Source organism: Kribbella sp. NPDC048915 (assembly GCF_040649595.1).
Lineage (GTDB): Bacteria > Actinomycetota > Actinomycetes > Propionibacteriales > Kribbellaceae > Kribbella.
Map to the genome: position 1 here is coordinate 1 of NZ_JBEZFT010000007.1, position 57,454 is coordinate 57,454.

Annotated in this window: 48 protein-coding genes and 1 tRNA gene (1 of these 49 cut by a window edge); 22 read left to right on the forward strand and 27 right to left on the reverse strand. The window is 68.5% G+C overall.

Annotated features, from left to right (window positions below):
- Positions 1 to 252: 252 nt before the first annotated feature.
- Positions 253 to 420, reverse strand: a complete 168-nt coding sequence (gene rpmG / locus AB0B82_RS05980; protein WP_360163136.1) for a 50S ribosomal protein L33 — start codon at positions 418 to 420, stop codon at positions 253 to 255.
- A gap of 103 nt (positions 421 to 523) precedes the next feature.
- Here rpmG and AB0B82_RS05985 point away from each other — a divergent pair, with 103 nt between their 5' ends.
- On the forward strand, positions 524 to 1,597 hold the full coding sequence (locus tag AB0B82_RS05985) for a GTP-binding protein (RefSeq protein WP_360163138.1): 1,074 nt from the start codon (positions 524 to 526) through the stop codon (positions 1,595 to 1,597).
- A complete protein-coding gene (locus AB0B82_RS05990; protein ID WP_360163140.1) occupies positions 1,594 to 1,839 on the forward strand; it encodes a type B 50S ribosomal protein L31 in 246 nt (81 codons plus the stop codon). Before AB0B82_RS05985 ends, AB0B82_RS05990 begins: the two co-directional genes overlap by 4 nt.
- 102 nt (positions 1,840 to 1,941) lie before the next feature.
- Here AB0B82_RS05990 and AB0B82_RS05995 read toward each other — a convergent pair whose 3' ends face one another.
- A complete protein-coding gene (locus tag AB0B82_RS05995; RefSeq protein ID WP_360163142.1) occupies positions 1,942 to 2,313 on the reverse strand; it encodes a nuclear transport factor 2 family protein in 372 nt (123 codons plus the stop codon).
- 232 nt (positions 2,314 to 2,545) lie between these two features.
- Here AB0B82_RS05995 and AB0B82_RS06000 point away from each other — a divergent pair, with 232 nt between their 5' ends.
- A complete protein-coding gene (locus AB0B82_RS06000; RefSeq protein WP_360163144.1) occupies positions 2,546 to 3,976 on the forward strand; it encodes an aromatic amino acid lyase in 1,431 nt (476 codons plus the stop codon).
- On the opposite strand, the gene AB0B82_RS06005 is transcribed toward AB0B82_RS06000, so the two are convergent.
- The 7 genes from AB0B82_RS06005 to kdpF are packed head-to-tail and all read right to left on the reverse strand — an operon-like array spanning position 3,973 to position 12,581.
- Entirely contained in the window at positions 3,973 to 4,815 is an 843-nt protein-coding gene (locus AB0B82_RS06005; protein ID WP_360163146.1) for a hypothetical protein, read from the reverse strand. The two genes, AB0B82_RS06000 and AB0B82_RS06005, sit on opposite strands and share 4 nt — an antisense overlap.
- Before the next feature lie 49 nt (positions 4,816 to 4,864).
- The gene (locus AB0B82_RS06010; RefSeq protein ID WP_360163148.1) at positions 4,865 to 5,542 is read right to left on the reverse strand and encodes a response regulator; all 678 of its coding nucleotides are present in this window, start codon (positions 5,540 to 5,542) and stop codon (positions 4,865 to 4,867) included.
- On the reverse strand, positions 5,539 to 8,109 hold the full coding sequence (locus AB0B82_RS06015) for a DUF4118 domain-containing protein (RefSeq protein ID WP_360163150.1): 2,571 nt from the start codon (positions 8,107 to 8,109) through the stop codon (positions 5,539 to 5,541). The genes AB0B82_RS06010 and AB0B82_RS06015 overlap by 4 nt, the downstream gene beginning before the upstream one ends.
- Before the next feature lie 12 nt (positions 8,110 to 8,121).
- Positions 8,122 to 8,745, reverse strand: a complete 624-nt coding sequence (kdpC, locus tag AB0B82_RS06020; RefSeq protein WP_360163152.1) for a potassium-transporting ATPase subunit KdpC — start codon at positions 8,743 to 8,745, stop codon at positions 8,122 to 8,124.
- A gap of 7 nt (positions 8,746 to 8,752) precedes the next feature.
- The gene (gene kdpB, locus AB0B82_RS06025; RefSeq protein ID WP_360163377.1) at positions 8,753 to 10,795 is read right to left on the reverse strand and encodes a potassium-transporting ATPase subunit KdpB; all 2,043 of its coding nucleotides are present in this window, start codon (positions 10,793 to 10,795) and stop codon (positions 8,753 to 8,755) included.
- A gap of 35 nt (positions 10,796 to 10,830) precedes the next feature.
- Entirely contained in the window at positions 10,831 to 12,492 is a 1,662-nt protein-coding gene (gene kdpA, locus AB0B82_RS06030; protein ID WP_360163154.1) for a potassium-transporting ATPase subunit KdpA, read from the reverse strand.
- Positions 12,492 to 12,581, reverse strand: coding sequence for a K(+)-transporting ATPase subunit F (kdpF, locus tag AB0B82_RS06035; RefSeq protein WP_360163156.1), 90 nt, complete (start codon positions 12,579 to 12,581; stop codon positions 12,492 to 12,494). The genes kdpA and kdpF overlap by 1 nt, the downstream gene beginning before the upstream one ends.
- Before the next feature lie 136 nt (positions 12,582 to 12,717).
- On the opposite strand from kdpF, the gene AB0B82_RS06040 reads away from it, so the two are divergent.
- The gene (locus AB0B82_RS06040; protein ID WP_360163158.1) at positions 12,718 to 13,338 is read left to right on the forward strand and encodes a hypothetical protein; all 621 of its coding nucleotides are present in this window, start codon (positions 12,718 to 12,720) and stop codon (positions 13,336 to 13,338) included.
- Here the strand turns inward: AB0B82_RS06040 and AB0B82_RS06045 are convergent.
- Positions 13,335 to 14,141 carry a PhzF family phenazine biosynthesis protein gene (locus AB0B82_RS06045; RefSeq protein ID WP_360163160.1) on the reverse strand — a complete coding sequence of 269 codons (807 nt, stop codon included), beginning with the start codon at positions 14,139 to 14,141 and terminating at the stop codon, positions 13,335 to 13,337. The two genes, AB0B82_RS06040 and AB0B82_RS06045, sit on opposite strands and share 4 nt — an antisense overlap.
- A gap of 125 nt (positions 14,142 to 14,266) precedes the next feature.
- Here AB0B82_RS06045 and AB0B82_RS06050 point away from each other — a divergent pair, with 125 nt between their 5' ends.
- Complete coding sequence (locus tag AB0B82_RS06050) at positions 14,267 to 15,361, forward strand: TIGR03118 family protein (protein WP_360163163.1); 1,095 nt, start codon at positions 14,267 to 14,269, stop codon at positions 15,359 to 15,361.
- A gap of 57 nt (positions 15,362 to 15,418) precedes the next feature.
- Here AB0B82_RS06050 and AB0B82_RS06055 read toward each other — a convergent pair whose 3' ends face one another.
- Together AB0B82_RS06055 and AB0B82_RS06060 are read right to left on the reverse strand one after the other, a co-directional pair.
- Complete coding sequence (locus tag AB0B82_RS06055; RefSeq protein WP_360163165.1) at positions 15,419 to 15,979, reverse strand: cysteine dioxygenase family protein; 561 nt, start codon at positions 15,977 to 15,979, stop codon at positions 15,419 to 15,421.
- Positions 15,976 to 16,872, reverse strand: coding sequence for an amidohydrolase family protein (locus AB0B82_RS06060; protein ID WP_360163167.1), 897 nt, complete (start codon positions 16,870 to 16,872; stop codon positions 15,976 to 15,978). The genes AB0B82_RS06055 and AB0B82_RS06060 overlap by 4 nt, the downstream gene beginning before the upstream one ends.
- Positions 16,873 to 16,982: 110 nt before the next feature.
- On the opposite strand from AB0B82_RS06060, the gene AB0B82_RS06065 reads away from it, so the two are divergent.
- Complete coding sequence (locus AB0B82_RS06065) at positions 16,983 to 17,990, forward strand: LacI family DNA-binding transcriptional regulator (RefSeq protein ID WP_360163169.1); 1,008 nt, start codon at positions 16,983 to 16,985, stop codon at positions 17,988 to 17,990.
- 1,230 nt (positions 17,991 to 19,220) lie between these two features.
- Here the strand turns inward: AB0B82_RS06065 and AB0B82_RS06070 are convergent.
- Positions 19,221 to 22,115 carry a M36 family metallopeptidase gene (locus tag AB0B82_RS06070; RefSeq protein WP_360163171.1) on the reverse strand — a complete coding sequence of 965 codons (2,895 nt, stop codon included), beginning with the start codon at positions 22,113 to 22,115 and terminating at the stop codon, positions 19,221 to 19,223.
- A 322-nt stretch (positions 22,116 to 22,437) separates the two neighbouring features.
- On the opposite strand from AB0B82_RS06070, the gene AB0B82_RS06075 reads away from it, so the two are divergent.
- From AB0B82_RS06075 to AB0B82_RS06100, 6 genes are all read left to right on the forward strand, one after another.
- On the forward strand, positions 22,438 to 23,730 hold the full coding sequence (locus AB0B82_RS06075; RefSeq protein WP_360163173.1) for a sugar ABC transporter substrate-binding protein: 1,293 nt from the start codon (positions 22,438 to 22,440) through the stop codon (positions 23,728 to 23,730).
- An 80-nt stretch (positions 23,731 to 23,810) separates the two neighbouring features.
- Positions 23,811 to 24,608 (forward strand): sugar ABC transporter permease, encoded by a 798-nt coding sequence (locus tag AB0B82_RS06080; RefSeq protein ID WP_360163175.1) that lies wholly within the window; start codon positions 23,811 to 23,813, stop codon positions 24,606 to 24,608.
- Positions 24,605 to 25,417, forward strand: a complete 813-nt coding sequence (locus AB0B82_RS06085) for a carbohydrate ABC transporter permease (protein WP_360163177.1) — start codon at positions 24,605 to 24,607, stop codon at positions 25,415 to 25,417. The genes AB0B82_RS06080 and AB0B82_RS06085 overlap by 4 nt, the downstream gene beginning before the upstream one ends.
- Positions 25,414 to 26,058, forward strand: a complete 645-nt coding sequence (locus AB0B82_RS06090; RefSeq protein ID WP_360163179.1) for a hypothetical protein — start codon at positions 25,414 to 25,416, stop codon at positions 26,056 to 26,058. Before AB0B82_RS06085 ends, AB0B82_RS06090 begins: the two co-directional genes overlap by 4 nt.
- Positions 26,042 to 28,561, forward strand: a complete 2,520-nt coding sequence (locus AB0B82_RS06095) for a GH116 family glycosyl-hydrolase (protein WP_360163181.1) — start codon at positions 26,042 to 26,044, stop codon at positions 28,559 to 28,561. The genes AB0B82_RS06090 and AB0B82_RS06095 overlap by 17 nt, the downstream gene beginning before the upstream one ends.
- Before the next feature lie 1,178 nt (positions 28,562 to 29,739).
- Entirely contained in the window at positions 29,740 to 29,865 is a 126-nt protein-coding gene (locus AB0B82_RS06100) for a hypothetical protein (RefSeq protein ID WP_360163183.1), read from the forward strand.
- Between the two features lie 198 nt (positions 29,866 to 30,063).
- On the opposite strand, the gene AB0B82_RS06105 is transcribed toward AB0B82_RS06100, so the two are convergent.
- Both AB0B82_RS06105 and adh read right to left on the reverse strand, forming a co-directional pair.
- Positions 30,064 to 30,441, reverse strand: a complete 378-nt coding sequence (locus tag AB0B82_RS06105) for a DUF779 domain-containing protein (protein ID WP_360163185.1) — start codon at positions 30,439 to 30,441, stop codon at positions 30,064 to 30,066.
- Between the two features lie 12 nt (positions 30,442 to 30,453).
- Complete coding sequence (adh, locus tag AB0B82_RS06110) at positions 30,454 to 31,977, reverse strand: aldehyde dehydrogenase (protein WP_360163187.1); 1,524 nt, start codon at positions 31,975 to 31,977, stop codon at positions 30,454 to 30,456.
- Between the two features lie 94 nt (positions 31,978 to 32,071).
- Here adh and AB0B82_RS06115 point away from each other — a divergent pair, with 94 nt between their 5' ends.
- The gene (locus tag AB0B82_RS06115) at positions 32,072 to 33,550 is read left to right on the forward strand and encodes a GAF domain-containing protein (RefSeq protein WP_360163189.1); all 1,479 of its coding nucleotides are present in this window, start codon (positions 32,072 to 32,074) and stop codon (positions 33,548 to 33,550) included.
- Between the two features lie 3 nt (positions 33,551 to 33,553).
- On the opposite strand, the gene AB0B82_RS06120 is transcribed toward AB0B82_RS06115, so the two are convergent.
- A complete protein-coding gene (locus AB0B82_RS06120; protein WP_360163191.1) occupies positions 33,554 to 34,078 on the reverse strand; it encodes a hypothetical protein in 525 nt (174 codons plus the stop codon).
- A gap of 189 nt (positions 34,079 to 34,267) precedes the next feature.
- Here AB0B82_RS06120 and AB0B82_RS06125 point away from each other — a divergent pair, with 189 nt between their 5' ends.
- From AB0B82_RS06125 to AB0B82_RS06140, 4 genes are all read left to right on the forward strand, one after another.
- Positions 34,268 to 36,421 (forward strand): (Fe-S)-binding protein, encoded by a 2,154-nt coding sequence (locus AB0B82_RS06125; protein WP_360163193.1) that lies wholly within the window; start codon positions 34,268 to 34,270, stop codon positions 36,419 to 36,421.
- An 85-nt stretch (positions 36,422 to 36,506) separates the two neighbouring features.
- A complete protein-coding gene (locus AB0B82_RS06130) occupies positions 36,507 to 37,331 on the forward strand; it encodes a hypothetical protein (RefSeq protein WP_360163195.1) in 825 nt (274 codons plus the stop codon).
- 99 nt (positions 37,332 to 37,430) lie between these two features.
- On the forward strand, positions 37,431 to 39,002 hold the full coding sequence (locus AB0B82_RS06135) for an alkaline phosphatase D family protein (RefSeq protein WP_360163197.1): 1,572 nt from the start codon (positions 37,431 to 37,433) through the stop codon (positions 39,000 to 39,002).
- Positions 38,999 to 39,895 carry a discoidin domain-containing protein gene (locus tag AB0B82_RS06140; protein ID WP_360163199.1) on the forward strand — a complete coding sequence of 299 codons (897 nt, stop codon included), beginning with the start codon at positions 38,999 to 39,001 and terminating at the stop codon, positions 39,893 to 39,895. Before AB0B82_RS06135 ends, AB0B82_RS06140 begins: the two co-directional genes overlap by 4 nt.
- A 95-nt stretch (positions 39,896 to 39,990) precedes the next feature.
- Here the strand turns inward: AB0B82_RS06140 and AB0B82_RS06145 are convergent, their stop codons facing one another.
- Both AB0B82_RS06145 and AB0B82_RS06150 read right to left on the reverse strand, forming a co-directional pair.
- Positions 39,991 to 40,428, reverse strand: coding sequence for a hypothetical protein (locus tag AB0B82_RS06145; protein ID WP_360163201.1), 438 nt, complete (start codon positions 40,426 to 40,428; stop codon positions 39,991 to 39,993).
- 35 nt (positions 40,429 to 40,463) lie between these two features.
- A tRNA-Gly gene (locus AB0B82_RS06150) sits at positions 40,464 to 40,537 on the reverse strand.
- Between the two features lie 2,104 nt (positions 40,538 to 42,641).
- Here AB0B82_RS06150 and AB0B82_RS06155 point away from each other — a divergent pair.
- Together AB0B82_RS06155 and dcd are read left to right on the forward strand one after the other, a co-directional pair.
- Positions 42,642 to 43,082, forward strand: coding sequence for a MarR family transcriptional regulator (locus tag AB0B82_RS06155; protein WP_360163203.1), 441 nt, complete (start codon positions 42,642 to 42,644; stop codon positions 43,080 to 43,082).
- A 145-nt stretch (positions 43,083 to 43,227) separates the two neighbouring features.
- A complete protein-coding gene (dcd, locus tag AB0B82_RS06160) occupies positions 43,228 to 43,803 on the forward strand; it encodes a dCTP deaminase (RefSeq protein ID WP_360163205.1) in 576 nt (191 codons plus the stop codon).
- Between the two features lie 50 nt (positions 43,804 to 43,853).
- Here dcd and AB0B82_RS06165 read toward each other — a convergent pair whose 3' ends face one another.
- The 4 genes from AB0B82_RS06165 to AB0B82_RS06180 all read right to left on the reverse strand — a co-directional run bounded on the left by AB0B82_RS06165 (position 43,854) and on the right by AB0B82_RS06180 (position 47,524).
- Positions 43,854 to 45,350, reverse strand: coding sequence for a hypothetical protein (locus AB0B82_RS06165; RefSeq protein WP_360163207.1), 1,497 nt, complete (start codon positions 45,348 to 45,350; stop codon positions 43,854 to 43,856).
- A gap of 206 nt (positions 45,351 to 45,556) precedes the next feature.
- The gene (locus AB0B82_RS06170; protein WP_360163209.1) at positions 45,557 to 45,802 is read right to left on the reverse strand and encodes a hypothetical protein; all 246 of its coding nucleotides are present in this window, start codon (positions 45,800 to 45,802) and stop codon (positions 45,557 to 45,559) included.
- A 115-nt stretch (positions 45,803 to 45,917) separates the two neighbouring features.
- Positions 45,918 to 46,766 (reverse strand): DUF4097 family beta strand repeat-containing protein, encoded by an 849-nt coding sequence (locus tag AB0B82_RS06175; RefSeq protein WP_360163211.1) that lies wholly within the window; start codon positions 46,764 to 46,766, stop codon positions 45,918 to 45,920.
- The gene (locus AB0B82_RS06180) at positions 46,754 to 47,524 is read right to left on the reverse strand and encodes a hypothetical protein (protein WP_360163213.1); all 771 of its coding nucleotides are present in this window, start codon (positions 47,522 to 47,524) and stop codon (positions 46,754 to 46,756) included. The genes AB0B82_RS06175 and AB0B82_RS06180 overlap by 13 nt, the downstream gene beginning before the upstream one ends.
- A gap of 111 nt (positions 47,525 to 47,635) precedes the next feature.
- Between AB0B82_RS06180 and AB0B82_RS06185 the strand changes: the two genes are divergently transcribed.
- Positions 47,636 to 48,430, forward strand: a complete 795-nt coding sequence (locus tag AB0B82_RS06185; RefSeq protein ID WP_360163215.1) for an SDR family oxidoreductase — start codon at positions 47,636 to 47,638, stop codon at positions 48,428 to 48,430.
- Here the strand turns inward: AB0B82_RS06185 and AB0B82_RS06190 are convergent.
- Positions 48,365 to 49,009, reverse strand: coding sequence for a helix-turn-helix domain-containing protein (locus AB0B82_RS06190; protein ID WP_360163217.1), 645 nt, complete (start codon positions 49,007 to 49,009; stop codon positions 48,365 to 48,367). The two genes, AB0B82_RS06185 and AB0B82_RS06190, sit on opposite strands and share 66 nt — an antisense overlap.
- 198 nt (positions 49,010 to 49,207) lie before the next feature.
- Here AB0B82_RS06190 and AB0B82_RS06195 point away from each other — a divergent pair, with 198 nt between their 5' ends.
- Together AB0B82_RS06195 and AB0B82_RS06200 are read left to right on the forward strand one after the other, a co-directional pair.
- Positions 49,208 to 51,460, forward strand: a complete 2,253-nt coding sequence (locus tag AB0B82_RS06195) for a hypothetical protein (protein WP_360163219.1) — start codon at positions 49,208 to 49,210, stop codon at positions 51,458 to 51,460.
- Positions 51,461 to 51,582: 122 nt separating this feature from the next.
- Positions 51,583 to 54,111, forward strand: coding sequence for a polysaccharide lyase family 8 super-sandwich domain-containing protein (locus tag AB0B82_RS06200; protein ID WP_360163221.1), 2,529 nt, complete (start codon positions 51,583 to 51,585; stop codon positions 54,109 to 54,111).
- Here AB0B82_RS06200 and AB0B82_RS06205 read toward each other — a convergent pair.
- From AB0B82_RS06205 to AB0B82_RS06220, 4 genes are all read right to left on the reverse strand, one after another.
- Positions 54,089 to 54,565, reverse strand: coding sequence for a MarR family transcriptional regulator (locus tag AB0B82_RS06205; RefSeq protein ID WP_360163223.1), 477 nt, complete (start codon positions 54,563 to 54,565; stop codon positions 54,089 to 54,091). The genes AB0B82_RS06200 and AB0B82_RS06205 overlap by 23 nt on opposite strands.
- Positions 54,562 to 55,161, reverse strand: coding sequence for a DJ-1/PfpI family protein (locus AB0B82_RS06210; protein WP_360163225.1), 600 nt, complete (start codon positions 55,159 to 55,161; stop codon positions 54,562 to 54,564). The genes AB0B82_RS06205 and AB0B82_RS06210 overlap by 4 nt, the downstream gene beginning before the upstream one ends.
- Before the next feature lie 141 nt (positions 55,162 to 55,302).
- On the reverse strand, positions 55,303 to 56,460 hold the full coding sequence (locus tag AB0B82_RS06215; RefSeq protein WP_360163227.1) for an MFS transporter: 1,158 nt from the start codon (positions 56,458 to 56,460) through the stop codon (positions 55,303 to 55,305).
- Positions 56,457 to 57,454 carry the 3' portion of a MerR family transcriptional regulator gene (locus AB0B82_RS06220; RefSeq protein ID WP_360163229.1) on the reverse strand. The gene runs 16 nt beyond the window's last position, so the window shows 998 of its 1,014 coding nt (coding positions 17-1,014); its start codon lies beyond the right edge, outside the window; it ends in the stop codon at positions 56,457 to 56,459. The genes AB0B82_RS06215 and AB0B82_RS06220 overlap by 4 nt, the downstream gene beginning before the upstream one ends.

Sequence of the window (57,454 nt, forward strand, 5' to 3'; positions counted from 1 at the left end):
AGGGAGCCGAGCCGACCGCCCGTGGAGCCGAGCCAGCCATCCAGGGAGCCGAGCCGACCGCCCGTGGAGCCGAGCCAGCCATCCAGGGAGCCGAGTCGGCCGTCCGGGGAGCCGAGTGGGCGGTCTGCAGGTCCCGGTTCACTGGTCCGCGGCGACGCTTGAACACAAAAGACCCCCTCCGGTCCGTCTGGATCGGAGGGGGTCGGGCCGCTCAGCTAGCGCCGCACCGTTGGTCTGTTGACCGGTGCGTCGTCAGCGCTCTTCGCGGAAGTCGACGTGTTCGCGGAGCTTCGGGTCGTACTTGCGGATCACGAGCCGGTCGGGATTGTTCCGGCGGTTCTTCCGCGTTACGTAGGTGAAGCCGGTACCGGCGGTGCTGCGAAGCTTGATGATGGGGCGGAGGTCGTTGCGCTTGGCCATGCTGTCCTCTCTTTCACCCGGCACAACGCCGACCGGGTGGCGGCTATTCCGCCCAGCAGGGTAGTTTGTAGTGGTTATCGTTTTCAACAAGACAGGAGAGTCGATGCTGCCGGTGACCTTGCTGACGGGGCTCGACGACGAGTTCCGCACCGCCGTCGCGGCGAACGTCCTGGCAGCCGCCGGTCGGGCCGGCGTTCTGGTGGAGTACGACGTGAGTCGGCTGAGCAGCGGTGCGGTGGTACGCACCGCCCGGACCGCGACCGGTGTCATCGACCGCGAGGTCATCACGATGGAGCATCCGTGCGTGTCCTGTGCGCTGCGCGGTTCGCTGGTGCAGCTACTGGCGAGCATCGCCGCCGTCGAGCGGTACGGCGTGGCGATCGTCGACGTACCGACGGCCGGTGACACGCGCGCGATCGCCGCCGAGATCAACCAGGACACCGATCTCGCGGTCGACGCGGTCGTCACCACCGTCGACAGCGCCACGATCGTCGACGATCTCAGTGGCGATCAGCTGGTGCGAGAACGCGGCGTACCGACCGCGGCCGAAGACGGGCGCGCGATCGCCGAGATCGCCGTACGGCAGCTGGAATCGGCCAACGCCGCGATCCTGAGCTACGACGACGACACGGTCCGCGATCTCCTGCACGCGATCAACCCGCAGCTCCTCACGAGGACATCGCCCGCCGGACTGCTCGGTCTCGGTCTGCAGCTCCCGGTCGTCGAGCCCGGCTCGATCGCGGCGGCCTCGGAGCGGACGTTCGTCTGGCAGGCGGGACGTCCGTTCCATCCCGAGCGGCTGTACGACGCGCTCGAGGAGCTGGTCGCCGGTACGGTGCGCGGCCGCGGCACGCTCTGGATCGCGACCCAGCACCGCAACCGGCTGAGCTGGGACAGCTTCGGCACGAACATCGCGATCGGCGTCCTCGGTCCGTGGCTCGCCGACCTCCCGGCGGATCGCTGGGCGAGTGTCGGGCAGCAGCATCAGGCGCGGTCGGCGCTCGAGTGGCATCCGGAGTACGGCGATCGCGCGTCGTACCTGTCCCTCACCGGCGTCGACCTGGACACCCGGGAATTACGCGAGCGCCTCGACGGTTGTGTCCTACGTGCGGACGAAGCGGTTCACCCCCTGACCGATCCGTTCGCCCCCTATCTGGAAGGAAGTACCGCAGCATGAAGAAGGACATCCACCCCGACTACCGCCGCGTCGTTTTCCGGGACAAGTCCGGCGGCTTCAGCTTCCTCACCGGTTCGACCCGCGAGAGCACCGAGACCGTTGTCTGGGATGACGGGAACACCTATCCCGTCGTCGACGTCGAGATCTCGTCCGCGAGTCACCCGTTCTACACGGGCCAGCAGCGCGTGATGGACACCCAGGGCCGCGTGGAGAAGTTCAAGAAGCGTTACGGCCAGAAGTAACAGGCATCAACAACAGCCCGTCACCCCACCGAGGTGACGGGCTGTTTTGCTTGCTCAACAGACTGGTTGCTCAAGGGGCTGGGTGCACAGAAGACCGGTTGCTCAGAAGGCGACCGTCGCCTTGTGGCAGAACGCCTCGAGCCAGCGTCCGTCGACGCGGACGTAGACCTGGCTCATCCACTCCTCGACCGCGTACGGCGCTCCCTCCCACGTCCCGGAACTCGCCTTGCGGGCCGTCAGGACGACCGTGTCGCCGACCCGCGCGATCCGCTCACCGCCGACCGTGGTCATGGTGTGGTGCTGCAGCCGTCCCGACGCGATCCAGCCGATGATGTCGGCCTTCGGCGTTACGCCGCCGGCGTCGACCGCCACCCAGCCGTCGGTCCAGCACTTCGCGATCAGCTCGGCATCGTTCCCGACCAGCACCAGATCCGCCGCAGCCGCCGCGGCCCGCACTTCCTCCTCAACGCTCACCCACCCCATTCTGCCGGGCCGCACGTGAACCTTCCCTCATCCCGCGCACGGCACTCCAAGATGGGTTTACCTACCGCGTGGTGAGTTCCCAACCCGTATCAGGAACCCACAACACGATGGGTGAACCCATCCAAGAGACCCGCAGCCCGGCGGATAGCAGCGTCTCGGATTCGAGACGTTCGCATTGTCAAGATGAATGCCCGATCGGAGTGAAGCGGTTCAAACTGAAGAAATGGAACCGGTTGAGCTGACGGGTGCCGGGTTGTCGCCGCTGGAGGCGGTGGCGCTGGGGCAGCGGCGTACGGCGGTGCAGTTGAGTGACGATGCGCGGAAGCGGATGCACGAGTCAGCGCGGGTGGTGGCCGAGGTCGCAGACCGGCAGCCGGTGTACGGGCGGACCACCGGCGTCGGGGCCAATCGCGACGTGCTGACGTCCGACCCTGAGCACGGCGCGCGCCTGCTGGCGTCGCACTCGACGACCGGTACGACGTCGTACCCGAAGGATGTCGTACGGCTCGGACTGCTGATCCGCGTCAACCAGCTCGCGGCCGGCGGATCAGGGCTCGAACCGGCGGTGGCCGACGCGATCGTCGAGCTGCTCAACACCGACGACCTGCCCGACCTGCATCGCGGCGGCGCGATCGGGACCGGCGATCTCGGCCCGCTCGCCGAACTCGGGCTCGCGCTCGGCGACGCGGTGGCCGGAACCAGTGCGCTGCCGCTGCTGTCCAGTAACGCGTTCACACTCGCCGAGTGCTGCCTCGCGTACGTCGAGGCCACCACGCTGATCGACGTCGTACCGCTCGTCGGCGCCCTGTCGCACGTCGCGCTCCGCGGCAACGCCGAGGTGTACGACGCCCGCGTCCACGATGCCCGTCCGCAACCGGGTCAGGTACGCGTCGCGCAACGGATGCGCGACCTCCTCGACGGACTACCGTTGCCTCCGGCCCGCATCCAGGACCCGTTCGGACTCCGCGCGTTCGCCCAGGTACTCGGGCCCGCCGTCGACCATGCCGATGCCTTGGGCAACAGTGTGCGAATCGACATCAACGCCGCGGCGGAGAACCCACTGGTCGCCGGCGACGCCGTACTGCACAACGGCAACTGGCACGCGATGCCGATCGCCCTCGCGCTCGACTCGTTGCGCCTCAGCCTGCACAGTGTCGCGACCTTGTCGACCACCCGGGTGGCGAACCTGGTCGACCCGGACTACACCGGTCTCAGCCGGTTCCTGGCCAGCGGGGCGGACGCGAGCTCGGGCGTGATGATGATCGAGTACGTCGCCCACGACGCGCTGGCCGCCGTACGGTCGTCCGCGCAACCGGCGACGCTCGGTACGGCAACCTTGTCGCGCGGCGCCGAACTGCACGCGAGCTTCGCGCCCCAGGCGGCCGCCCTCACCGCGCAACTCCTCGACGCCCTGCGCGAAGTCCTGGCCAGTGAACTTGTGACCGCCGTACGGGCAATCCGGTTGGCCGGGCTGACACCCGACGACCTCGCACCGGCAGCGGTCGGCCCGTGGCTCGCCGACGCTCTGGCCGCGCTACCGGGCGACCTGGCCGACCGATCGCTCCGGGAGGACCTGGAGATCGCCCGCGGCCTGCTCACCCAATGGGGCGACCGCCAGGTCGAGCATCCCGCGGAGTCCGGCTCAGGATACTAGATCCGGTTGTAGGCCTTCAGCGTGCGGAGCGCTCCGACGGTGACCATCCCGCGGTACTCCAACGTGGCCGCCGGCCCCGGCGGCTCCCAGGTGAGCGCCCACCCGCCGTCGTCCTGCTGGTCCGCGACCAGGCGATCGAGGTGCGCCTCGAGCTGGGCGTCGGTGAAGAGCGGCCGCCAGAAGCTGTCCGGCGACGGCGCGAACTGCAGCGGCGTCACGCCGTACGACGGGTCCGACGCGTCGGCGCGGTAGTGCGCGAGCTTCGGGAGCCAGTCGCGAACGCGGTCGAAGTCGGCGTCACCGGTGTGCTCCAGGAACTCCAGCGCCTCGTGCATGCCGTGCGCGTCCTCCGGGAAGCCGTTCGCCAGCTCGGCCGCGCACCACTCGCCGGCCCGGTCGCGCCAGGGATGCTCGACACCCAACGTGTGCAGCCGGCCAACCAGCCCCGCGGTGGGGTTGAGCGCGGGCTGGTAGGTCCATTCGGCGATGTGCTCGGCGCGCGGGTAGCCCTCCACCGCGGGGCCGCACAGCGGTACGGCGCCGTCCGCGTTCGCGATGCGGTCGAGCCAGTCGGCGGCCCGCCGCACCATCTCGTCGTCGCGCGCCCCGGCTGCCAGCAGCGTGTCGAACGCGACCTCCACGTCGAGCGGAAGGCTGTCCGGGCACCGCTTGTCCGGTTCGAGCCCGTGCCCGAAGCCGCCGTCGGCGTTCTGGAACCCGCGCAGCGCATCCACCACGCCCTGCGGATCGGCCCCCTCGAACACCGCCGCGAAGAGCCGCCGCTCGAGCACCCGGGCGTCCCGCCGTACAAAGTCCCGACCTGCCGTGAAGATGTCCATACCCACACCCTGCCGGATCGGATCGCGCAGGTCTTGAACGAATCGGACGTCACGGCTCGAAGCGGTAGCCCATGCCCGGCTCGGTGAGCAGGTGTTTGGGGCGGGCGGGGTCGGGTTCGAGTTTGCGGCGGAGCTGGGCCATGTAGAAGCGCAGGTTGCCGCCGGCCGTTTCGTAGCCCGGGCCCCAGACCTCGGTGAGGAGCTGGCGCTGCGACATCAGCTTGCCGGGGTGGCGGACCAGGACCTCGAGCAGGTGCCACTCGGTGGGCGTCAGGCGGATGTCCGTACCGTCCGCGAGGGTGACCCGCTTCGCCGAGAGGTCGACGACCGCGCCGCCGACGGCCACCGTGGGCTGTTCCGGTGTGGCGGCACTGCGGCGCAGGACCGCGCGCATCCGGGCGAGTAGCTCGTCGATGCCGAACGGTTTCGTCACGTAGTCGTCCGCGCCGGCGTCCAGCGCCTCGACCTTGTCGGTCTGGTCGGTGCGTCCGGACAGCACGAGGATCGGCGCGTCGGTCCAGCCACGCAGTCCGCGGATCACATCGACGCCGTCGAGGTCGGGCAGTCCGAGGTCGAGAATCACCAGCTCCGGCGGGTACCGGCCGGCGACCTGCAACGCCGACGTACCGGTGCCGGCCAGCTGCACCTCGTACCCGCGCGCCTTCAGGTTGATCTGCAACGCCCGCACAATCTGCGGCTCGTCGTCCACCACCAGCACTCTTGTCACGCGTGGCCTTCCTGTTCCGAACGTTCCCTGGCCCCGGGAACCGGTACGTCGGGGCGCGTGACCGCGGACGGCATCGCGACCACCATGGTCAGTCCACCACCCGGGGTGTCCTCGGGCTGCACGGTGCCGTGCATGGCCTCGGCGAGTCCGCGGGCGAGCGCCAAGCCGAGGCCGACGCCGACGGTGTTGTCGGTGTCGCCGAGGCGCTGGAACGGCGCGAACACCCGGTCCCGCTCCGCCCGCGGAATCCCCGGTCCGCGGTCGACGACCCGGATCTCGACGGTGTCGCCGAGCGCGCTTGCGGTGACGAGTGGAGCCTGGCCGGGCGGCGAGTAGCGGATCGCGTTCGCCAGCAGGTTCGCCACGACCCGTTCGAGCAGCGCGGGGTCGGCTTCGACCAGCGGCAGCGTGTCCGGTACGTCGACACTCACCTGGTCGGCGTCCCCACCGAGCGCGGACAGCACGCCGGGCACGATCTCGTCGAGCGCCGTCGGCCGCGTGAACACCGGGAGTACGCCGGCCTGCAGCCGACTGAGATCGAGCAGGTCGTCCACCAACCGCGACAACCGGTCGAGCGACTCGTCCGCGGTCTCCAGCAGCTCCGCCCGCTCGGAGTCGGTCCACGCCACGTCGTGACCGCGCAGGCTCGTGACCGAGGCCTTTGCCGACGCGAGCGGTGACCTCAGGTCGTGCCCGACGGCGCGCAACAACGCCGTACGCAGCTTGTCCGCCTCGGCCAGCGGCTTCGCCTCGGCCGCGGCCTCGCTCAGGCGCGCGCGATCGATCAGCGCCGCCGCGTGCGCCGCGAACGCACCCACGAGCCGCCGCTCGTCGGCCTCCAGTTGGTGCCCCTGCAGGACCAGTACGAGATCGTCGCGGGCCGGGATCACCGCGTCCGCGTCCTCCGGCCGGCTGCAGGTCACGGTCCCGGCCGAGGCGACCTCCCGCCACTCGTCCGGCCCGTCGTCCAGCCGCTCCAACAGGCACGCACCCGTCATCCCGAACGCCTCGCGCACCCGATCCAGCAAGGCAGGCAGTGCGGTCTCGCCGCGCAGTACCGACCCTGCCAAGGTCGCCAGTGTCTCCGACTCGGCGGCGGCGCGGGCCGCTTCCCGGGTACGGCGGGCCGCGCGGTCGACGACCGAACTGACCATGGCGGCGACCAGCACGAAGATCACCAGCGCGAGGGCGTTGTTCACCTCGGCGATCGTGAACGTCCGGGTCGGCGGCGTGAAGAAGTAGTTGAGGATCAGCGACCCGCCGACCGCGGTCAGCATCGCCGGCAACATCCCACCGACCAGAGCCACCACGACGACCGCGAGCAGGAACGCCAGCACGTTGCTGGTCAGATTGAGGGTGTCGCCGCCGAGGCCGAGGACCAGCGCGAGCAGCGGCTGCAGGACCAGCGCCAGGACGAAGCCCTCGATCTTCCGCCGCCGCGACAAACTGCCGCGTAGCCGCGGCAACCGCCCGCGCCCCATTTGCCCATGGGTGACGATGAGAACGTCGATGTCGCCGGAGTCCCGGATCGTGGTGGCACCGATCCCGGGCCCACCGAGCAGCGAACCCAGCCGCGACCGGCGGCTGCCGCCGAGGACCAACTGGGTCGCATTCTCGGCCCGGGCGAAGCTGAGCAGCGCAGCCGGGACGTCGTCGCCGACGACCTGGTGATAGGTGCCGCCAATCTTCTCGACCAGGTTGCGCTGGTCGGCGAGCCGTTTCGGGTTGGCGCCGGTCAGCCCGTCGGAGCGGGCGACGTGGACGGCGAGCAGGTCGCCTCCGGACGAGCGGGCGGTGATACGCGCTGCCCGCCGGATCAAGGTCTCGCCCTCCGGGCCCCCGGTGAGCGCGACCACGACCCGTTCGCGGGTGTCCCAGGTCGAGTCGATCGCGTGCTGCGCGCGGTACTGCTGCAGGCCGGCGTCCACCCGATCGGCGAGCCAGAGCAGCGCGAGCTCACGCAGTGCGGACAGATTGCCCACGCGGAAGTAGTTGCCCAGGGCGGCGTCGACCTTGTCCGCGGCGTACACGTTCCCGTGTGCCATCCGGCGGCGCAGCGCCTCCGGCGTCATGTCGACGAGCTCAATCTGGTCGGCGGCGCGGACCACGCGGTCCGGCACCGTCTCCTGCTGCGGCACGCCGGTGATCTTCTCGACCACGTCGTTGATCGACTCGAGATGCTGGATGTTCAGCGTCGAGATCACGTCGACGCCGGCGGCGAGCAGCTCCTCGACGTCCTGCCAGCGCTTCTCGTTCCGCCCGCCCGGCACGTTCGTGTGGGCCAGCTCGTCGATCAGCGCCACCTCCGGCCGCCGGGCCAGGATCGCGTCGAGGTCGAGCTCGGTGAAACTGGCGCCGCGATAGTCGACGATCCGCCGCGGCACGGTCTCCAACCCGTCCAGCATCTGCTCGGTGTACTTGCGGCCGTGGGTCTCCACGAAGCCGACGACGACGTCGGTCCCCCGCGCTCGCCGGCGGCGTGCCTCGCCCAGCATCTTGTAGGTCTTTCCAACGCCGGGCGCGGCCCCGAGGTAGATTCGCAGCTCACCGCGGCCGCCCTTGCTCATGCGTCCATGCTCTCAGAGCGCGGCGAGGGCGCCGTTGAGCTTCACCACGTTGACGCGCGGCTCACCCAGGAAACCGAGCGTGCGCCCCTGCGTGTACTCCATCACGAGCTGCCGTACGGTCGCCACCGGCAGGCCGCGCTCCCGCGCGACCCGGTCGACCTGCAGGGCGGCGTACGCCGGACTGATGTCCGGGTCGAGGCCGCTGCCACTCGCCGTGACCGCGTCCGGCGGAACCTGCGACTGCGCGACCCCCTCGAGCGCCGCGACCGCCTCGCGTCGCTCCTCGACCTCTGCCAGCAGGTCGGCGTTGTTCGGGCCGAGGTTCGACCCGCCGCTGGCCAGCGCGTCGTACTCGCTCGCGGACGGCCGAGTCTGGAACCAGTGCGGATCGGCGACCATGATCGCCTCACCGTCGGCATCCTTGCGACCGCTGTCCATCGTGTACGCCTGACCGACCAGGTCCGATGCGGCATCCTTGCCGTCGACCCGGACGACCGAGCCGTTCGCGTTGCCGTGGAAGAGCACCTGGGCGGCGCCCGTCATCGCCAGCGGATAGGCGAGCCCGAGCACCACCGTGAAGAACACGAGCACCCGGAGCGCCACCATGACCTGGCGGAAACTGTTTGTCATTGACAACTACCCTTCAGCGCAGACCGGGGATCAGCGAGATCACCAGGTCGAGAAGCTTGATACCGACGAACGGGCTGATCAGCCCGCCGACGCCGTACACGAGCAGGTTGCGACGCAGCATCGCCGACGCCGAGGCCGGCTTGTACCTAACGCCGCGAAGCGCGAGCGGGACCAGCAGCACGATGATCAGCGCGTTGAACACGATCGCGGACACGATCGCCGACTGTGGCGAATGCAGCCCCATGACATTGAGCTTGTCCAGCCCGGGGTACGACGCGGCAAACAGCGCGGGCAGGATCGCGAAGTACTTCGCCACGTCGTTCGCGATCGAGAACGTGGTCAGTGAACCGCGGGTGATCAGCAACTGCTTGCCGATCTCAATGATCTCGATCAGCTTGGTCGGATTGGAGTCGAGGTCGACCATGTTGCCGGCCTCCTTCGCGGCCGACGTCCCGCTGTTCATCGCCACCCCGACGTCCGCTTGGGCCAGCGCCGGTGCGTCGTTGGTACCGTCACCGGTCATCGCGACCAGCCGGCCGCCCTCCTGCTCCTGCTTGATCAACGCCATCTTGTCCTCGGGCGTCGCCTCAGCCAGGTAGTCGTCGACACCCGCCTCCTCGGCGATCGCCTTCGCGGTCAGCGCGTTGTCGCCGGTGATCATCACGGTCCGGATACCCATCGCGCGCATCTGGGCGAACCGTTCGCGCATCCCGTCCTTCACCACGTCCTTCAGGTGCACGGCGCCAAGCGCCCGCGCCGTACCGTCGATGCTCTCGGCAACGACCAGCGGCGTACCGCCGGAGGTCGAGATCGCGTCCACGATCTCACCGAGCCGCGGATCGGTCGTACCGCCGTGCTGGTGGATCCAGGTGCTGACGGCTCCGGCCGCGCCCTTGCGGATCTGCCGACCGTCGACGTCCACGCCACTCATCCGGGTCTGCGCGGTGAACTCCACAAAGGTTGCGTGCGGCAACTCTCCGGTATGACGCTCGCGCAAGCCGTAACCGGTCTTCGCCAGCACGACGATCGACCGGCCTTCCGGCGTCTCGTCGGCCAGACTGGACAGTTGCGCCGCGCCGGCCAACTCGGTGTCGGTGACACCGCCCACCGGGAGGAACTCCGCGGCCTGGCGGTTGCCCAGGGTGATGGTGCCGGTCTTGTCCAGCAGCAGCGTGTTCACGTCACCAGCGGCCTCGACCGCGCGCCCCGACATCGCCAGCACGTTCCGCTGCACCAGACGGTCCATCCCCGCGATGCCGATCGCGGACAGCAGGGCGCCGATCGTGGTCGGGATCAGGCAGACCAGCAACGCCACCAGGATCACCGCGCTCAGCTGCGTGTGCGCGTAGTTCGCGAACGTCGGCAGCGTGACGGTCGCGATCAGGAACACGATCGTCAGGCTCGCCAGCAAGATGTTCAGCGCGATCTCGTTCGGCGTCTTCTGCCGCGCCGCGCCCTCGACCAGCGCGATCATCCGGTCGACGAAACTTTCACCGGGCCGGGTACTGATGCGCACCACGATCCGGTCCGACAGCACCTTCGTCCCGCCGGTGACCGCGCTCCGGTCGCCGCCCGACTCGCGGATGACCGGTGCCGACTCGCCGGTGATCGCCGACTCGTCGACACTCGCCACGCCTTCGACGACGTCACCGTCGCCGGGGATGATCTGGCCGGCCTCGACGACGACCAGGTCACCGAGCCGCAACTCGGTGGCCGGCACCTCCTCCTCGTCGCCACTCGGGGTGACGCGACGCGCGGTGGTCTCGGTCTTGGTCCGGCGCAGCGACTCGGCCTGGGCCTTGCCCCGGCCTTCGGCGACCGCCTCCGCCAGGTTCGCGAACAGAACGGTCAGCCAGAGCCAGACCACGATCCACCACGCGAACACGCTGGGGTCGGTGATGGCGAAGAGCGTCGACGCGACCGCGCCGACCTCGACGACGAACATCACCGGGTTGCGCACCATCAGCCGCGGGTCGAGCTTGCGTAGTGCATCCGGCAACGACGTGAACAGCATCTTCGGATCGAACAAACCCGAAGGTGCCTTCTTCGGCGCCACCTGGTCAGGAACGGGTGGGGTGGTCAGGGTGGTGGTCACAGTCCCTCCGCGAGGGGTCCGAGAGTCAGTGCGGGGAAGTAGGTCAGCCCGGTCACGATGACGACGACACCGACGAGCATCGTGACGAACAAGGCCTTGTGGGTGGGCAGCGTGCCCGGCGTCACCGGGACCGGCTGCTGCCGCGCGAGCGATCCGGCCAGCGCGAGCGCGAACACGATCGGTACGAACCGGCCGAGCAGCATCACCAGGCCCAGCGCGATGTTGTAGAAGGGGATGTTGCCGCTCAGTCCGGCGAACGCGCTGCCGTTGTTGTTGCCGGCCGACGTGAACGCGTACAGCACCTCGGAGAACCCGTGCGGGCTGTCGGTGTTCAGGATCGACGCCCGCGCCACCGCCAGTCCCATCGCGATCGATGCACCGACCAGTACGACGGTCGGCGTCGTGAGGAGGTACAGCGAGACCAGCTTCATCTCGCGCGCGGTGATCTTCTTCTTCAGGTACTCCGGCGTACGCCCGACCATCAGGCCCGCGACGAAGACCGTCAGGATGGCGAGGATCAGCATCCCGTACAGACCGGTACCGGTCCCACCCGGCGACACCTCGCCGAGCATCATGTGGAACAGCGTCGTACCGCCGCCGAGTGCGGTGTACGAGTCGTGCATCGAGTTCACCGCGCCGGTCGACGTACCGGTGGTCGAGGTTGCGAACAGCGCGGACGCCCATTCGCCGAAGCGGGTCTCCTTGCCCTCCATCGCAGCGCCGGCGGCCTGGGTCGCCGTACCGGCACCCTGGGTCTCGAAGAGCGTGGCGGAAACGGTGAACGCGGCCCAGAGCGTGCCCATCACACCGAGGATCGCGTACCCCTGACGCTTGTCGTTCACCATCAGGCCGAACGTCCGCGTGATGCAGACCGGGATGACCAGCAGCAGGAAGATCTCGAACAGATTCGACAGCGGGTTCGGGTTCTCGAACGGGTGCGCCGAGTTGGCGTTGTAGTAGCCGCCGCCGTTGGTGCCGAGCTCCTTGATGACCTCCTGACTGGCAACCGGACCGCCGGGGATCGTCTGGCTCTGCCCGACGACCGAGGTGACCTCATGACCGCCGGAGAAGTTCTGGACCACCCCCATGGCGACCAGGACCAGCGTGCCGATGATTGCGATCGGCAACAGAATCCGCAGCGAGGTCCGGGTCAGGTCGACCCAGAAGTTGCCGATTCGGTCCGTCCGCGACCGGGCGAAGCCGCGGATCAGCGCCACCGCCACGGCCATGCCGACCGCCGCCGACAGGAAGTTCTGCACGGCGAGCCCGGCGAACTGGACCAGGTGACCCATCACGGCCTCGGGCACGTAGTTCTGCCAGTTCGTGTTGGAGACGAACGACGCCGCGGTGTTGAACGCGAGCCCCGAGGGGACGTTCGGCAGACCGAGCGACAGCGGCAGCCAGTGCTGGACGCGTTGCAGGAGGTACAGCAGGACGACGCTGACCGCGGAGAACGCCAGCACCGAACGGGCATAGACCGCCCAGGTCTGGTCGGCCTTCGAGTCGACGCCGAACAGGCGGTACGCCGCGCGCTCGACCCTGGTGTCCGTGCCGGAGGAGTAGACCCGTGCCAGGTAGCCGCCCAACGGAAGGTAGACGGCGCCGAGGCACGCGAGGAGAAGGCCGACCTGCAGCAGGCCGGCAGCGGTGTCGGACATCAGAACCTCTCCGGGAAGACCAGGGCCGCGATCAGGTAGAGGACCAGCGCGACGGCCACCACCAGGCCCGCGATATCTGCAGTGCTCATGCCTTCACTGGACACCGCCGGCTGCCGGGTCAGGAGAGTTCTCGCGGACCTCTCACACCCGCTGGTGCGCCTCTCACAGACTTCTCACATACTTACGGCTGGCAATCCCGCCGACAGATGAGGGAAGAACACTTACGTGACTGAACTGGACACCCCCGCCACCGCCGAGCAGTTCTTCTCCGCGGAGAGCAGGGCCGCGCTGGCCGACGCGAGCCGGAAGCTCGCCGAGCGGCTGCAGGCGCACACCGAGGCGCTGCTCGCGATGACGGGCAACGAAGATCACACCACGCTGTTCGAGCACAACGCGGCGCTCGAGGGTGTGGTCGAGGAATGGAACGACGCGGTCTTCGAACACACCGGTACGTCGCCGCTGCTGCTGGACGACTCGATCGACGACGAGGACGAGGAGACCGAGCAGGACCAGGTGCTCAGCGTCGTGTCCCGGTTCGACCTGCGCGTGGTCGACCTGGACGCGCTGCTCGAGGCCGGGCGCGCCGCGCAGGAGCGGCAGCCGGATGAGCTCGACGAGTCCGGTGACCGTGAGCCGGTCGAATCCGCCGAGCAGGCCATCTACGAGATCAGCCGCGAGGCCGGCGAGCCGTGGTTCGAGCTGCCCGGTGTCGAGATGGTCGCCGGTGGCCGCGCGTACGTCGTACCGGAGGCGCCGTTCGAGCCGGTCGACGCCGACGCCGAGGACGTCGTCACCGAACTCGCGGCTCCGAACGGCGTGCCGACCCATGCCGAGACCTGGGCCTAGACGTACAACTCGCCGTCCAGGACCGTGATCGCCTGACCCTTCAGGTAGACGCGGTCGCCGGACGGCGTCACCCGCACGACGCCGCCTCGGGCGGACGCCTGGTAGCCGACCAGCTCGTCCCGCCCGAGGCGCTCGGCCCAGTACGGCGCGAGGCTCGTGTGGGCGCTACCCGTCACCGGATCCTCGGGGATACCGCTCGCGGGTGCGAAGAAGCGCGAGACGAAGTCGTACTCCTCGCCCGGCGCCGTGACGATCAGCCCGCGCAGGCCGCCGTTTCGGGTGATCGCGGCGATGGCGTCGTAGTCCGGTACGACGGCGCGCACGGTCGCCTCGCCGCGGACGACGACCAGGAGGTCGTTGAGTGCACCGGTCGCGTAGACCTCGACGGGCTCCACCGCGAGCGCGGCTGCGAGTCCTTCCGGCGCTTCGACAGCGCTCGGTAGGTTGAGCGGGAAGTCGAGCGTGATCCCGTCGTCGGCGACGTCCGCCACCAGGACTCCGCTCAGCGTGGCGAACGTGGCTTTGCCGGACAGCTTGCCGTCGGTCGCCAGAACGTGGGCGGTCGCCAGGGTGGCGTGACCGCAGAGCACGACCTCCTTCGTCGGCGTGAACCAGCGCAGGTCCCACTCCGCCTGAGCACCTGCCGATGGGCGGACGAATGCAGTCTCCGCGTGCTTGAGTTCGGCGGCCACGGACTGCATCCAGGCCTCGTCCGGCCAGTCGCCGGCGTCGAGCACGCACACGCCGGCCGGGTTGCCGGTGAACGGACGATCGGCGAACGCGTCAACCACTCGGATCCTCATGAACCGACGCTAACCGGCCAGCAAACGCTCGTTCCATAGCCACCTGACCGGCAAGTGGCCTTGAACCGCTTCAGCGCACGCGCCGTATCGAGGGTGTCCCGCATTCCGACCGACAGGAAAGTGACATGTCGCTTCGCTCGAAGGGCCGTCCACTCGCCGTGGCGACCGCATTCGCCAGCTCACTCGCCCTGCTCGTCCCGGCGACCGCCGATGCCCACCGGTCGCCGCACACACTCGCCGTACAGCAGGTCAACTTGGTCTCGGATCAGGCCGGAAAGGCCGTCCTCCAGGACCCGGACCTGGTCAATCCGTGGGGTCTGTCGCTCGGTGCGACGACGCCGCTGTGGGTGTCGAACCAAGGTACGTCGACGTCCACGCTGTACTCGTCCGCGCCCGGATCGAGCACCGTCACGAAGGTGCCGACGGTCCGCGTCACGGTACCGTTGCCGACCGGGCAGGTGTCCAACGCGAGTACCTCGTTCGTAGTCAGCAACGCGACCGCGAGCGCACCGGCGCGCTTCATCTTCGCCACGCTGACCGGGCAGATCGCGGCCTGGAACCCGACCGTCAACCCGTTGCTCGGACCGGCCGACATCAAGGCGACCACGCCCGGCGCGGTGTACACCGGGCTCGCCATCGCCGGCGGCCCGGACCGGCTGTTCGCGGCCGACTTCGCACGCGGGCGGATCGACGTGTTCGACGGTTCGTTCCAGCCGGTGACGCTGCCGCGGTGGGCCTTCCGCGACAAGGCGCTGCCGAAGGGGTACGCGCCGTACAACGTGCAGACGCTCGACGGGCGGATCTTCGTCACCTACGCCAAGCCGGACCCGAAGACGGGCCGGGCAATGCGCGGCGTCAGCCTCGGCCTCGTCAACGAGTTCACCACCGAGGGGAAGCTGGTGGCCCGCGTTGCCTCGCGCGGTCTGCTGAACGCTCCTTGGGCCCTCGCGCTCGCACCGGCCAGCTGGGGTAAGCCGGCCGGCACGCTGCTCGTCGGGAACTTCGGGGACGGTCGCATCAACATTCTGGAGCCGCGATCAATGAAGCGCTTCAAGCTCACCGGCCAGGTCCGCACCACCTCCGGACGCCCGCTCGCCATCGACGGTCTCTGGGCCCTCCTCCCCGGCACCGCCACCACCGGCGGAGCGGACATCCTTTGGTTCTCGGCAGGCCCCGACAACGAAACCCACGGCCTCCTCGGCCAACTCCGCAAGCCGTAGCCCCGCACCCGCGCCCCGCCGACCGTTTCGGGTCGGCAGGGCGCGGGTTTCAGGCATTCAGTCGATCGGGCGGAGTTCGTCGGCGTACGAGACCGAGACCCGGCGCAGGACGCCGTCCTTCACCGAGTACTGCCCCATCCGCCACAGCGGCGGGCTGTAGGCGTGGATCGAGACGCTGCCCTTGTCGAGGCCGGTCAGCCGGTGGATGTGGTCCGGACCGAAGCCGTACACGTCCCCCGCCTCCACCTCGGTCTCGATCGACGCGGTGCCGATCGCGAGGTTGTGCTCGACGAGCTTGCCGCGGGCGACGGCCACCGCACCCGACGAAACGTCGTGGTCGTGCCAGCCGGTGTCGTTCGCGGGCGTCCAGCAGATCAGCCAGACGTCCACGTTCGCGTCCCGGTGCAGGGACGCGAACACCCGCTCCTCGTCGCTGTATGCGACCTTGTCCTCCCACAGCTGCGGCTGCGCGGCGATCGACGCGGCCAGCTCGGACAACTCCGCGGGTGTCAGGTCGCGGCCCGGAAGGTCGTCCAGCGACAGACAGTTGTTCAGCTCCACGAGCCGGCTGGCCTGGCGCGCTGGGACGTTCGGTACGTCGATTGGCTGGGCAGTCACTGCACTCCCCTCTCAGGAGAACCGGTGCCGAACAGCAGCCGGTACGGATTGTCGTGGCGAATCACCGCGGTCGCGGCGTCGCCCTGGCGAAGGTCGGCGGCCTCGGCGTACGGCCGGTCGGTGCCGTGCACGACCTGGTCGATTCCGAGAACCCGCGCGACGGCGTCGATCCCCTGCGGGCCGTAACTGGAGGTGTCGACGAACAACTGCGGATCGATGGTGCCCAGCCGGCCGCCGCGCGCGGCCAGCCGCTCGTGGTGCACCGGCGCGAGGCCGGCCGCGGCGACGAAACACAGCCGCAGTTCAGGGAACGAGCGGCGTCCGCCGTAGGCATGCCACGCCCACCAGGCGGCCTGCAGCTGTGCGGTGTAGTCGACGACCGGCGCCCACCACCCCGGCGCCTCGGTCGGGTGCGCCTTGCCGGGGTGCACGAGGATCGGCTTGCCTGCCTGCTCAAGCACACGCAGGATCTCGGCCTGCGCTTCCCAGGCCGTCGGCGTGGTCAGGACGTGTGCAGGCAGCTGAAGACCAAGAAATCCCTTGTGCAGCAGGGCTTCCAGCCCGGGGACGTCCGGTTCGAGCAGGTTGACGGAAGCCCAGGCGCGGAACGGCGCCGGGAACTCAGCGGCACCCTGGTGCCAGGCCTCGAGCAGTTCGGCGTCGCCGAGCTCCTCGACGCCGAGCGGGCTGGACAGCGACACGGCGGCCAGAGTCGTGCCCGTGTCCTCCTCGAGCGCAACCCGCTTGCCGATCTCGTGCGCGGCCGGATCGACCTCGTACGGCGCCTCGGTGGCGCAGTACAGCGTCCAGCCGTCCAGGTACGGCGGCTCGCGACGGGCCCGTAGCCGATCGACGAACGCCTCCGGCCACAGGTGCTGGTGGACGTCGATCATCGGGCCCTCCCCTCGCTGGTTTGATCAGATTGAAGCGCTTCAGTACGTTCCGAGTGAAGCGCTTCAATCTGGCGGCTGTCAAGTTTCTGTCCGCCGCGACGGTTAAGGTCATGGACATGTCCGGAAACGGCCGGAGGCCAACCCTCAAGGACATCGCTGCCGAGACCGGCCTGTCGATGGCCGCGGTGTCGTATGCGCTGCGTGGAGTGCACGGCACCCCCGAGACCATTCAGCGCGTGCAAGACGCTGCCGACCGGCTCGGCTACCAGGCCGACCCGATCGCCCGGGCGCTCGCGTCCGGCCGCAGCGGGTCCGTCGGTGTGTTGTGCGCCTCGCTCGAAGACCTTTGGCAGCAACGCCTCGCCGCGGCGCTCGGCCGGGAGCTCCTCACCCCCGACCGGAACGCCCTGATCATCGACTCCGCCGGCGACGCCGCCCGGCAGCTCGAGCTCGCCCAGCACCTGGTCGACCACCGCGTCGACGCGATCGTGGTGATCCCGATCGACCCGCGCGCGAAGGCGTGGGCCACGATCGCGCGCCAGGTCCCGGTGATCGCCATCGGCGACGAGTTGCCCGGAGCCAAGGCCAAGTCCGAGGTCATCCTCGACAACGAGACCGGCGTGACCACTGCGCTGCGCCGGTTCGCCGCTGCCGGCCACACCAACATCGCGGTCCTCAGCCCGACCCGCCGGGTCGAGATCGAGCGCCCCGCCGAAATCATCGCGCAGCGGGTCGCGGTCGACCTCGGCCTGAAGCTTCGCCTGCTGCAGTGTCCACACGACCTGTCCGGCGCGACCGACGTCGCCCGCGAACTGCTCATCGGCCGCGGCCGCCCCACCGGCATCCTCGCACTCGCCGACTCGATGGCCTTCGGCGTGTACGCCGCCTGCCGCGAGCTCGAGCTCCGCATCCCGAAGGACCTCTCGCTGCTCGGGTACGACGACCAGCCGATGTCCCAGCTGCTCTCGCTCTCGACCTTTCACTGGCCACTCGACGAACTGGTCGGCCACGTGGTCTCGCGCGTCACCTCCGCCGTGGACACCAACCGCCGCGTGCGCCGTACCACCCTCACCCCCACCCTGATCGAACGCGGCTCGGTAGCCGCTCCGCCCACCTGAGCGGAACAGCCCGCGACCCGCGCCGTCCTCCACCCGCCCGAAACTAAACCAATCCAGTCGACATACTCCCCCATGCCCACCATCCGGACACCTGGATCACGGACACCTCGCGGAGGCCTTGACCACCTCCCGGGGGCCTTGACCACTCACGGGGGCTTTGACCACCTCACGGGGGCCTTGACCACTCACGGAGGCTTTGACCACCTCACGGGGGCCTTGAACACGTTATTTCCTGTCCGCTGCCCCGCGAGACTGTTCAACGCCCCGCAAACCATCCCCAGCCAACAGCCGTCGGGACACACCGCAGGCACCTGAACAACAGGCCCATGAACGACGGGCCCTTGAACAAACGGGCTTGACCAACGGGCTTGACCAACGGGCTTGATCAACGGGCTTGACCAATGGGCACTTGAACAATCGGCGGAAGAGCTGAACACCGGCGATACCCAGCACACCTCCCGGGGCCTTGAACACCTCCCGGGGGCCTTGAACACGTTATTTCCTGTCCGCAGCCCCGCGAGACTGTTCAACGCCACAGCAACCTGCCCGGTTATCAGCAGCTGGACACGCGGCGGACAAGCGGCGGACGCTGAACAACCGGTGGAAGGCCTCAACACGACCGGGTTGCCTGGGAGCGGCCAGACCCGGCACACCTCCCGGGGCACAGACACCGGGGCACAGACACCTCCCGGGGCACGGACACCTCCCGGAGCACGGACACCTCCCGGAGCACGGACACCTCCCGGAGCACGGACACCTCCCGGGGCACGGACACCTCCCGGGGCATCGAACACCCGTCAGGGGGCTTGAACACGATATTTCCTGTCCACTGCCACGCGAGACTGTTCAACCCCCGACAACGGCGCCGACAACAACCGCCGGACGCGACACGCCCCCAGAGCGCGGACCTCACCCGAGGCGAGAGCGCGGGCACCTCCCGGGGCATTGACCGCCCTCCGGGGGGCTTGAACACGTTATTTCCTGTTCAAGGCCCCCGGAGGGTGTTCAACGCCCCGGCAAGTGGCCGGGCGATCAGGATCTGGACACACACTGTGGTGGGGTTGAACACGCAGCGGAGACCGGAGACGGCGGAGACCGGAGACAGCCGAGACCGGAGACAGCGGAGACCGGGGACAGCGGAGACCGGAGACGGCCGAGACCGGGGACAGCGGGGAAAGACGGAAGGCCGGCCAAGCGATGCTCGGCCGGCCTTCCGGGGGTGGTAACTGGTTACTTGGTGCCGAAGACCTGGAGTTCGGTCATGTCCATGAACTGGCAGCCGCCGTAGGGGCCGTCAGGACAGTTGGTGTCGAAGTCCGGGACCTGCGGGCTGAGCATCCAGAAGCGGACGTACTGGACGTTGCTCGCGTTGCCGGTCGGGGTGACCAGGTTGTACTTGCCGCGGCTGGAAGCGTCGAACGTGCCCTCCGCCGCGGTGGCCCAGGTGGTGCCGTCGGCCGAGGTCTCGATCCGGTACTGGCCCGTGGAGGAGCTGCCCGGGTCACCGCAGGTGTTCGACGGGTCGACGTTGAAGGCCTCGACGGTGACGGCCGCCGGGAGCTTGATGTCGATGTGCTTCGGGATGACCGTGTCGGCCAGGTCGCCGTCGTTGTTGCCGGTCGTGCTGCCCCAGCCGGTGCCCTGCGCGTTGTCGATCGCGGCGCCGGGGCCGCAGCCGTACGGCGTGAAGTCCGGGCCGTTGAACCCGACGACCGAGCCGCCGCCGGATGCGGCCGCCCAGTTGCGGCGCGGGACGAAGTCAGCCTTGGTGTTCGGCGCGACCTTGACGGACTGGACGATCAGCTCGTAGCCGGGTGCGGAGACGACGACCTTCGGGTAGGTCCCCGCAGCGACACCGCTGATCGTGTAGTTGCCGTTCGCATCCGTCGTACCGGCGTAGTCACCGGCGTACCCGGAGGAGTGACCGCCGATGTAGACCAGCGCGTTGGCCACCGGTGCGCCGGTGTCCTTGTCGGTCACCTTGCCGCTGAGCGTGGTGGTGGCGCCTGTCGGCGGCTTGTGGAAGTCCTCGGCCGGGAAGGCGTCGCCGCCGTCGACGACACCGGCGTACCAGCCCATGCCGCGGTTGGCGAAGACGGTCCAGATGATGTCGGCGTTCTTGCCGCCGGAGGCGACCAGGTCGGCCTGGACGATCGCGTTGCGCATGTCGAGCATCGTCGGGTCGGCCGGCGCCAGCTCCATCGCGCGGGTGATGATGCTGACCGCGTAGCTGCGGCCGAACCGCTCGCGCAGGTCCCACAGGGTCTGCGCCCAGACCTCACCGGACGCGTGCACCTCGGGCGTACCGCCGATGGTCGGGAAGTCGCCGTACGTGTAGCCGCCCTTGGAGCCGTCGGGCTGGATGCAGTTCGGGCTGACCGCCTTCACGCGGCAGTCGATCGCCTGGGTGCGGAACAGCTGCCCGGCCGCGACGTACTTGCCCTCGAGGATCTCGCCCGGGGCGGTGGTGTCCTTCTCGAGGCCGTGCGAGACCAGGTAGTCCATCGCGTAGAAGTCGCTCCACGCCTCGCCCATCGAACCGGCCTGGATGCTGTTCAGCGTCGAGTTGCCGGTGGCGTCGACGACCAGGCGGTTGGACAGACCGTGCGTGTACTCGTGGTAGAGGATGCTGGCGTCGTTGGCGCCGCTGGACGAGACCCACGGGTCCTGCTCGTCGGACGCGCCCGGCAGGTGCCACAGGTACATCTGCATGGTCGGCGGGGTGCCGTCCGGCGGGGTGGCCATGTTGGCGTTGTCGATGTGGTTGACGTCCGGGCCGCCGTTCGCGCCGGTGGCCGCGCCGTCCAGGGCGTTCAGCTGCACCGCGTCGCCGCCCGCGGCGTCGAACGAGCCGGCCGCCGGCGTGAAGCTGATCGGCGGCTTCGCCAGCCAGTCATGGAAGTTGCTGGCCAGGTAGAAGGCGTTGGTGACGTCCTGGTTCAGGTTGGCCTTCCAGGAGTCCGGCTTCGCCGGGTCCCAGGTGCAGATGTACGACGTGGAGCACAGCGAGGACGCGTTCTGGAACGTGGTCAGCTTGTACTCGGCGCCGGTCTTGGTGCCGGGCACCTTGACCGTCTCGCCGGCGTTCGGCTGGTTGTCGTCGTTGACGTCCGCGAAGGCCGCGACCGACGTGCCCTCGAGCAGGGTCTTCGCGTTCTTCGGCAGCCACTTGTTGTAGATCAGGTTCTCGACGCGCTGCGTACCGCCCTTGGCCGCGCCCGGGTAGTTGTCCTGGACCAGCGCGTCGCCGTTGCCCTCGCTGACCAGGTCCCGGCGGTACAGCGTGCTGCCGGTCTGGGCGTCGACGACGTGGCTGTAGACGTTGGTGCCACCGGAGTTGGTGTAGGTCAGCCAGCCCTTGCGCAGCCCGTCCGCGGTGTGGAACCACACCTGCTTGGCGGTGTCGCCGTTGCTGAACTTGGTGCTCACCCCGGAAGTGCTCGCGGTGGCGGACTTCGCCGTACCGCCGACATCCTTGATCGCGGTACTGCGGGCCTCGGCGGCGCTGACCTTCGGCGCGGCCGCGGCGGAGCGGGCCTGCGCGGCGGTGGTCAGGCCGGCGACCGGCGAGCCCATCACGGAGATCAGCTGGCCGTTCTTGGTGACGTTGGCCTTGAGGCCGTTGCCGAACACCTCGACGCCGTCCACGACCTGGGTCCAGAAGATGTGGTGGGTGCCGAGGTCGTCGACGTAGTCCTTACGCAGCTTCAGCGTGGCCAGGTCCGCGTCGGAGAGCTTGAAGATCTCCGGGTGGGCCTTCACGTAGTCCAGCGCGACGACCTTGGCCTGCTTCGCGCTCTTGCCGGTGAGGAAACCGTTCAGCTTGGTGACCTGCGCCGGGGTCCCGGTGTTCGGGTCCACCTCGACGACGCCCTGGGTACCGAGCGAGTCACGGAACTTCTTCGCGGCGGCGGTCTCCTTGCCCTGGACCTTGGCGGCCCGGGCGTAGGTGGTGCGGGCGTTCGGCGTCCGGGCGTCGAAGTTGCCCTTGCGCTCCTTGCCACTCGCCTGCTTCTCGGCCTGTGCCGGTTGCTTGCCTTCGGCACCGGCTGTCTGTGCCGCGTCCGCGCCGGCGGCCGTCAGGGCCAGCACGGTAGCGGCGGCGGAGACGGCGGAGACGGCCACCAGCCCCCGCCCTCTGCGTGATGTCGTCACAGCAAAATCTCCATGGAGTGTGTGTCTGCGGGCCGCCCTCAACGGCCCGTCCCGGGGGCGACCTTAAGCCTCCCGAGGCGTCCGGGGAAGCAAAATCACCGGAGTCGAGGGTTGTCCTTCGTGTTCGGCACAGTACTAGGAGCAACGCCTCGATCGCGGGTAGCCACCACCCGATCGCTGCCCGTGTCTCTTCTCGGTGGCGCTTGACCCTTGACACCGTTTCGGCGTACGACGCTATGCTGCCGAGAAATCGATTTCCGAGATATCGTTTTCTCGCCAGAGAGGTCCGCCCATGGATCAGCCCCTGCTCAGTCGGCGACGGTTCCTGCAAGCCGGAGGAGGTGCGGCGCTGGCCGCGTCACTGGCCGCCTGCGGAGACGACGGCAGCGGAGGTGGCGGCTCGAAGGAGCTGGCCTTCGTCTACATGGGCACGGCCGAGCAGCAGGCGACCTGGAACAAGCTGTTCGCGAAGTTCACCGAGCAGCATCCGGAGATCAAGCTCAAGGCCGAGGGCATCCCGCTGTCGAACTGGAGCGAGTTCGCCAACAAGCTCTCCACCCGGATCGCCGGCGGCCAGGTCCCGGACGTCATCCAGATCGCCACCGAGGGCCAGCGCCTGTTCGCGTCCAAGGGCCTGCTCGAGCCGCTGGACGAGTACATCAAGAGGGACCAGTCGACGATCGACGACTACTACGGCGACATGGACCCGAACCTGATCGAGTGGAACAAGAAGTACGCCTCCACCGACGGCAAGACGTACTACCTGCCCGGCGAGTTCAACACCATGTGCATGTGGTACTCGAAGGAGCTGTTCGCGAAGGCCGGCGTCCCCGAGCCGACCGCGCAGTGGACGTGGGACGACTTCCGCCAGGCGTGTGAGCAGATCAAGGCGAAGACCGGTGCGTTCGGGTACGCCGCCGGCCCGGAGTACTTCGCCGCGATCATGCCCTGGCTGCTCACGAACGGGACGAGCAGCTTCACCGACGACTGGTCGAAGCCGACGTACAGCGATCAGAAAGTGGTCGAGGCCGCCGAGTTCAACCGCAAGCTGGTCGCCGACAAGCTGTCGCCGCCGCCCGGCGGGACCTTCGATGCGACCACCGCCGCGGCGCAGGGCAAGCTGGCGATGTTCGGCGGCGGACGCTGGCCGATCATCAGCATCCGGAACCTGAAGGCGACGGCGAAGATGGGCATCGTGCCCTGGCCGGTCAAGGAGAAGCAGGGCTCGCCGGTGGGCTGGAACGGGTACCCGATCCTGAAGGCGTCGAAGAAGAAGGACGACGCCTGGACGTTCATCAAGTTCCTGATCAGCAAGGAAGGCTCGTCGACGTTCGCGCAGCTCGGCGGCACCATCGTCCCGGCGCGGAAGTCGGTCGCGAACAGCCAGTCGTTCCTCACCGACGCGCCGAAGGGCACCGAGTTCCTGTACCAGGCACTCAGTTACGCGACCCCGATCCCGTCACCGGACAAGGGCGCCGCGGTCCAGAAGGCGATCGAGGACGGCTGGAAGCAGGTCCTGACCGGCAACGCCGCGCCCGCCGACGCGCTCGGCAAGGCGCAGACGACGCTGGAGGGATTGGTCTGAACCCCAGTCTGAATCCCCAGCGCCGGCGGGACTGGCTGCCGGGCTACCTGTTCATCAGCCCGGCAGTCCTGCTGTTCGTCGTGTTCGTCGCGGTGCCGTTGATCGCCGCGTTCGGCCTCAGCCTGTTCCACTGGGACCTGTTGAGTACGCCGGAGTTCGCCGGCCTCGACAACTTCAAGCAGCTGGTGTCGGACTCGGCGACCGTCCGCGCGGTGCTGAACACGTTCGTCTTCGCGCTCGCGTCGGTGGTCACGCACATCGGGTTCGGCATGCTGCTCGCGCTCGGCGTCCACCGGACCATGACGCGCGGAACGAAGTACTTCGTCCGGACGGCGTTCTTATTCCCGTTCCTGGTGTCCTGGGCGGCGGTCGCGCTGATCTGGAAGTACGTCCTGGATCCCGCGTTCGGGATCGCGAACTACTACCTGTCCGCGACGACGAACTGGCTGGCCTCGCCGACGTGGGCGTTGCCGACGCTGATCGCGGTCGACTGGTGGCACACGATCGGCTACACCTTCATCATCCTGCTGGCCGGCCTGCAGACCGTGCCGGCGCAGCTGCTCGAGGCGGCGCGGGTGGACGGCGCGAACGCGTGGTGGCGGTTCTGGAGTGTGACGCTGCCGGTGATGTCGCCGACGATCTTCTTCGCCACCGTGATCACGTTCATCGGCGCGTTCCAGATCTTCGACCCGATGGTGATCATGACGCAGGGCGGTCCGGACGGCGCGACCCGCAGCATCGTGCAGTACACCTACGAGAAAGGCTTCCAGTCCTTCGAGGTCGGGTACGCCGCCGCGCTGTCACTGGTGCTGTTCGTGGTGATCATGGTCGTCACCGGACTGCAGTTCCGGCTGAGTCGACGGTGGGTGCATCAATGAGAGGCAAACTGCTCGACCTGATCCTGGTGCTCGGCGGTCTGGTGATGATCGCGCCGTTGGTGTGGCTGATCGTGAACGCCTTGTCCGAGCCGATCGACGCGTTCCAGCTGCCGCCGCGGTGGATCCCGCGCCCGCCGACCCTGGAGAACTTCCAGCAGGTGCCGGACCTGATCCCGTTCGCGCAGATGGCCTGGAACAGCCTGCAGATCGCGGTGATCACCACCGCCGGCGCCCTGTTCACCAGCGCGCTGGCGGCGTACGCGTTCAACCGGCTCCGGTTCCCCGGGCGTGACCAGATCTTCTCGGTGCTGCTCGCGGCGCTGGTGGTGCCCGTGCAGCTGACCGTCGTGCCGATTTTCGTGATGATGCGCTGGCTGCATCTGGTGGACACCACGGTAGCGATCTGGCTGCCGGCGTTGGTGAACGTGTTCGGGATCTTCTTCCTGCGGCAGTACATCTCCTCGATCCCGCGGGAGCTGGACGAGGCGGCGATCATGGACGGCGCCTCGCACTTCTGGATCCTGTTCCGGGTGATCCTGCCGCTCGCCCGGCCGGGGCTGACCGCGCTCGGCATCTTCGTGTTCGAGGCGTCGTGGAACAACTTCTTCTGGCCGTACATCTTCCTGTCGTCGCCGGAGAAGATGACGCTGCCGGTCGGTCTGGTCTCGCTGCAGGGCGCGATGGGCGGCGGGCCGGCCGTCGTACTGTTCGCGGCGATCACGCTGGTCGTGCTGCCGATCCTGGTGCTGTTCCTGATCTTCCAGCGGTCGTTCATCGCGTCGATCGCGACGACGGGGCTCCGGGCATGACCGATCATCTGCCGGCAGCTTTTCGTGCCCTGTGGCATCAGCTACCGCTCGTGGCCACGGCGGGCGCCTTGGTTTGTAGCGCTTCAATTGTGGTGGTCGCGCTCAGCCCGGGCCTGTCGCCGATCAGCGTTCTGCTCGGCGCCTTCCTTGTCGCACCGGTCTGGGCCGCGCTGATCGCCACCACCGATGCCGTGGTACGCGACGATCGCGGCGGCGTGCGGGAGCTGATGACGAACCTGCGAAAGCACGGCCCGGCCGGGATCGGAGTGGGTCTGCTGCCGGCCGCGGTCGTCGCTTGTGCGTTGGTGAATCGGCAGCTGTACGACGGACCGGCTTTCGCTGTTCCACTCGCAGTGAGTGGGTGCGCGAGCGTGCTGGTGGTGCTTGCCTCGTGTTACGCGTTCAGTCTGCGGGTAACGGATGGACTACGCGGCAGGACGCTGTGGCTGACGGCCCTGCACCTGGTAGCGCGGGCTCCTGCAGTACCGCTCGGCGTACTCGCGCTGGCTTTCGTCGCACTGCTGCTCAGCACCTCGGTCACTGCGTCGCTACTACTGCTCGCCCCCGGTCCGGTGGCGTTGTTCGCGTCCGCCGGTACCGCGACCGCTCATGGGACGGAGACACATGCACTACACCGGTGACAAGCTTCGACACTTCGCACTGCCGCTAGGAGGTCTCGGCACCGGCACGGTCGCACTGGCCGGCAACGGCGCGCTCCGCCAGTGGCAGCTGCACAACCTCGGCAACCACGAAGGTCACCTGCCGGACAGCTTCTTCGCACTCCGCCTGTCGCAGGTGGAGCCTCCGATCGACGAGATCCGCCTGCTACAAGGCCCGCCGCTCGAGCCGAGCAACACGCCGCTCGTCACCGATGACGTAGTACCCGCCGCCGAGCAACGCTTGTACGACGTGATCCCGCCGATCGGCCGGACGTCGATTACAGCGACGTACCCGCGGGCGCACGTGGACTACGAGACCGACCTGCCCGTGCAGGTCAGTCTGGACGTGTTCAACCCGCTGGTGCCGTCCGACGAGTTAGCGAGCTCGCAGCCCGTGGTCGCGTTCACGTTCACACTGCACAACCCGGGCGACCTCGCCGTCCACGGCAAACTCGCCGGTGCGCTGCACAACTCGGTCGGCTGGGACGGCGTCTCCCCCATCGACGGTGTCTCCTGCAGTCTGTACGGCGGCAACACCAACAGGGTGCGCCGCGGTGGCGACTGGACCTACCTGGTTCTCGAGAACACCACGCTGCCCGTTGACCATCCTGGAAGCGGTCAACTGGTGCTAGCCACCGACAGCGACGCACTGACCCATCCGCAGTGGTCCCGCCCGGAGGAGTTCGTTGCGTTCCTCAACGGACCGGTGACTCCGGCGAGCGGTGGCAGCGCACCGGGCAGCACCTGGAACGGCGGGCTGGCCGTCCCGTTCCACCTGGAGCCGGGCGAGACCAAGCAGATCCGGTTCCTGATCGCCTGGCACTTCCCGAACCGCTACGTCGACTTCAACCAGTTCGGCCCGCGCCAGGAGTACGGTCACAGCCGTTTCTGGCTCGGCAACGCGTACACCCGTCGTACGCCGGACGCCGTCGCGGCAGCCGAGTCGTTCATCGCCAACTGGACCTCGCAGCAGCAGCTGACGGCCGCGTGGACGACTGCCTTCGAGTCGAGCAGCCTGCCCGGTGAGACCGGCGTACGGCTCGCAGCGCTGGCGGCCGACGTACGCAGCCCCACGGTCTTCCAGACAGCAGACGGCGACATACTGGGCTTCGAGGGAGTCCTCGGCGCGTCCACGGTGATGTGGGGCGGACGGTACGGCGGCTCGTGTCCGCTCAACTGCACCCACGTGTGGAACTACGAGCAGACGCTCTCCCGCCTCTTTCCGGCACTCGAGCGGAACATGCGGGACACCGAGTACGACGTCATGCAGGCACCCGAGGGCTACATCCCACACCGTGTACGCGCACCGCTCTATATGAAGCAGCTGTGGGACGTGGTCATCGGTGGACCCGAGGAGCCCGCGCTGGACGGCATGCTCGGTTCTGTCCTCAAGACGTACCGAGAGGTACGACAGGGCGCCGGGCTGGAGTGGCTGCGTGGACGCTGGCCCAACGTGGTCCGTTTGCTCGACCACATCCACGGCAAGTGGCTGCGAGACGGCGTACTGAAGGGCATCCAGCCAAGTACGCACGACATAGACCTGTGTGGCGTCAACTCGTTCATGGGCACGCTCTGGCTCGCTGCACTGCGTGCGGCAGAGGAGATGGCAGTACTACTCGGAGAGGACGGCAAGCAGTACCGCAGTCTGTTCGACATCGGCAGTGCGGCGTACGACCAACTGCTGTTCACCGGTGAGTACTACCGGCAGATCCTCGACCCGGACGAGACGCGTGACTTCCAGTGGGGTGACGGCTGCCTGGCCGACCAGCTGATCGGGCAGTGGTGGGCGCATCAGCTGGACCTCGGCTACCTGCTGCCCGAGGAGCATGTCCGTACGGCGCTGCGCAACGTCGTACGGCACAACCTGCGGACCGGCTTCCACGACTTCGAGCATCCGTACCGCGTGTTCGCCGACGGCGACGACACCGGCCTGCTGATGTGCACCTGGCCGTACGGCGGCCGGCCCGACGTACCCACGCGGTACTGCGACGAGGTGTGGACCGGGTCGGAGCAGCAGGTCGCCGCGCACTGTCTGTACGAAGGCCTCGTCGACGAGGGCATGTCGATCCTGCACGGCCTCTGGGCGCGGTACGACGGGACGCGGCGCAACCCGTTCAACCCGATCGAGTGCGGCGACCACTACATCCGGAACGCGGCCGGCTGGTCCGTTCTGGAAGCCCTGACCGGCTACCGCTACAACGCCGTCACTTCGACGATCACCTTCGCGCCGCTCGACCTCGCGCGGGACGGGAATACCTGGCAGTTCCCCTTCACCACCGACACTGGCTGGGGCGTCGCCGCACACAGCGGCGACACGCTGACCATCACCTGCCACGCCGGTCAGCTCGACCTGCGGGCAGTTCACGTCGACGGCACGCCGTACCTGCTCGACGGCCCTGTCCCTACCCCGATCGACCCCGCAAACCCGGCTCTTGTGAGTGATGTGTGGGTGGGGCGAGCGAGCAGTGGCGACGCACGCCGTTAACTGTTCAGGCGTCCTAGGCCAGGGGAGATCCGCTCGTGTTGGGGGTTGTCTGCTCGTACACCAGCAGGCAACCCCCAACACGAGGGGTTGACCCACCCTGGTGTGTCGGCCCACACGATCCATCACGACCGCGGTCACAGGGAGCTCCGGGCAGCACGCGGTATCCCTCGCCCCGCGCCGAGGCACCACCCCCGACCCCAGGTCACCCAGGTCACCCAAGTGACCCAAGTCGCCCAGGTCGCCCAAGTCGCCCAAGTCGCCCAAGTCGCCCAAGTCGCCCAAGTCATCCAGGTCACGCCGGTCGCGGCAACCACCACCCGGCCCGCGGCCCCAGCCCCAGTCACGTCGACCGCCGCGGTTAGCCGGATTCACACCGCCCCTGCACCGCCTGCGCTGCTGACCCCCCGGAAAACTTTCCTAGGAGAGTTTTCCGCACGACAGTGGAGGATTTCTTCCCGCCATACGCCGAAAACCCTCCAAAGATCCACGGCTACAACAACCCCACGCCCTCATCTCCCTCATAACCCCCAGCCATACCTCACCGCGGCTGTACCTCACCCCGGCAACCACCGACCACAACTCCTCCGAGCACAACCCGACCCGGAGAACCGGCTCTTTTGACTGATCCGTGGGCGGGTTCGGGCGACCGAGCCGGCCCCCGCGCTGTACGTCCGCGCGTCCCCACGGCCGTGGCCTCTTGAGGCCCCTACCGGGGACCGCGAACACCCATCCGGAACCGTGCACCCCATCCTGAGACCTGCACCCCGCCCCGGGCCCTTGCACACCCGCCTGGGACCGTGCACACCCACCCGGGGCCTCGCACACCCGGTCGGGACCGTGCACACCCACCCGGGACCTCGCACACCCGCTCGGGACCATGCACACCCGGTCGGGACCTCACACACCCGCTCGGGACCATGCACACCCGCTCGGGACCTCGCACACCCGCTCGGGACCATGCACACCATCCCGGGACCGTGCACCCCATCCCGGGACCTTGGACAAGCAATAACCACTCCACACCCACCACAACCTGTTCAAACCCCCAACTTCAGCCCGCACCACGACCGGCGCAGCCAACCACAGCCAGCCTCATACGAACGGATAACCCCGCCAGTTAGGGGTTCTCTGCTCTCATACCGACGAAGAACCCCCAACACGCGGGGTTATCCACCCGTATGCCGTGCCGCGGACCAGCCGGCGGTGATCTGGTCGGCGGTGATCTGGTCGGCGGTGATCTCGTCGGCGGTGATCCGGTCGACCGCGACAGTACGGCGATCTACGCCGCCGTACTGCACACGTAGAGAGCCGCCGTTCTGCACGCGTAGAGAGCCGCCGTACTGCACACGTAAAGAACCGCAGGGCATGCCGGATCTGATGCTCGAGCTGGCGCCCGTAGTGCACACGTAATAGAAGAGTGCCGGCCGCCCGGCAACGCCACCGGACGGACGGCACTCGCTGGTCACGTGATCGCTGGGTGGTGGGGTAGCGACCACGTGAGCTCAGATGAGTCCTAGTGCCCTGGACTCATGCTCGGTGAACATCCGTGACCTGATCAGGAAGCGGACACCCTCCGGCGCCTCCACGGAGAAGCCGCTGCCACGGCCTTTCACCACGTCGACGGTCAGATGGGTGTGCTTCCAATACTCGTACTGTTTCGCGGACATCCAGAAGCCGATCGGCCGGTCCATTCCGTCGACGATCAGATCGCCGAGATGCACGTCCGCCGACCCCGTCCTGAATTCCCCGTCCGGGTAACACATCGGCGAACTGCCGTCGCAGCAGCCACCGGACTGGTGGAACATCAGCGGACCGTGCATCTCGGTGAGGCGGCGGAGCAGCGCCGCCGCCTCGTCCGTGAGCGACACCCGTTCGACCATCTCTGCCGCCCGTCAGAAGAAGCCGAGTTTGGCCGGGCTGTAGCTGACCAGCAGGTTCTTGGTCTGCTGGTAGTGGTCGAGCATCATCTTGTGGTTCTCGCGGCCGATGCCGGAGTTCTTGTACCCGCCGAACGCCGCGTGCGCGGGGTACGCGTGGTAGTTGTTCGTCCAGACCCGTCCGGCCTGGATCTCCCGGCCGGCCCGGTACGCCGTGTTGATGTCCCGCGCCCAAACTCCGGCGCCGAGGCCGTACAGCGTGTCGTTGGCGATCTTCATCGCGTCGGCGTAGTCGTCGAACTTGGTCACCGCGACGACCGGGCCGAAGATCTCCTCCTGGAAGATCCGCATCTTGTTGTCGCCCTCGAACACGGTCGGCTGGATGTAGTACCCGCCGGCCAGGTCGCCGTCGAGCTCGGCCGGGGCGCCACCGGTGACGACTCGCGCGCCCTCGGCCTTGCCGATGTCGATGTAGGCGAGGATCTTCTCGTACTGGTCGTTGCTCGCCTGCGCGCCCATCATCGTGTCGGTGTCCAGCGGGTTGCCGAGCTTGACGGCCTGCGTCCGCGCGACGGCGTCGGCGAGGAACGAGTCGTAGATCGAGGACTGGATCAGCGCCCGCGAGGGGCAGGTGCAGACCTCGCCCTGGTTCAGCGCGAACATCGTGAAGCCCTCGAGCGCCTTGTCGTAGAAATCGTCCCGGGAGGCGGCGACGTCGGCGAAGAACACGTTCGGGCTCTTGCCGCCGAGCTCGAGGGTCACCGGAATGATGTTCTCCGACGCGTACTGCATGATCAGCCGACCGGTCGTGGTCTCACCAGTGAACGCGACCTTGGCCACTCGGTTGCTCGAGGCAAGCGGTTTGCCGGCCTCGACGCCGAATCCGTTGACGATGTTCACCACACCCGGCGGAAGCAGGTCGTGGATCAGCTCCATCAGCACATGGATCGAGGCCGGGGTCTGCTCGGCCGGTTTCAGTACGACAGCGTTTCCGGCCGCGAGCGCGGGCGCCAGCTTCCAGACCGCCATCAGGATCGGGAAGTTCCACGGGATGATCTGCCCGACCACGCCGAGCGGCTCGTGGAAGTGGTACGCGATGGTGTCGTCGTCGATCACCGACACCGAGCCTTCCTGGGCCCGCAGCGCGCCGGCGAAGTACCGGAAGTGGTCGATGGCCAGCGGTAGGTCGGCGGCGAGCGTCTCGCGGACGGCCTTGCCGTTGTCCCAGGTCTCGGCGACCGCGAGCAGTTCGAGGTTGGCCTCGATCCGGTCCGCGATCTTGTTCAGGACGTTCGCCCGCTCGGCCGGCGACGTCCGCCCCCAGGCCGGTGCGGCGCCGTGCGCGGCGTCCAGCGCGGCCTCGACGTCCTCGGCCGTGCCGCGGGCGATCTCGGTGAAGTTCTGGCCGGTGACCGGGGTCGGGTTCTCGAAGTACCGGCCCTTGACCGGCGGCACCCATTCGCCGCCGATGTAGTGGTCGTAGCGGGGTTTGTACGTGACCGGGCTGCCATCTTGCCCAGGAGCTGCGAAGATCGTCATTGGTCCTCCACGGGATCCGCCGTTGACCTCGAAACGTAGGTAGTGAGACGTTGCACGGACGTTGCAGTGAATCTTGTCGGCGGAGTGAGGCTGGATGGACGCACCGGAGCAGGCCCGCAGGCTGAGCGGGGTGTACGACGACGTACTCGGCGGCGACCGCGCCGCGACCGATCCGCGCCCGCTGGTCGCCGCGACCGATCCGCGTCCGTTGGTCGCTGCGTCCTGGCAGCGCTCGCTCGCCGCGGCCGTCGACCCCGAACTGGACGCGCCGCCGATGATCCTGGACGAGCGGACCGTCGAGGAACTGCGCGCCGACCACCCGCTCCGCGCGGTCCTCCCGGTGTTGCGCCAGACGCTGACGACGATCGCCGACGAGGCGTCGCACATCATGCTCGTCACCGACGCCCAAGGTCTCGTCCTGTGGCGCGAAGGCGCCTCCGACGTGAAGCGGGCCGCCGACCGGATCGCCTTGTCCGAAGGGGCGGTGTGGTCCGAGGACCAGATCGGCACGAACGGCATGGGTACGGCGCTCGCGGTCGGCAAACCGGTACAGATCCATTCGGCGGAACATCTCGTCCGCCGGATCCACGAATGGACCTGTGCCGCTGCGCCGGTCCACGATCCCGACACCGGCCGGCTGCTCGGCGCGGTCGACGTCTCGGGGCCGTTGCGCACGGTCCACCCCGCGATGGTCGCGCTCGTCACCGCGGCCGCGCAGCTCGCCGAAGGTCAGCTGAAGGTCCGGATGGCCGCCGCCGACGAGATGCTCCGCGCCCGCAACATGCGGCACCTGATGGCCCTCGGCGACGCCCCCGGCGCATTGCTCACCCCGACAGGTCGCGTGCTCGCGGTCCAGCCGCTCGAGTGGCTGCCCGACCGCCTCGACGTACCGGAGGACACCGATCGCATCGACCTCGGCGACGGCCGCGAAGGCGTGATCGAACGACTCGACGAGGGCTACCTGCTACGCATCCCCGGCACACCGGTACGCCGTACGCGCCCGTCGCTGCGCCTGAAGCTGCTCGGATCAGGCCAGCCGACCGCGGTCGTCGGTGGTCGCGAGATCGCGCTGACGTTGCGGCGCGCCGAAGTACTCGCGCTGCTGTTGCTGCAGCCGACCGGGCTGACCGCCGAGCAGCTGATGCTCCAGCTGTACGGCGATGAGGGCAACCCGACGACGGTCCGCGCCGAGATGCATCGGCTGCGGAACCTGCTCGGCGGCGGGATCCTCGACACGAAGCCGTACCGCATCGTCGCAGACGCCACCGGCGACGTGACCGACGTACAGAAGGCCCTCCGCGGCGGCGACCTGCGCACAGCGCTGGACCTGTACGACGGTCCGCTGCTGGCCCGATCGGATGCCCCGGCATTGCGCGCCGAACGCGACGAACTTGAAGCCACCCTCCGCCGTGCCACGCTCGACACGCACGATCCCGACCTGCTGTGGACGTTCGCCCAGACAGCGAGCGGCGCCGAGGACCTCGAAATCTTCGAGGCCCTCGACCGCCACCTCCCGATCAGCGACCCCCGCCGCCCACCGGTCGTCGCCCGCCTCGCCCGCCTCGTCGACTGAATGTCACTCGCGACCGACGAGGATCCACAGGTAGTCGCGGTTCTTGGTCGGGAACGTGGCGGTTCGATTGCTCACTTCCTTGGTCTTCTTGCAGTCGCTGGTGGTGTACTTCCAGCGCACCACCTGGACGCGCCAGGACTGCTTGAGCTGGTGCAGCCGGCGCACCTTCCCGGCCGGCACCTCCGCGGTGTACGACCAGCTGTCGGTCACCGAGTGAGACTTGCCCACGGTCTTGGAGTACTTGTTCTGGATCTCGGCGATCACCAGCGGGATGCTCACCCCGAGGTCCCCGGACCACGACGAGTTCGACTCCGACGTAGCGGTCTTCTGGTAGGTGATCCGGCCCGGCCCTTCCATCCAGTCGCTGTACAGGTTCGTGCCGACGTACACCTCGTGGCCGCCCCGGGTGTACCAGTACACCGTTTTCGTGTCGCATTTCTTGGTCACGGCCGCGGTCGCCGTACCGGCGGGCACCAGCAGCCCGGCCGCGATCAGTACTCCAGCAGCGATTCCCCGACGAAGACGCATCGTTCTCTCCCACCGAAACCGATTGACAGGTACTGCGATTGCAGTGGTTGGAAACTTACGAAGCACCCGGTGATCACGACAAGAAGCCTTCTGTAACGCTGTGTGTCGATTTGGTGACAGCAGAATTGGTGGCGTGACGAGCCCGACACAGACATGACTGACGAGTAACCGCCCAATACCATCGCTGGTATGCAGATCCTCGCCATCGCCGTCTCGCTCGCGGTGACGCTTGTCGCCGTTGCCCTGTTCGGCAAGACGATCGGGCACCTGGTGTCCGTCATCAAGCTCGGTCAGCCGGCGGCCGGGCGGACCGACCAGCCGGGCACGCGGACCGTCACCCTGCTGCGGGAGACCGTCGGCCACACGCGCATGTTGCAGTGGAGCCACATCGGGGTGATGCACTGGTTCGTCGCGTTCGGGTTCCTGGGGTTGTTCCTGACCCTGGTGACGGCGTTCGGCCAGCTTTTCGACGCGCACTTCGCGCTGCCTGTCATCGGGCACTGGTTCGTGTTCGAGTGGGGCACCGAGGCGCTCACCTGGACGGGCCTGGTGTCGATCGTCGGGCTGATCCTGATCCGGCTGCGGCATCTGCCGTCGGGGTCCGAGGGGCGCTACAGCCGGTTCTTCGGTTCGCGGGCCTGGCAGGCGTACTACGTCGAGTACACGATCCTCGGCGTCCTGATCTGCATCCTGTTGCTGCGCGGCCTCGAGTACGAGCTGAGCGGTGCCTCGAAGTTCCACTTCCCGATGACGTTCTTCCTCGGCAGCGGCCTGTTCGGCGGCCTGAGCGAGAGTGGGCTCGAGAACGCGATCTACCTGGTCGCGATGATCAAGATCCTGATCTCGTTCGCGTGGATGATCACGATCTCGCTGAACGCCACGATGGGCGTCGCCTGGCACCGGTTCACCGCCTGGCCGAACATCTGGTTCAAGCGCAAGGCCGACGGCGGTACGGCGCTCGGCGCCCTGCAGCCGATCTCCGTGAACGGCGCCCCGATCGACTTCGAGAACATCGAGGACCTCGACGAGGACGCGGCGCTCGGCGTCGGCAAGGTCGAGGACTTCACCTGGAAGGGACTGCTCGACTTCACCACCTGCACCGAGTGCGGGCGGTGCCAGTCGCAGTGCCCCGCGTGGAACACCGACAAGCCGTTGTCACCGAAGCTCGTCGTGATGAACCTGCGCGAGCACGCGTACAACAAGGCGCCGTACCTGCTGGCCTCCTCCGACGAGGAGCGCAAGTCGCTGCCGGAGCTGGTGCTCGCCGAACAGGACAAGCCGCTGGTCGGTGCCGCGGACGTCGCGGTCATCGACGAGGACGCGCTGTGGGCCTGTACGTCGTGCGGCGCCTGCGTGCAGCAGTGCCCGGTCGACATCGAGCACGTCGACGCGATCATGGACATGCGCCGGTACCAGGTACTGATCGAGTCGTCGTTCCCGTCCGAGCTCAACGGGTTGTTCAAGGGCCTGGAGAACAAGGGCAACCCGTGGAACATGAACCCGTCGGGCCGGATGGACTGGGCCAAGGACCTGCCGTTCGAGGTCAAGCAGGTCGGCGCGGACGTCGAGTCGCTGGACGAGGTCGAGTACCTGTTCTGGGTCGGCTGCGCGGGCGCCTTCGAGGATCGCGCGAAGAAGACCACGCAGGCAGTGGCCGAGCTGCTCGACATCGCGGGTGTTTCGTTCGCCGTACTGGGCGACGGCGAGACGTGTACGGGTGACCCGGCGCGGCGGTCCGGCAACGAGTTCGTCTTCCAGCAGCTGGCGATGCAGAACGCCGAGGTGTTCAAGGAGACTTCAGCGAAGAAGGTCGTGTCGACCTGTGCGCACTGCTTCAACACGTTGAAGAACGAGTACTCGCAGCTCGGCGTCGAGCTCGACGTCATCCACCACACGCAGCTGCTGAACCGCCTCGTCCGGGAGGGCAAGCTGACGCCGGTCGCACCGGCCGACAGTTCGCTCAACGGCCAGAAGATCACGTACCACGACCCGTGCTACCTCGGCCGCCACAACCAGGTGTACGACGCCCCGCGCGAACTGCTCGACATCATCCCGGGCGCCGAGTACGCCGAGATGCCGCGGAACCGGACGAAGTCGTTCTGCTGCGGCGCGGGTGGCGCGCGGATGTGGATGGAGGAGAAGCTCGGCACCCGGATCAACGTGAACCGGACCACCGAAGCCGTCGACACCGGCGCGGACAAGATCGCCACCGGCTGCCCGTTCTGCCGGGTGATGCTGTCCGACGGCCTCACCGCCAAGCAGGCCGACGGCTCGGCCCGCGAGTCCGTCGAGGTCCAGGACGTCGCGCAACTTTTGCTCGCCTCGGTGAAACGCGGCCGATAACTGCAGCTAGCGGCAAAAGCTTCCTCCTCAGGTGGTCCAGACCGTAAGATCCACCGTCCGCATCACCTGGGGAGGAAACCGCATCATGTCGTTCCGGAAGCTTCGCACCGCCCTGGCCGTCGGGGCCGCCGTACCGCTCGCCCTCGGCTTGGCCGCCTGCGGCAACGGGGAACCCGCCGCCACCGGCACCAAGCCGTCCGCGGCGGTCTCGACGCCGACCACGACCACGACGGTCACCGTGCCGACCGAGAAGCCGGCCCAGCAGGTCGTACCGGCTACCCATCTCGACACCGCCAGCTTCATGCCGGCGATGAAGAAGGGGATGACCGGCAAGAACACTGCACGTCTGACGATGCGGATGGTCGCCGGCGGGCAGACGATGTCGATGAGCGGTGTGCTGTCGATGGATCCGGTCGCCGCCCAGCTGGACATGGTCGGCGCGGCGTTCGGCGGCCGGATGAAGATGATCCTGGTCGGCGACGCCGTCTACCTCTCGACGCCGGAGCTGCCGGCCGGCAAGTACGTGAAGATCGACGCGAAGTCCAGCGACCCGCTGACCAAGGAGCTCGGCGAGATGCTCGAGCAGATGGACCCGACGAAGATCTACGACGCGTTCGACGGCGGGCTGCAGGACGCGAAGTTCGTCAAGAGCGAGACCCTGAACGGCCACAAGGTCGACCGGTACGCGGTCACCGTCGACGTCGCGGCGGCCCTGAAGGCCCAGGGCCAGAAGGTGCCGGCCGGGATGCCGAAGACCATCGTCTACTCGATCTGGATGGGCTCGACCGACCACCTGATGTACAAGGTCGTCTTCGACCTGCAGGGCGTCTCCGCGACCATGACGGCCGATGACTGGGGCAAGCCGGTGTCGATCAAGGCGCCGTCGGCGAAGAACATCGTTCGCCGCTAACGGCCGGTATCGGTCATTTTCCCACCACTGCGTGTGAACTTCTCGTAATCTCGCGTTACGGATGTGATCACCTCGCGATGATCGGGTGGGTGGATGCCGATGCCGACAACACGACGTACGTTCCTCACCGCCGGCGGAGCCGCGGCGGCGCTCGCGCTGAGCGGCGGTCTTCCGGAGATCACGGCCGCCGTCGCCGGGCGCACAGGCCCGCCGGACCGGCGGGACCCGTTCACGCTCGGCGTCGCGTCCGGCGATCCGCTACCGGACGCGGTGGTGATCTGGACCCGGCTGGCCCCCGATCCGCTCGCGCCGTTCGGCGGCATGGATCGGGTGCCGGTCGAGGTGCAGTGGCAGGTCGCGACCGACGAGCAGTTCCACCACGTCGTCCGCGCGGGGACCGCCCGCACCGGCCCCGAGGTGAGCCACTCGGTGCACGTCGACGTCCGCGGCCTGCAGCCGTGGCGCCACTACTGGTACCGCTTCCGCGTGAACGGCCGGCTCAGCCCGGTCGGCCGGACTCGGACCGCACCCGCGTACGGCGCCGACGTTGGTGAACTCTCGCTCGCGTTCGCGTCCTGTCAGGCATGGTGGGAGGGCTGGTACACGGCGTACGCGGACATGGCGCGCCGCGAGCACGACGTGGTGTTCTTCCTCGGCGACTACATCTACGAGTTCGGCATCGACCGCGGGATCCGGCCGCATTCGAACGAGCCGTACATCACCCAGCAGTGCGTGACACTCGACGAGTACCGGGTGCGTTATGCGGCGTACAAGCTGGATGCGGATCTCCAGCGCGCCCACGCGGTCGCGCCCTGGGTCGTCACGCTGGACGACCACGAGGTCGTCGACAACTGGGCCGACGAGGCGCATCCGAGCGCACCGCCGGCACAGTTCCGGGTACGGCGGGCCAACGCGTTCCGCGCATACTGGGAACACATGCCGTTGCGGCTGTCACGGCTGCCGAAGGGGCCGGACATTCCGCTGTACCGACGGTTCCGGTACGGGCGGCTCGCGGAGTTCAGCGTCCTGGACACGCGGCAGTACCGCTCGGACCAGGCGTACGGCGACGGCACAAAGGCACCCGGTCCCGAGACGGCGGATCCGGCGCGCACCATCACCGGTGACGCCCAGGAGAAGTGGCTGCTCGACGGCCTCGCGGCCTCGCAGACCCGATGGAACGTACTCGCGCAGCAGACCGCGATGGCCCGGCTCGACACGAAGGACGGGCCGGAGGTACTGGTGCCGATGGACACCTGGGACGGGTACGAGGCGTCGCGAAGCCGCATCCTCGACGGCGCGGTGGACCGCGGAGTGCGGAACCTGGTGTCGATCGCCGGCGACCTGCACCGCAGCGTCGCGTCCGACCTGAAGCAGGACTTCACCGATCCGGGGTCGCCGGTCGTGGGCGCTGAGTTCGTCGGTACGTCGATCACGTCGGGCATCGACGGTGAGGACCTGGACGCCGGTGGTGCAACGTTGCTGCGGGAGAACCCGCACATGAAGTTCGGGAACTTCCAGCGCGGCTACGTCAGCTGCAGCATCACACCGCAGCGGTGGGTCTCCGACTACCGCGTTGTCGACAAGGTGTCCGTCCAGGGCGGCACCGTCAGCACGCGCGCCAAGCTCCTTGTCGAGGACGGCCGCCCGGGTATCGCGGAGGTACAGCAATGAGAATCCCCCGTCAGGCCGCCGTCTTGGCCGGTACGTTGCTCACAGCCGCCCTGATCAGCGCTGGTTCTGCCGGCGCAGGCTCGGCCGAAGGCGGGTCGGACGCCGTCAGCTCGATGCCCTCGGCAACTTCCGCCGTTGCGGTGAGCGTCACGCCGCAGACACTGAACGTGGTCGGCCTGCCGTGTCGGCCGAGCACGCTGAACCTGACCATGACCAACACCGGCGCCCAGGACCGGTACGCCGACCTCACGCTCGCACCGACCGGTCCGCTGCAGTTGTCGCGCACCCTCTTCTCGTCGTGGCTGCCCGCGGTCGACCCGGATCAACCCGTGTCGGCACCCGTTGAGATCCGGGTACCGCGCGACACCGCACCCGGTGCGTACTCGATCGACGTCCGGTTGGATCGGTCGCGGCTGACAGTACCGGTGACCGTCGACCCGCTGCCGCCAAAGGGCCCGGGCGACAACCTCGCCCTCGGCGAGCAGGCGACCGCGTCCTCCACCCACGGCAACTTCACCCTGTGCGGCGCGGTCGACGGCGACAGCGACACCGAGCACTGGGACACCCTGACCGGCTGGAACGACGGCACCCGCGCAGTCTTCCCCGACACCTACGACGTGGCGCTGTCCGCACCCGCCACGGTCAGCCGCGTCGAGCTCTACACGCTGGACACGGCGAAGTGGCCGGCCCGCACCAACGGCCTCCGCGACTGGGACATCCAAGCCCGGGTCGCCGGCGCTTGGCAGACCGTTGCCGAAGTCCGCGGCAACACCCTCGGCCACGTCACCACAACCTTCACCCCGGTCACCACCGACGCCATCCGAATCCGCTGCCTCGACGGCAACGACCACGCCTACTCCCGCATCGTCGAACTAGAGGTCTACGGCACCTGACGTTGGCCAGGCAACGGCCCGTCCTTGCCTCGATCAACCGTTTGATACGCCCGTTTGCCCTGGCTTCACGTTGCCACGTCGAACTTGTGAACCGATCAGCCGAGCGCCGCGAGCACGCTTGCCAGCACGGCCACGGCGAGGATTCCCCCGACAACGCCGAGGAGGACGCCGAGCCCTTTCCGCTTCACTTTGCTGTGGCCGATGCTCCCGGAGGTGAACTGGTGGTACGGCGACGCATAGAACACCGGCACTGCCTGGTTCGGAAACACTGTGCAATCGAGCGCTGCCCTGCCGTAGGTCAGCATCCACTGCGAGTGAACCTCGATGTGCAGCGGTCCGGCGAACACCGGGATGTCGTTCCGGCCGTATTTGACCGGCACCGGGTAACCATTCAGGTGCACGGTCGGCGGGATCATGTTCGATGTCAGCGCACTGCCCTGGATGGTCAACTGCAGCATCCCGGTCGGAACCTGCGGCTGATACTGCTGCGGCTGCGGCTGCTGGAACGGCGGCGGCTGCTGCTGGTGGCTCATGCGGCCACACGATATGGCAGAACATCGCTGCACTGTGGAGCGGGTGACGGGAATCGAACCCGCACTGTCAGCTTGGGAAGCTGATGTTCTGCCATTGAACTACACCCGCGCGGCCGGTCACCCGGCAGCGGAGAAGAGCATAACCGATTCCGCCCCACCCAACCACGCCACCCCCGGCGCGCCGCCACACCACACGGGGTGTCGCGCCGAGGTTTGAACACCCTTTCGACCCGCTACACAGGCCCTAACCTGTTCAAGCGGACGTTTTCCTGTTCAAGCCCCCAGCTTGTGGCTGGTAGGCGCCCGGGGCGGGAGAGCCGCGCGAGGCCGGTGAAGCGGGCCCGGTGCCGCAGTTCTCGGGCGTTTGAACAGTCCGCGGGGGGGTGTGCACACGTTATTTCGTGTCCGCACCCCCGGGTTGGGGTTCATTGCCCTGAGCCCATTGCCGGGTACGACGGGAACATCGACCGCGGCCACCCCACAAGCACTCCGGTGCGCGCCGCCGCACAAAGCACACTCCGGTGCGCGCCGCCGTACACGCACGCCGGTTGCGGGCCACCCCACGCAGCGCGCCACCTCAAGTCGCGGTACCCGCACGCCGATTGCGGCCACCCACGCAGTACGCCGATTGCGGGTCGCCGTACCGATTCCACCGGTGTGACCCGACGCACACGTGGCGGCCTCGCACCGCCCCACAGAACCCCATGCAGGTGTCGCGCCGAGGTTTGAACACCCTTTCGACCCACTACACAGGCCCTAACCTGTTCAAGCGAACGTTTTCTTGTTCAAGCCCCCGACTTCTGGCCGGAGGGCGCGCCCCGTACCGCGCCCACCCAGGCGAACCGAACCGAGCGAGCGGACCGGCCGCCCAGGTCTGCCGGCGCACCTCTGACGGCGCAGTTCTCGGGGGTTTGAACAAGCCATGGGGGATGTGCACACGTTATTCGTGTCCGCACCCCCGGGTTGGGGTTCTTTACCCTGAGCCCATGGCCGGGCACGACGGGAAATCGACCGCGGGCCACCCACAAAGCACCCCGGCGCGCCGCCCCACACACATGCCACTTGCGAGCCACCGCACGCAACACCCCGGCGCGCCGGGGTACGCGCATGCCAGTTGCAGGTCCACCCCACGCAGCACGCCGATGCGACTCGCCGTGCACGCATGCATGTTGCGCGGCCACCCGACGCGGTACGCAGATGCGGGCCGCCCACACACATGCCACTTGCCTGCCACACGCAGCACGCCGATGCGACTCGCCGTGCATGCATGCGGGTTGCGGGCACCCCACGCGGCACCTCGGCGCGCGCCCCCGTGCACATGCCAGTTGCGGGTCACCCCACGCAGTACGCCGATGCGGGTCGCCGTACCGATTCCACCGGTGCGAGCCGCCGCTCACGTGGCGGCGCGGGCCTCCGCACACAACCCCACGCAGGTGTCGCGCCGAGGTTTGAACACCCTTTCGACCCACTACACAGGCCCTAACCTGTTCAAGCGAACGTTTTCTTGTTCAAGCCCCCGACTTCTGGCCGGAGGGCGCGCCCCGTACCGCGCCCACCCAGGCGAACCGAACCGAGCGAGCGGACCGGCGGCCCAGGTCTGCCGGCGCACCGCTGACGGCGCACCTCTGACGGCGCACCTCTGAACGGGGCACCTCTGAACGGGGCACCTCTGACGGCGCACTTCTGACGGCGCACTCCCGACGGCGCACCTCTGACGGCGCAGTTCTCGGGGGTTTGAACAAGCCGTGGGGGGTGTGCACACGTTATTTCGTGTCCGCACCCCCGGGTTGGGTTCTTTGCCCCGAGCCCGTAGACGGTACGGCGGGAACTTGGGCGTGCCCTTCGCCCGTTCACCCGACATTCACCACCGAGCTGCTCCCGGACGGGAACGCAATCCGCGAAGCCGACCTTCACCACCTTCACGGACCCCACCCAACAGAGGGCGGTGAAACGGGGGATTTTCGGGGTGGTTGTTGCCGAATCAGCAGGATGTGGGCCCAGAAGGGGCCGAACGCATCGAAAATCGGGGCGCGGGCGGTTTGTCGCGCAGGTTCTTGGGCAGTTTTTCACAAAGGGCACGTTCAGGACTGGGCAGGGTCGTCATCTTCTGGCAGATTAGAACGCGTTGCCGGGGGCAACATTCGACGCAACGTGAGGATGCGGTCCTGGACCGGGCGACATGGTTGCGGGGCAACTGGATGAAGGGGTGAACGGTGGCAACAGACACGACTGACGCAGTGGACAACCTGGAGAAGGAACTCGTCACATTGGCGCGCCGGCTGCGCGGTCTGCAGCGGACGCTGTCCGACGAGGCGCATCCGGACCTGGAGCCGGCGCAGTACGCGTTGCTCAACCACGTCGAGGAGCTGGCGCCGGTACGGATGGCCGACCTGGTGGCTGCGCTCGAGGTGGACAAGGGTCCGGTCAGCCGGGCCTGCGCGCGACTCGAGGAGGAGGGGCTGCTGAAGCGGGCCGCCGACAAGTCGGACGCGCGCGCGACGCTGCTGACGCTGACGGCCGCGGGCAAGCGCAAGCTGGCGGCGGCGCGGAAGAAGCGGCACAAGGTGATCGCGGACCTGCTGAAGGACTGGTCGCCGACCCAGGTGAAGAACTTCGCGAATCAGGTCTCGAAGTTCAACAAGCTGGCCAACTGAGGTTAGTTGCCTCAGGCCCACGGTCTGGTGGTGTGCTCCGCGCCGGAGAGCTGAGGGCTCCGGACGACCCGCCACCAGCCGCCGGGATGGCAGTTCGTGGGTCCTGACGCTGTGCGGACGAGCAGCGCGCTGCTAACGTGCGACCGTGCTGCTCTCCGACCGTGACATCTTGGCCGAGCTCGACGCGAAGCGGGTCCAGCTGGATCCGTTCGATGCTGCGATGGTGCAGCCGTCGAGTGTCGACGTGCGGCTGGACCGCTTCTTCCGGGTCTTCGAGAACCACAAGTACCCGCATATCGACCCGTCCGAGGAACAGCCGGATCTGACCCGGCTGGTGGAGCCGGACGGTGACGAACCGTTCATCCTGCATCCCGGTGAGTTCGTCCTGGGATCGACGTACGAGCTGGTCACGCTGCCGGACGACGTCGCCGCACGCCTCGAGGGCAAATCGTCACTGGGCCGTCTCGGTCTGCTCACGCACTCCACGGCCGGCTTCATCGACCCGGGCTTCTCGGGTCACGTCACGCTTGAACTGTCGAACGTCGCCACGCTGCCGATCAAGCTCTGGCCGGGGATGAAGATCGGCCAACTGTGCTTCTTCCGGCTGTCGTCGCCGGCCGAGCACCCGTATGGCTCGGCGAAGTACGGCTCGCGGTACCAAGGCCAGCGCGGCCCGACCCCGTCCCGCTCCTTCAAGAACTTCCACCGCACCGACGTGTGAACCAATGACAAAGGCCCCGGGTCAAACCCGGGGCCTTTTGTCGGACCAGATCAGGCGGTCGGCTTCATCACGATGCTGACCAGCTGGATGTCGTTGCTGCCGAACCCGCTGCCCTTCGGCACCTGCCCGAAGACGCCACCGTACGGCGACACCCCGGACGGGGACAATTGCGTGCCGTTGTACAGGCTCATGTCGTTCCCACCCGCGGACGTACCGGGCGACTCGGAGTTGCCGTCCGAGGGGGATTCATTGCCCGACGGCGAGTCACCGGACGTCGGGGAGTCACTGCCCGACGGCGTCTCGCCGTTTGACGGGCTCGCGCTCGAGCCGGCGCTCGGCAGGTCCTCGCCGGTCTTGGCGTCCAGCAGAACCGGCTGCTTCTCGGTCTGCACGTACACGACTCCGTGGAACGCTGCGGTCACCCGCGGCACAATGCGGTCGCCGGACTTGCTCGTGTATCCCCAGGACTTCTTCCCCGTGCTGTCGTCGAACCCGAAAATCTCCTTGTGTCCGGTCGGCGCCAATTCGGTACACACGAGCGAAGCCGCCTGGTCCCAGAGGCACGTGTACCCGCTGGACTCCTGCGCCGACAGCTCGGGCGTCGAGGGCACCACGGCCCCGGTCGACAGATCGACGGCGTACAGCGAGGCGACCGTGTTACCGGAACCCTTCACGTACAGCGTGCCGTAGAAGTATCCGTGCTTGGCGCCGCCGCCGATCGGACTCAGCTCGCCCTGCTTCAGCGGGATCTGCTTCGTGGCCTTCCCGCTCGCACCGTCGAAGAGCACGACCCCGGCGTCGTTGGCGTTCTGCTTGGTCTCGGCCTTCGCGCCCGCGACCACACCGCCGTGCACGGCACCCGGAAGGACGTCCGGCAGCACAGTTCCCTTCTTGGTGGCGGGGTCCGCATACACCGTCGCCCTGTCGCCGCCGCTCGTCACACCGACGGCGACCTGACCGGTCTCCGGGTCGTACTGAGCGTTCGAGATGTACAGTTTCGCCCCGCCTGGCTCGGTCACCGGCGTGGACACCTCTGCAAGCTTCTGTCCGGACGCGACGTCGATCCACTGGACCAGGACCAGGTCCGTCGGCTTCTGTGTGCCGTTGCCCTTGTCGGCCTGCGCGTAGGCGACGACCGCGACGTCCTTGCCGTCGACTTTGACCGCCATCGGGTGGGTCGCATCGCTGACGGTCGTCGTGTCGGACTCGGTCGACCTGATCTCCCAGAGCTTGTTCGGGTCGACGACGTCATGACCGACCAGGCCCCGGTAGTTCACGGCCACGGCCGCCTGGCCGACCATGCCGAGCATGGTGTCGTCGTACATGGCGCGATCGTCGTAGTCGGGCACGGGGTAGGCCGCGGTGACGCTGAAAGCCTTGGGCGGGTCGAACGTCGGGGCGGCCGGGGCCGACGGGGTCGTCGACGTCGTGGTCTCACCGCCGGAATTCTCCGTACCTGCTTCGGGCTTCTTGTCGTCGCCGCCGCAGCCGGCCAGCAGGATCAGCGCAGCGGTGACAGCCGTGGTCGCCACCATCGGACGCAACATCGTTCGTATCTCTCCCCATGTCGACCGAGAATGATCGACTGAACGCTAGCAGTGTCCACGGGTCCCCCCCGGCAGTTATCCACAGGCATTGCAGGAAGTTGCAGCGCGCACCGATCAGCGGTGGCCGGGCGATCCGGCGGTGACGAGGCCGAGCCGCTCGAGTACGGCGAGGATCGCCGCGGCCGCGCTGCTCATCGGGTTCCCGGTCATCGGACGACCGAGAGCTTGGCCGGGCGGTGGGTACCGCGCGGCGTGGTCAACTGGCGGGCGGCCGGCTCGGTCAGCTTGCGGGACGCAGGCTCCAGCCGGTCGGCCAGCCGGTGCAGCGTGCTCGCGAACCGCGTACGGGCGCTGACCCGCGGTTTGCCGTTGTGCCGCAGCGCTCGGCGTTCCGCCTCCCGCAGCCGGTCCTCGACGCGGTAGCGGGCGATTTCCTCGTACTCGGTGATCATGTCCGTTCTCCCCTCACTGGTTTCCTGCTTCGGTGTCTGCTGCAGGCAATGCTTCGCCCAGGTCCCGCCCCCAGTGGCGGGACCTCGTGGCGTGCTGGTCAGACCGTGACTGCGGTCAGACCTTGACGACGGTGATGTCGCCGGAGACCGTGCGGGCGCGCAGCGTCAGCGAGCGCTGACCCTCGGCCGGCTTCTCACCGGGCTGCAAATCGCAGCGGATGCGACCGGTGACGGTCTTCAGATCCAGGTACGTCGGAAGTCCGTCGGGGACCCCGATCTGGACGTCGCCGCGGGCCGTCTCCGCCTGGACGCTCGGCGCATCGGCGACCTCGACCTTGACGTCGCCGGAGCCGGAGGTGGCGATCGAGTGATCGCGGATCCGCTCGATGGTGATGTCCCCCGAGCCCACCTTGACCGACGTCGGACCGGCGGCGTCACCGATCGTGACGTCACCGGAGCCGGTGCTCAGCCCGAGTGCGTCGGCGGCCTCGTCGATGTCGATCGAGCCGGATCCGGTACTCGCGCGAACCGCACCGCCGGCCTGCTCGACCTTGACGTCACCGCTGCCGGTGTTGATGCCGAGCTCCCGCTCGACCCGGTTCAGCCGGACGTCGCCGGAGCCGGTCGCCAAGCGTGCCGCGCCGAGCGGCACGGCCGCGGTGATGTCACCGGAGCCGGTCTTCACCCGGGCGTCGAGCACCGCCGAGGTGGCGATCCGGACCTCGATCTCGGGTCCGCGGCGGATGTTCCGCAGTCCTTCGACGATCAGCTCGCCGTCGACGACCTCGACGGTCACGTCGTCCTCGGACCCGCTGTCGACGTCGACCGTGACCGAGGTGCCCTCGTGGTCGGTGTTGGCGTTGATCGCGACCAGGCCGGAACCGATGTCGATCCGGATCCGGTCGATCCGCCCGCTCTCGTCGTCGACGAGTTGCTGACTGAAGCCGCCCATCACTCCGCCCATCCCGTCACGCGCTGGCCTGGGCCGTGTCCGCCCCGGCGGCGTTCCTTGTCCTCGCGGCGCCGTTCCTTGTCGTCCCGCCGGCGCTCGCGGTCCTCCCGGCGCCAGTCGCGCTCGCGGCGACCGCGGTCGGAGCCGAACACGCCCTCTTCGCCGAACGGTCCGTTCGGGCCGAACACGCCGTTCGGGCCGAAGACGCCGTCGGGGCCGAGCGGTCCGTTCGGACCCAGCGGGCCCTCCGGGCCGAACACCGGACCGCGCGGCGGGCGCGGCGGCCGGGGCGGGCGCGGACCGCGCCGACGCTCGCTGAGCTCGGTCATCACGGTGCGCATCAGCCACGCGTTCGACGAGATGCCCTCGGCGTCGGCGGCTTCGTCCACCTTGTTCTTGATCGACATCGGCAGCCGCAGTGTGATCCGCGCGGTCGGCTCGTCGGCGTCCGGGACCAACTGCTCGGTCTCGTCGCCGACCTCCTCGTCGATGTCTTCGTCGGTCTCGTCCGGACCGGTCAGCTGGCTCGGCGCCGGCGTGACCACGAACTCCGGGCGGCCACCGGCCATCCGAAGCTCGACCGACCCCGGGGACAGCTCACGGCTGATCTCCCCGGCGGCGTCGGACAGGGCTGAGATGAGGGCCAGCCGGCCCGCGTCATCCAGCGTGGCTCCGAGGCGCTGGGCCACGGAGCGAGTTTGGTCGTCGGCCAGGGCGGTCGCGTTCTCGACGCTCCGCCGTACCGACTCGAGGTAGTGGTCAAGTTCCATGACAGCAAGCATGACGTCATAATGACGTCACTGTCAACCCTGGTGATGTCAGAGCGTCGTCAGGATGGCGTCACCGGCAGAATGGCGGGCAGTCGTCGTCAGGAGGAGAACGTGTCCAGAGGTGTACTGATCACCGGTGCGTCCAGGGGTGTCGGCGCGGCCGCCGCGCGGGCCTTCGCGGCCGCCGGCGACCGGGTCGTGCTGCACTGCCGTGGCGCCGTCGACCGCGCCGAAGAAGTGCGCGCCGACCTGCCTGGCGACGGGCACGCAGTGCTCGCCGCGGATCTCGCCGACCCGGCCGCAATCCCTGCCCTGGTTGCGGATTCGGCCGCCGCGCTCGGCCGGATCGACGTCTTGGTGAACAACGCCGCGATGTTCGTCGAGGAGCCGGTCGCGGGCTCCCGCCGGGTCGGTCATCCGCTGGCGGAGACGTCGTACGAGGAGTGGGTCGCGACGTGGCGCCGTACGCTCGCGGTCAACCTCGAGGGCGCCGCTCACGTGACCTGGTGCGTGGCGCGGCAGATGATCGATCAGGACCCGGCCGACGGCGTACGGCGGGGCGCGATCGTGAACGTCGGCTCGCGGGGTGCGTACCGCGGCGAGCCCGACGTCCCGGCGTACGGCGCCTCCAAGGCGGGACTGCACGCGCTCGGACAGTCGTTGGCGGCATCGCTGGCGTCACATGACATCACCGTGACGTCAATCGCGCCCGGGTTCATCGCCACCGACATGACCGCGGCGTTCCTCGACGGCGCCGACGGCGACGCGATCCGCGCCCAGAGCCCGTTCAACCGCGTCGCGACCGCCGAAGAGGTCGGCAACGCGATCTACTGGCTCTCCTCACCCGACGCGAACTGGGCCAGCGGGGCGGTCCTCGACTTCAACGGCGCGTCGTACCTGCGCTGAATCGTCTCCTGACCGATGCGGCGCCAGCACGAGCTCGAGCTGCTCGGCCAGGAAGTCGGGTAGCGAACCCCAGCCGGTGATGGCCCAAGTCCGAACGGCGCCGGTGATGCAGACCAGTGTGTGCTTGGACAGGGCCGGTACGTCGGTGTCCGGGCGGAGCTCGCCGGCCTCGACGGCGGCGCGGTACCAAGTGACGCAGGTGTCGACGATCGCGGCCGAGTGCGCCAGCGCGTGCTCGCGGAACTCTGGGTCGGTGAGTTGGCCGAAGCCGGTGCCGAACTGGTCGCGGTGGTCGATATGGGCGACCGCGGACAGGGCGAAGTCCCGCAGCGTGGCGAGCGGGGAGATGTTGCGGGCGGCGGCTTCCTCGGCTGCTCGTCGCACCATCTGCGGTGACCGAGCGGCGAACGCGAGCAGCAGACCGCGCTTGGAGCCGAAGCGCTGCATGAGGGTCGGGGGCGCCAGTCCGGCGCGGGCGCCGACCGCCGCGAGCGTCAGCCGGGCGGGGCCGAGCTCGGCCAGGACCTCTCGGGTCGCGTCGAGGATCGCGTCGTCGCTCACCAGCCGCGGTCGGGCCATCGCGACACCTCTGCGTTTGTGAATACACATTCGTTAATACACGAGATCGTAACAGATCCTTGTGCGCTCAGTTATTCAGTGACAACGGGTGAGCTTCCGGATACCGCTTTAGGACGAAAGGCGAGGCGTCCGGACCGTGATCCCGCCGTCCGGTGGACCCGTCCGTCGCCGGACACGTCGTTCAACGGGAGCCTCACAATGCGCATCGTCCGCATCACCCTGGGTCTGCTGCTGTCGCTCGCAGGCCTGGTCGCCACCGCCGCCGGCGCCTTCGCGGCGTTCTGGCTCGTCGGACCGGACAACACGATCTCGACCCCCAGCCGGGAACTCGCCAGCCGCGGGCTCGCGGTCGTCACCGCCCCCGCCCTCCTGGACCGGCACGGACCGACGCTGCACGTGAGCGCGTCGGGCGCCAAGCCACTGTTCATCGGCGTCGCGCAGGACCTCGACGTCCGCGACTACCTCGCCGGCGCTGCCCACACCCGACTGATCCGCTTCGACCCGCCGGCCACGTTCGCCACGCAGGAACTGCGGGGCGCGGCCACGAAACTGACGCCGCCCGGTGAGCTCGACTGGTGGGTCGCGCAGTCCGCGCCGGGGTCGCAGTCGCTCAGCTGGCCGATCCAGGACGGGCTGTACGACGTCGTCGTGATGAACGCCGACGGTACGCCGGCGGTCGGCGGCGAGGTCACGTTCGGGATCCAGGTGCACCGGCTGTTCGGGATCTGCCTGCTGGTGCTCGGTGCCGGGGTGCTGCTGCTGGCCTTCGGCCTGACACTGATGCTGCGCCGGCGCCGCGTGGTCGAGCAACTCACGGACACCACCGAGATCCCGGTCATCAAGACCTCGCAGCTGCCGGTCCTCGACCCCGCCGCGCCGCTCGCCGCCGAGGAACAGTTGTCCCCGGCGCACCGCGTCTCGCCGCACACCCCCGAGCACGTCGCGCCTGTCGCTCCGGAGCGTGTTTCGCGTTTCGCTCCCGAGGAACAGCTGGCCCCGGCCTACCGCGTCTCCCCCTTCGCCCCCGAGCGGGTCAGCCCGTTCGCCCCGGACCGCACCAGCCCCTTCGCCCCGGAGCGACTCACCGCCGCCACCCCGGTCACCGAGGAAGACCCGGCTTCCGACCACGTCGCGGCCGACTCCACGCAGCCCGCAGCGCCGGCCGCGGTCCGGTCCGCCGAGATTCGCCCGGCCGCGGTGCCAGCAGCGCCGATGTTCATGTCGGCCGCCGCAGTCGCCCGCGCCAAGTCCCCGGTTCTGATCGGCGCCACCGCACGATCCGACCAGCCCACGCACCCGCAGTACGACGAGTCCACCCACCCGCAGTACGACGAGTCCACGGGACCGCAGTACGACGACCAGCCGGCTTTACCGTCGGACGCTCAAGCAGCGGACGAGGCATCCACCACTGAGACAGAGACGGTGCCGTTGGCGGCTTCGCCGGAGTTTGTGCGCAGCGATGAGGCGGTGCGGCGTACGGCGGCGTTGCTGGCGAGTGGCGCCTTGTTGCTCACCACAACGAGTTGCAGCATGGTCCCGCCGAAGAACACCTTGACCACGGAGGACTCGCGCCCGGCCGTCACGCTCGCCGACGCGCAGACCGTCGTCCAGCGGTACAACCAGCTCAACAACCAGGCGAACCGGACCCGCGACGCGAAGCTGGCCGCGACCATCGAGGGCAACCCGACGCTGGCGCAGACCCAGGCCGGGTTCCTGATCGGCCGCAAGCTCGACCCGGCGGGCAAGGAGATCTCGAAGCCGTTCAGCTACACCAACCTCGAGATCGGCGCACCGCAGTTCACGGCGTACCCGATGCGGTTCGTGGTCAGCTCCGGCATCTCGAACGCGCCCGGCCACCGCCAGCTCGGTGTCTGGCAGCGCGAGAACGCCGGCAGTCCGTGGCTGCTGACGCACTCGGTGTACACGCCGAAGGACGTCGAGCTTCCGCCCGTCGCGGATCTGCGCACCCCGCGGGCCGACGACCTCGCGAAGCTGCAGGCACGCCCCGAGGCAGTCGCGAAGGATCTTGCCGCGTACCTCACCGCCGGCAAGAGCGCGTCGCAGGCGGAGCAGTTCGCGCTGTCCCCCAGCCTCACCCAGCTGCTCGACCTGCGCACGAAGTCGCGGGCCGCCGACAGCGCGCAGCCGTACATCGCGGGCGTCACCGACACCTTCGCGACGTCGGGTGACCCGCTGACGTTCGTCACCGCGAGCGGCGACGCGCTGGTGTTCCTGTCCCTGACCGAGCAGTACTTGCAGCGCGTCGAGCCGGGCTCGAACGCGTACTGGACGAGCGGCGAGGCGACCGCGTTCAGCAGCATGGTCAAGTACACCCGGACCATCCACCAGAACTACCTGCACCAGGTCGCCCTGGTCGTCCCCGCCAACTCGAGCGACGGCGTCCAGGTGCTGTCGATCGAGCCTCAGCTGGTCGGGGCCGGGGGCGCCTGACGGCCAACCCGCGCCGGCGCAGGGCCACAGTCGCTGAGAAGTCAGCGGCAAGCGCTTGTCGAAGGATAGTTCCGACTGGTTGACTTCCCGGGTTAGATCTTCCCATCCGCCCGGGAGTACCAGTGGAACTCACCCGCCGCCGCCTGCTGTCCTTCGTGCCCGCGACCGCGTTACTGACCGCGGTCAACCCAGCCCCGGCCGCCCACGCAGGTGGTACCGACAGTGCTTCCGGTACGGCGGCGTCCGCCGACCCCGGCCGGTTGCTCACCAACATGATCGGGATCTTCGCCGGCACACCCGAGTCGAACGCCCGTCCCGAGGTCGCCGCGAAGCTGACCTCGATCGACACCACCGCCCGGACCTGGCTGTCCGCGCTCGACCGCGCCGGTACCGGCGAACTGTTCGCCGGCCTCCCGCTCGGCACCAGCGATCCGAATCTGAGCGCGTCGTACCAGCACCTGTACGAGATCGCCCTGGCGTACCGCCGCCCCGGCCCCGCCTCGGACCTGCAGGGCAACGCGGAACTCCGTCAACGCATCCTCGACGGCCTCGCCTGGCTGCACGACAACTACTACGGCGACCAGTCGAAGGGCTACTACGGCAACTGGTTCACGTGGGAGATCGGCATCTCGACCTTCGTGTCGAAGACGCTCGCACTGATCGACGCACCGCAGGACCTGATCACGCGGTACGTCGCCTCGATGGACGCGTATCTGCGCAACGGGAAGGACGGTGACGTCGACCTCGACTCGCGCTTCCACACCGGCGCGAACCTCGTCGACATCACGGCGAACCGCATCCTCCAGGGTGCGCTGCTGAACGACGACGCGCGCGTCCGGAAGGCATTGCAGGACCAGTTCACGGTGTTCGCGACCGTCGACCCGTACAACCTGCAGCACGGCGTCACCGACGGGTACTACGCCGACGGCTCGTTTCTTCAGCACGCCTCGGTCGCGTACACGGGCTCGTACGGGAAGGGCCTGCTCAGCCGGGTCGTGCAGACGATCAAGGTGCTCGACGGCACCGAGTACGCGAGCAGCGATGACCTGGTCGGCGTGGTGCAGGGCTGGGTCGAGCACGGGTTCGCGCCGCTGATCTTCGAGGGCTGGATGATGGAGATCGTCAAGGGCCGCGCGGTCTCCCGGACCGCCACCGGGTACGCCGACGTGGCGGTGATCGTCGAGGCGATCGTCGATCTGGCCGACTACGCGACCGGCGACGACGCGGCCCGGTTGAAGTCGTTCGCGAAGTTCACCGCCCGCGCGTCGATCAACCCGAACAGCTTCGTGTCGCCGGTCTCCATCGGCCGGTACGCCGACATCGTCTCCGACCCGTCGATCGCGCCGGCCGACCTCAACCCCGCCGCGAGTACGACGGCGTTCAACGCGATGGACCGCACCGTGCACCGCCGGCCCGGGTACGCGTTCGCGCTGGCACGGAGCTCGGCGCGGATCAGCAAGTACGAGTACATGAACAACGAGAACCTGCTGCCCTGGTTCCAGGGCGACGGTGCGCACTACCTGTATCTGGCCGGCCAGGACCAGACGCAGGCGTTCGGCGTCGACTACTTCACCACGGTCTCGCCGTACGCGCTGGCCGGCGTCACGGCGCCGGTCGAGACCCGCAAGTCGATCCCCGAGCTGTACGGCGCGGCGTACTACGAGAACCCCGGCCACCCGTTGAACTTCACGTCGTCCTCGGAGTCGCAGAACACCTACGTCTACTTCCCGACCGGGACGAACGTGCACTCCGGCGGCGCGACGCTGGACGCGTACGGCGCCGTCGGCTGGGTGCAGTCGGACGACTTCGCGTACGCGTCACGGGCGATCCTCCCGAATGACTTCGTGGTGTACAAGAACGCGTCGGCGACCAAGTCGTGGTTCCTGCTGGACGACGAGATCGTCGTCCTCGCGGCCGGTGTCGGCGACGAGACCCGGGCCGTGACCACCACCCTCGACACCCGGATCGCCGCGCCGAGCGCTGCCGTGACCGTCACCGGTGCGCAGCACAACGGCCGCCCGTGGACCGGGACCGGCACGGTCACCCCGCGCTGGCTCCGCTACACCGACGGCTCGGCCTCGATCGGGTACCACTTCCTGCAGCCGGCCGCGGTCTCGGTCGATCTGCAGACCGTCACGCGGAGCCGTCGGGTGATCCGCGTGTCGAACCCGGACACCCAGGTCACCAAGCAGGTCTTCGCCGTGACCGCCGCGCAGCCCGCGGATTCGCGCCGCTCGCTCGCGTACGCATTGGTGCCCAACGCAACAGAGTCCGCGATGAAGTCGTACCAGCACGGCCGGGTCGCGCTGCTGTCCAACAGCACCAGGATGCAGGCGGTCCAGCACCTCGGCCTGGGGCTGACCGCCGCGAACTCCTTCGGCCCGGGCACGCATCACCTTCCGGGCCTGACGGTCGACGGCCCGGCGTCACTGCTGCTTCGGCGGAAGGGGGCGACCGTTCAGGTTGCCGTCTCCGATCCGACGACGCAGCGCGACAGCATCACGGTCAACCTGCGCGCGCAGTACCTGAAGGCCGCGGCGCCGGTCGACGGGGTTCAGGTGACGCGCACGGTCACCGGCACAAAGGTGACGTTCCGCACGCGGCACCTGTACGGCGCGAGTCTCGCGGTCAAGCTTCTTCCAGCTTGGTGATCAGCGTCTGCATGGTGCGCAGCGTCGTCCGGAGGTCGTCGAGATCGACGGCCGTCGCGAGCTCCGAGGTCCACGGATGCTGGGCGACCGCGATCTGGCGGATCGCCCAGTAGCCGGCCTCGGTACACGCGAGCAGCTTCGCGCGGCGGTGCGCCGGGTTCGGCCGGTACTCGGCAAGGCCGCGCTCGACCAGCAGGTCCGCGATCCGCTGGACGGCCTGCCGGCTGACACCCATGATCCGGCCGACGTCGGCCACAGTCCGCGGCTCTCTGAGCACGCCACCGAGCACCTGCCACCAGGCCGCGGTCAGGCCGCCGTGCGCGGCCAGCCCTTGCGCGGCCTCCATCAGGCGCGCGTTCAACCGGAAGGTGGCGAGGACGACGTCCGTGAGGACCGCGCCACCTTCCGACTGCGGCCCTGGCTTCGGCCATTCCTCCCGCGGTGGAACAGTCATCCGACCAGATTGGCGTACGCGGCAGGGTCGGCGCGGTGGAACACGCCCTCGTACGCGTCCAGCTTCTGCTCGTCCGCGAGGCCGAGCCGCTTCAGGACGGCTCGCGCGAACTGGACCGGCGAGTCCGGCCCGGCCGTGATGACGTCACCGCCGACGACCGCCCGCGCGTCGACGTACTTGTCCGAACCGGCGTAACCGGTCGCCTGCAGGTACTCCTTCGCGGCACTCGTGTGCTCGCACTCGTCGAGCAACCCGACCCGCGCGAGCCCGGCCGTCGCACCACAGATCGCCGCGACTGGCACGCCGGCCTCGAGGAACTGCCCCGCCAGCTTCAAGAAGTCGTCACCGCCGCCCTCGTCCCACTGCGCCGAGCCCGCGAGCACCAGCAGATCCCCCTGCTCGGGCGCGACGTCCGCGATCGTCACGTCCGGAACCACCCGCATCCCGCCCATCGTGACGACCGGTTCGGCCGACTCGGCCACGGTCACCACCGTCCAGGGCTCTCCCGTGAACCTTCCGGTCCGCAGTTCGACCAGCAGATGCCCGATCTCCCAGTCCGCCCATGTGTCGTACACCGCTACATACGCTGTCTCCATGACACCATGTTGTCATTATGACAATGTGTTGTCAATGGGTTGAGGTGGTTTGCACGCCCAGGTATGCAGAACCCGCCGAAACCGGCCGATTTCGGCCGCGAAACCCGGGTTCTGCATACCTGGAGATACGAAGAGGCGCGCTCACCCGGCGTCGGCTCGGCGGAGGAGGGCCACGCCGGCGACGGCGGTCGCGCCCGCGGCGACGGCCAGCGCGTGCTGCACCCGGAGCGTCGCGAGCGCGTTGGTCGATGCGATCAACGGCACGGTCTGCGCGAACGACAGCAGCGACTGCAGCCGGGTCAGATGAGACCTCGGCGCGTGGCGCACGAACACCGGCGCGAGATGCGACGTGAAGAAGCCGACGCCGATCCCCTGCACGACCGCGGCACCAATCGCGACCGCGACAGTCGGCGCGACCGCAAGCCCCGCGATGCCAACCGCCGCGCACAGACATCCGACACCACCGACGATCCCGGCCCGGGCGAAGGTGCCGAAGCGCGCGACGAGCGCCGTTACCAGCAGCCCACCCGCGACACTCCCGGCCACGACCAGACCCGCCTGACCGGCCGCCCAACCATGAGACCGCGCGAGCAGCGGCACACACAGTGAGGTGACCGGCAGGACAAACGCGGCAACCAGCGCGACCACACCGAGAATCACTCGCAGCACCGGATCACCCGCAGCCACCCGAAGCCCGTCGAGCGCATCACGCGCGATCGACCGACGTTCACTCCGCGGCGCCACGTCGTACGGCGGCCTGAGCACGAGCAGTACGGCGAACTCGACGGCGAACGTCAGCCCGTCGAGCACCAGCGCGCCGACCAGACCGACCGTCGCGACCAGCACACCGCTGACCGGCCCGCCGGCCAGCGTGACGATCTGGGCGGCCGACGTCCGCAGTGCCATTGCCCTGGGCAACTGATCGTCCGTCACGAAGAGCCGCGGCAGCACACCGGCCGCGGGCAACGCGAACGAGTCCACGGTGCCGACGACGACCGCGGTCGCCACCAGCAACCCGGCCGACACCCCACGCGCACTCACGGCGAGCGCCAGCAGCAAGCAGCACGACCCGACGATGGCGGAGCACCCGAGCAGCAGTCGGCGCGGACCGATCCGGTCACCGAGCACACCACCGACCAAGAGCAATCCGGCTCGCGGCAGGGTGAATCCGGTCAACACCAAAGCGGCGACGTGCGCGCCGATCCCGGTCGCGGCCCAGCCGAGCGCGAAGAACAGCGCGGTGTCACCGAAGACCGAGAGTGTCGAACCTGCCAGCCAGCCGAAGTAAGCCCGGTTCACCCGTCCAGCCGGACCGGCATGACGAGCGTGGTGAACGTTCCCTGGTCCGCCGACCGAACGATGACCGGCCGCGCCGGCTCGCAGATCTCGAGCAGCACGTCCGGCCCGACACTCACCTCGAGCGCGGCTGCCAAGAGTGGAGCGGTGAACCCGATCCGCACAGCACCGGAACCGATCGCGTCGAGCTTCACCTCGGCACCGATCCGCAGGCTGTCCTCGTCGATCTCGAACGTCACGACGTCCCGCCCGGCGAGCGCCTCCCGCAAGGCGACCCGGTCCACCACCACGCGACACACCGGCGGCGTCAACCCATCGAGGATCTGCTCGTACGCCGGATACTCGACGTCGACCACCGGCAACGAGCGCGACTCGTCACCCCGGGCGAGCACCAGCCCGCCGTTCACCTCCACGCGAACCACGTCTCCCGCGGCGGCCCAGCGACTCACCGCGGCCAGCTCCTCAGCGGGCACCAGAACGCGCGCGGAGGGTCCGCCGAACTCGACCGGCCGCACCGTCCGTACTGCCAGCCGGTACCGGTCCGTCGCGACGAGCGTGATCTCGTCGGCCGCGAGTTGCAGCTGCACACAGTTCAGTCCGGCGTATTCGTCCGTGGTCGCTGCGGCGGAGGCGACCTGACGGATGGCGCTGGCGAGCTCCGGGCCACCGACGGCCGCGGTGGTTCGCTCGGCGAGCAGCTGCGTGAGCAGGCGCGTGGCGGCCTCCCGGGTCGCGGCGGACTTGGCCTCGAGCGTCCGGAGATGGGTGCGGACGAGCTCCGCGACCTCGGCCGACTCGGCGTCCAGGGCGAGCCGGACTTCCGGTAGCGCGAGGTCTATCTCGCGCAGGTCGCGGAGCAGGCGCGCACGGCCCGCCTGCGCGCGGTCGTAGTACCGGTAGCCGTTGGTCGCGTCGACCTCGGCGGGTGGGAGCAGGCCGCAGTCGTCGTAGAACCGCAGCGCACTCGGCGCCAGCCCCACGAGCCGGGCGAACTCAC

What these genes read in the sequence shown, in the direction of transcription:
- AB0B82_RS06095 (WP_360163181.1), top strand. Translation starts at nt 26,042, where the DNA reads ATGCACTACACCGGTGACAAGCTTCGACACTTCGCACTGCCGCTAGGA.
- AB0B82_RS06050 (WP_360163163.1), top strand. Translation starts at nt 14,267, where the DNA reads ATGTCGCTTCGCTCGAAGGGCCGTCCACTCGCCGTGGCGACCGCATTC.
- AB0B82_RS06120 (WP_360163191.1), bottom strand. Translation starts at nt 34,078, where the DNA reads ATGCGTCTTCGTCGGGGAATCGCTGCTGGAGTACTGATCGCGGCCGGG.
- AB0B82_RS06075 (WP_360163173.1), top strand. Translation starts at nt 22,438, where the DNA reads ATGGATCAGCCCCTGCTCAGTCGGCGACGGTTCCTGCAAGCCGGAGGA.
- AB0B82_RS06000 (WP_360163144.1), top strand. Translation starts at nt 2,546, where the DNA reads ATGGAACCGGTTGAGCTGACGGGTGCCGGGTTGTCGCCGCTGGAGGCG.
- AB0B82_RS06165 (WP_360163207.1), bottom strand. Translation starts at nt 45,350, where the DNA reads ATGTTGCGTCCGATGGTGGCGACCACGGCTGTCACCGCTGCGCTGATC.
- AB0B82_RS06195 (WP_360163219.1), top strand. Translation starts at nt 49,208, where the DNA reads ATGCGCATCGTCCGCATCACCCTGGGTCTGCTGCTGTCGCTCGCAGGC.
- AB0B82_RS06125 (WP_360163193.1), top strand. Translation starts at nt 34,268, where the DNA reads ATGCAGATCCTCGCCATCGCCGTCTCGCTCGCGGTGACGCTTGTCGCC.
- AB0B82_RS05990 (WP_360163140.1), top strand. Translation starts at nt 1,594, where the DNA reads ATGAAGAAGGACATCCACCCCGACTACCGCCGCGTCGTTTTCCGGGAC.
- rpmG (WP_360163136.1), bottom strand. Translation starts at nt 420, where the DNA reads ATGGCCAAGCGCAACGACCTCCGCCCCATCATCAAGCTTCGCAGCACC.
- AB0B82_RS06065 (WP_360163169.1), top strand. Translation starts at nt 16,983, where the DNA reads ATGGACATGTCCGGAAACGGCCGGAGGCCAACCCTCAAGGACATCGCT.
- AB0B82_RS06140 (WP_360163199.1), top strand. Translation starts at nt 38,999, where the DNA reads ATGAGAATCCCCCGTCAGGCCGCCGTCTTGGCCGGTACGTTGCTCACA.
- AB0B82_RS06170 (WP_360163209.1), bottom strand. Translation starts at nt 45,802, where the DNA reads ATGATCACCGAGTACGAGGAAATCGCCCGCTACCGCGTCGAGGACCGG.
- AB0B82_RS06210 (WP_360163225.1), bottom strand. Translation starts at nt 55,161, where the DNA reads ATGGAGACAGCGTATGTAGCGGTGTACGACACATGGGCGGACTGGGAG.
- AB0B82_RS06130 (WP_360163195.1), top strand. Translation starts at nt 36,507, where the DNA reads ATGTCGTTCCGGAAGCTTCGCACCGCCCTGGCCGTCGGGGCCGCCGTA.
- AB0B82_RS06175 (WP_360163211.1), bottom strand. Translation starts at nt 46,766, where the DNA reads ATGGGCGGAGTGATGGGCGGCTTCAGTCAGCAACTCGTCGACGACGAG.
- AB0B82_RS06090 (WP_360163179.1), top strand. Translation starts at nt 25,414, where the DNA reads ATGACCGATCATCTGCCGGCAGCTTTTCGTGCCCTGTGGCATCAGCTA.
- AB0B82_RS06045 (WP_360163160.1), bottom strand. Translation starts at nt 14,141, where the DNA reads ATGAGGATCCGAGTGGTTGACGCGTTCGCCGATCGTCCGTTCACCGGC.
- kdpA (WP_360163154.1), bottom strand. Translation starts at nt 12,492, where the DNA reads ATGTCCGACACCGCTGCCGGCCTGCTGCAGGTCGGCCTTCTCCTCGCG.
- AB0B82_RS06180 (WP_360163213.1), bottom strand. Translation starts at nt 47,524, where the DNA reads ATGGAACTTGACCACTACCTCGAGTCGGTACGGCGGAGCGTCGAGAAC.
- AB0B82_RS06060 (WP_360163167.1), bottom strand. Translation starts at nt 16,872, where the DNA reads ATGATCGACGTCCACCAGCACCTGTGGCCGGAGGCGTTCGTCGATCGG.
- kdpF (WP_360163156.1), bottom strand. Translation starts at nt 12,581, where the DNA reads ATGAGCACTGCAGATATCGCGGGCCTGGTGGTGGCCGTCGCGCTGGTC.
- AB0B82_RS06015 (WP_360163150.1), bottom strand. Translation starts at nt 8,109, where the DNA reads ATGAGCAAGGGCGGCCGCGGTGAGCTGCGAATCTACCTCGGGGCCGCG.
- AB0B82_RS06005 (WP_360163146.1), bottom strand. Translation starts at nt 4,815, where the DNA reads ATGGACATCTTCACGGCAGGTCGGGACTTTGTACGGCGGGACGCCCGG.
- AB0B82_RS06115 (WP_360163189.1), top strand. Translation starts at nt 32,072, where the DNA reads ATGGACGCACCGGAGCAGGCCCGCAGGCTGAGCGGGGTGTACGACGAC.
- AB0B82_RS06205 (WP_360163223.1), bottom strand. Translation starts at nt 54,565, where the DNA reads ATGACTGTTCCACCGCGGGAGGAATGGCCGAAGCCAGGGCCGCAGTCG.
- adh (WP_360163187.1), bottom strand. Translation starts at nt 31,977, where the DNA reads ATGACGATCTTCGCAGCTCCTGGGCAAGATGGCAGCCCGGTCACGTAC.
- AB0B82_RS06135 (WP_360163197.1), top strand. Translation starts at nt 37,431, where the DNA reads ATGCCGACAACACGACGTACGTTCCTCACCGCCGGCGGAGCCGCGGCG.
- AB0B82_RS06145 (WP_360163201.1), bottom strand. Translation starts at nt 40,428, where the DNA reads ATGAGCCACCAGCAGCAGCCGCCGCCGTTCCAGCAGCCGCAGCCGCAG.
- AB0B82_RS05985 (WP_360163138.1), top strand. Translation starts at nt 524, where the DNA reads ATGCTGCCGGTGACCTTGCTGACGGGGCTCGACGACGAGTTCCGCACC.
- AB0B82_RS06105 (WP_360163185.1), bottom strand. Translation starts at nt 30,441, where the DNA reads ATGGTCGAACGGGTGTCGCTCACGGACGAGGCGGCGGCGCTGCTCCGC.
- AB0B82_RS06085 (WP_360163177.1), top strand. Translation starts at nt 24,605, where the DNA reads ATGAGAGGCAAACTGCTCGACCTGATCCTGGTGCTCGGCGGTCTGGTG.
- AB0B82_RS06100 (WP_360163183.1), top strand. Translation starts at nt 29,740, where the DNA reads ATGCCGTGCCGCGGACCAGCCGGCGGTGATCTGGTCGGCGGTGATCTG.
- AB0B82_RS06190 (WP_360163217.1), bottom strand. Translation starts at nt 49,009, where the DNA reads ATGGCCCGACCGCGGCTGGTGAGCGACGACGCGATCCTCGACGCGACC.